Origin of the sequence: Xanthomonas indica (assembly GCF_040529045.1) — a bacterium.
Taxonomy (GTDB): Bacteria; Pseudomonadota; Gammaproteobacteria; order Xanthomonadales; family Xanthomonadaceae; genus Xanthomonas_A; species Xanthomonas_A indica.
Genome location: NZ_CP131914.1, coordinates 2,652,810 through 2,709,437, shown reverse-complemented (window position 1 = coordinate 2,709,437; position 56,628 = coordinate 2,652,810). Strand labels below are relative to the sequence as shown.

Below are 56,628 nucleotides of genomic sequence, written 5' to 3'. Positions count from 1 at the left end.
AGGGCCAGGTCCTGCGGAATGCGCAGGCCGGCGCCGCGCGCGGCCTTCATCGCGCCCATCAACAGCAGGCTGTTGCTGGCCACCAGCGCATCCGGCCGCGGCGTCTGCGCCAGCCATGCCTGCACCTCGGCGATCGCCGCCTCCGCGCTCGGAGCCACCTCGCGGTAGTCCGGGGCCAGGCCATGCCCTCGCATCGCTTCCAGATAGCCGTCGCGGCGCTCGGCAGCGGTGCTGCTGGTCTTGCCGAACAGGCCGCCGATGCGGCGCACGCCACGGCCGACCAGATGGTCGACCAAGGCCGCCATCGCCGCGGCGTTGTCGAGCACCACGCTGTCGTGGGTGCCGCCCTTGCCGGCGCGGTCCAGCAGCACCACCGGATGGTCGAACGTCAATTTGCCCAGTTGGCCCTGGGTGGTACGGGTGGGAGCGAAGATCAGCCCGCTGACCCGCTCTTCCTGCATCAGTTGCAGATACAGCGCCTCGCGCTGCGGATCCTCGTCGGTATTGCACAGGATCACGCGCATGCCGGCGCGGTAGGCCACGTCCTCGACGGCGCGGATGGCCGCGGTGAAGAACGGATTGCGGATGTCGGCGACGATCAGGCCCACCACCCCGGAACGCTGCGAGCGTAGCCGCCGCGCCATCAGGTTGGGGCGGTAGCCGGTCTCGCGCACCGCCGCTTCCACCCGCGCCCGCACTTCCTCGCTGACCGGGCCATGGCCCAGCGCGCGCGACACCGTCGAGGTCGAGACACCGGCGACCCGGGCCACGTCATGGATGCTGACGCTCACTGGCAACGTTCCCGCATTGTTTTCATGTCAACTCCCTGTCGCCTAGCGTGACGCAATGGTAGCACCGGGCTTTTCCGAAGGATTTGTGCACTGCACATTGACGATTGACTGGGAACGTTCCCACACTGCACCCACTCGCCGCCCACCCTCAAGGAACCCGCGTGTCCCAGACGCCCTCCTCCCCCCTGGTTTCCAGCGATCTGGTCCGGATCGACGTCCAGGCCCGCGACAAGGCCGACGCGATCGCCCAGGCGGCGCAATTGCTGGTCGCCGCCGGCTGCGTGCCGCCGGCCTACGAGGCCAGCATGCTGCGCCGCGAAGCGCTGGCCAACACCTTCCTGGGCCACGGCGTGGCGATCCCGCACTGCACCGGCGAAGACCGCCACCTGGTGCGCCGCGACGGCATCGCGGTGCTGCAGCTGCGCGACGGCGTGGAGTGGAACCCGGGCCAGACCACGCGCCTGGTCGTCGCCATCGCCGCCCAGTCCGACACCCATATCGCCCTGCTGCGGCGGCTGACCCGGCTGATCCAGGACCCGCCGCGGCTGGAGGCGCTGTTCGCCAGCGACGACCCGCAGGCGATCGTCGCCGCGCTGAGCGAGGACGCGGCCCCCACCGCGCCCACCGCCCCGGCCAGCGACCTGGCCGAACGCTTCGACTGGACCGTGCGCTACCCCACCGGCCTGCACGCGCGTCCGGCCACGCGCTGGGTGGAAACCGCGCGCGGGTTCGCCGCCCGTATCCAGGTGCGTGCCGGCGATCAGGTCGGTGACGCCAAGAACCTGGTGTCGCTGCTGCAGCTGGGCCTGCACGCCGGCGACACGGTGACCATTTCGGCCGAGGGCCAGGACGCCGCCGCGGCGCTGGCGCGGCTGCGCAGCGTGATCGACGGCCTGACCGCACAGGAGCAGGCCGACGCCGAGGCCGCCGCGCAGCGCCGTGCCGCACCGGTCGCCGGCTGGACCCCGCCGCAGGCGCAGCCGGCCATCGTCGGCATCGGCGCCAGCCCCGGCCTGGCGATCGGCGTGGTGCACAAGCTGGCCGGCCACGACGTCGCGGTGGCGGACACGCCGGTGCCGCTGAGCGACGGCGGCGCCCTGCTGCACGACGCCCTGCAGCGCACCCGCGCGCAGCTGCAGGCCATCGAGGACGACACCCGGCGCCGGCTCGGCGCCGGCGATGCGGCGATCTTCCGCGCCCAGACCGAACTGCTCAACGACACCGACCTGATCACCCTGGCCTGCCAGTTGATGGTCGAGGGCCACGGCGTCGCCTGGTCCTGGCAGCAGTCGGTGGAGCGTCTGGCCAACAAGCTCTCGGCGCTGGGCAATGCGGTGCTGGCCGGGCGCGCCAGCGACCTGCGCGACGTCGGCCGCCGGGTGCTGGCACAACTGGATCCGAGCCTGGCCGGCGGCAGCCTGGAGCAGTTGCCGGCCGCGCCGTGCATCCTGCTCGCCCACGACCTGTCGCCCTCGGATACCGCCAACCTCGACACCGGTCGCGTGCTCGGCCTGGCCACCGCCGTCGGCGGCCCCACCTCGCACACCGCGATCCTCTCGCGCACCCTCGGCCTGCCGGCGCTGGTCGCCGGCGGCGCCGACCTGCTGGACCTGGAGAATGGCGCCACCGTCATCGTCGACGGCAGCAGCGGCCGCCTGTACCTGGCGCCATCGGAAGCCGACCTGGCCTCGGCCCGCGCCTACATCGACGAACAGCAGCAGCTGCGCGCGCGCGAGGCCGAGCAGCGCAACCAGCCGGCGCAGACCGAGGACGGCCATCGCCTGGAGATCGGCGCCAACGTCAACCTGCCCGAGCAGGTCGCCGCCGCACTGGCGCAGGGCGCCGAGAGTGTGGGCCTGATGCGCACCGAGTTCCTGTTCCTGGAGCGCGGCAGCACCCCCAGCGAGGACGAGCAATACGCCACCTACACCGCGATGGCGCAGGCACTGGACGGGCGCGCGCTGATCGTGCGCGCGCTGGACATCGGCGGCGACAAGCAGGTCGCGCACCTGAACCTGCCGCGCGAGGACAACCCGTTCCTGGGCGTGCGCGGCGCGCGCCTGCTGCTGCGCCGCGCCGACCTGCTGCAACCGCAGCTGCGCGCGCTGTACCGCGCGGCCAAGGACGGCGCGCGCCTGGCGATCATGTTCCCGATGATCACCTCGGCCGCGGAACTGCTGACGCTGCGCGCCGAATGCGAGCGCCTGCGCGCGGAGCTGCAGGCGCCGGAGGTGCCGCTGGGCATCATGATCGAAGTGCCGGCGGCGGCGATCCAGGCCGATGCGCTGGCCAAGCACGCGGACTTCTTCTCGATCGGCACCAACGACCTGACCCAGTACACCCTGGCCATCGACCGCCAGAACCCGGACCTGGCCGCCGAGGCCGACAGCCTGCATCCGGCGGTGCTGCGCCTGATCCGCACCACCGTCGAGGGCGCGGCGCGCCACGGCCGCTGGGTCGGCGTGTGCGGCGGCCTGGCCGGCGATGCATTCGGCGCGGCGCTGCTGGCCGGGCTGGGCGTGCACGAACTGTCGATGACGCCCAACGACATCCCCGCGGTGAAGGCGCGCCTGCGCGGCAGCCGCCTGGACACGCTGCAGGCGCTGGCGCAGCGCGCGCTGGACTGCGAGAGCGCGGCCGAGGTGCGGGCGCTCGACGGCGGAGCCGGCGCATGAGCGTCGATGCCGTCACCGTGACCCTGAATCCGGCGATCGACCTGACCGTGGCGATCGACCGGCTGCAACCGGGCCAGGTGCACCGCGCACGCAGCGCCCACGCCATCGCCGGCGGCAAGGGCATCAACGTCGCCGCCTGCCTGGCCGATGCCGGCCTGCGTTGCGCCGCGCTCGGCGTGCTCGGCGCCGGCAATGCGCCGGTGTTCGAAACCCTGTTCGCCGAGCGCGGCATCGACGACCGCTGCCTGCGCGTGCCCGGCGACACCCGCAGCAACCTCAAGCTGGTCGCCGCCGACAGCGGCGCCACCACCGACATCAACCTGCCCGGCCTGGCCCTGGATCAGGCGCAGCTCGACACCGTCGGCGCGCGCCTGGGCGAACTGCTGCGCCCCGGCCTGCCGGTGGTGCTCAGCGGCAGCCTGCCCGCCGGCCTGGCCGAGGACACCTGGCGGCAACTGCAGGCGCAGGCCGCCGCCGCCGGCGCGCGGGTGCTGCTGGACACCAGCGGCGCGCCGCTGCACGCCGCCCTGGACGCGCCGCGCGCGCAACTGCCGTTCGCGATCAAGCCCAACCGCCACGAACTGGAGGAATGGGCCGGTACGCCTTTGACCACCACCGCCGACCTGCTCGGCGCCGCGCGCGCGTTGCTGGCGCGCGGCATCGGCCTGGTCGCAGTGTCGCTGGGCACCGACGGTGCGCTGTTCGTGCGCGGCGAGCAGGCGCTGCTGGCGCAGCCGCCGCAGGTGACCGGCGGCAGCAGCGTCGGCGCCGGCGATGCGATGGTCGCCGGGCTGGTCGCGGCCTTGCGCGCCGACGCCGACCTGGCGACCTGCGCGCGCCAGGCCACCGCCTTCGCCGTGGCCACGCTGGGCAGCGGCGTCGCCCGCCGCCTGCCGCGCGAGCGCCTGCCGGCGCTGGCCGCCGCGGTCCGCCTGGAGACCCTGGCATGACTTCCGCCGCGTCGCCGCTGTGCGCCGCGTCCTCTTGCGCTCATCGGGAGCCCGCATGAATCCGATTCTCGTGGTGATCGCCGCTGGCGATCGCAGTACCGAAGCCGTCCTCGCCGCCGAGGCGCTGCGCCATGCCGCCACGGCGCGGGGCGCGGTGCTGCAGGCCGAGGTGCGCACGCCGCAGGGCGTGATCGCGCCGCTGGACCTGGCCGCGGCATCCGCCGCCGCGCCGCTGCTGCTGGTCGGCGACGACGACGCCGATGCCGCCCGCTTCGCCGGCCGCCGCGTGCAGCGCAGCAGCCTGGACGCGGTGCTGGCCGATGCCGACGCGGTGCTGGCGCCGCTGCTGGCGGGTGCCGCGGCGCCCACGGCCGCGGTTGCGGCCGCGGCCGGCAGCGCCGAGGGCGCCGGCAAGCGCATCGTCGCCATCACCTCCTGCCCCACCGGCATCGCCCACACCTTCATGGCCGCCGAAGGCCTGCAGCAGGCGGCCAAGGTGCTGGGCCACCAGATCCGGGTGGAAACCCAGGGCTCGGTGGGCGCGCAGGACGCGCTCAGCGCCGAGGAGATCGCCGCTGCCGACCTGGTGCTGATCGCCGCCGACCGCGAGGTCGACCTGGGCCGCTTCGGCGGCAAGCGCCTGTTCAAGAGCGGCACCAAGCCGGCGATCAACGACGGCCCGGGGCTGATCCGCAAAGCGCTGGCCGAGGCCAGCGTGCACGCCGCCGGCAACGGCGCCAGTGCGCCGACCAAGGCCCAGGGCGGCCGCTCCGCCGGCCCGTACAAGCATCTGATGACCGGCGTGTCGTTCATGCTGCCCTTCGTCACCGCCGGCGGCCTGCTGATCGCGCTGGCGTTCGCGCTCGGCGGCATCTACGCCTTCGACGACGCGCACAAGGGCACCCTGGCCTGGTCGCTGTTCCAGATCGGCGCCAAGGCCGGCTTCACCCTGATGGTGCCGGCACTGGCCGGCTACATCGCCTACTCCATCGCCGACCGCCCCGGCATCGCCCCGGGCATGATCGGCGGCATGGTCGCGGCCAACCTGGGCGCCGGCTTCATCGGCGGCATCCTGGCCGGCTTCATCGCCGGCTACGGCGTGGCTGCGCTGAACCGCGCGATCAAGCTGCCGCGCACCCTGGAGGGCCTCAAGCCGGTGCTGATCCTGCCGGTGCTGGGCACCTTGCTGGTCGGCCTGGCCATGCTCTACGTGGTCGGCCAGCCGGTGGCCGAACTGCTGGCCTGGCTCACCGAGTGGTTGCGCGGCATGCAGGGCAGCAGCGCGGTGCTGCTGGGCCTGCTGCTGGGCGCGATGATGGCCTTCGACATGGGCGGGCCGGTCAACAAGGCCGCCTACGCCTTCTCCACCGGCCTGATCGCCAGCCAGGTGTACACGCCGATGGCCGCGGCCATGGTCGCCGGCATGACCCCGCCGCTGGGCATCGCCCTGGCCACCTGGGTGTTCCGCAGCCGCTTCACCCAGGACGAGCGCGGCAGCAGCGCCGCCACCGGCGTGCTCGGCCTGGCCTTCGTTACCGAAGGCGCCATCCCGTACGCCGCGCGCGACCCGCTGCGCACCATCCCCGCGCTGATGCTCGGCTCGGCGCTGGCCGGCGCGATCTCGATGGCCGCCGGCGCCGAACTGAAGGTGCCGCACGGCGGCGTGTTCGTGCTGCCCATCCCCAATGCGGTCAGCCACTTGGGGATGTACCTGGTGGCGCTGCTCGCCGGCACCGTGGTCACCGCGGTGGCGCTGCGGGTGCTGAAGAAGCCGGTCGTCGCCTAGTCCCGTCCATGCGCCGGCGCGTCGCCATGCGATGCCCCTCCCCCCGTCGCCGCTGGCGGCGCGCCGGCCTTTCCCTGCTCAGGAGTTCCGCCATGTCTCGTCCCCTCGTCTCGCACCTGCCCCTGGCCACCCTGGCGCTGGCCCTCGCTGCGCCGCTGGCCCATGCCCAGGACGCCAGCGATGCGTTCACGCCCAAGCTCGCCTACACCGGCGAAGGCGCGGTCTCGCTGGATGGCGGCAAGCACCAGGGCAGCGCCTACGCCGGCCAGCTGATGTTCGGCACCGACGTGGACCTGCAACGGCTGATGGGCTGGAATGGCGCCACGCTGAAGGTCTACGGCATCAACCGCCACGGCACCAACCTGGCCAACGGCAACATCGGCAACAGCACCTCGGTGCAGGAAATCTACGGTGGCCAGGGCACCCGCCTGGCCAATTTCACCATCGACCAGAAGCTGTTCAACGACCGCCTGGAGCTGGAGGCCGGCCGCAGCGTGGCCAACATCCACTTCCTGGGCTCGGACCTGTGCGGCTACTTTCAGGGCAACTCGGCCTGCGGCAACCCGACCTTCGTGTTCCGCACCAGCAACTTCACCTACTGGCCGGTGTCGAGCTGGGCCGCGCATGCCAAGGCCTGGGTGACCCCGAACGTCTACGTCCACGTCGGCGCCTACGAGGTCAACCCGATCCAGGCCGAACGCGGCCAGCACGGCCTGAACTGGAGTACCAACGACCGCACCGGGGTGATCGTGCCCTACGCGATCGGCTATACCACCCAGACCAGCGGCGCGCGCCTGCCGGCGATGTACGAGATCGGCGGCTGGCAGGACAACTCCGATTACCGCGATCCGCTCAACGACCGCAACGGCAACCCGGCGCGGCTGAGCGGGCTGGACTACGCCAATCGCAACGGCCGCTCCGGCGCGTTCGTGCGCTTCGAGCAGCAGGTCACCCGCCCCGACCCGGACAGCAACCGCGGCCTGGTGCTGTTCGGCTCGGCGCTCAAGGGCACCTCCGGGCAGTTGATCGAAGACCACTTCCTGGAACTGGGCCTGGTCCAGCGCGGCACCTTCGCCAGCCGCCCGCAGGACAACATCGCCTTCGTCGTCACCCAACAGCACTACAGCGACGACGCCCTGGAAGACCTGCGCCTGGCACGCGCGGCGGCCGGCGGCAGCGGCACCCCGCACCGCTCCCAGACCATGATGGAACTGAGCTACGGCATCGCGGTGACCCCGAAACTGCGCATTGCCCCGAACCTGCACTACATCGTGCACCCGGACCAGTTCAACGAGCCGGCGCGCACCCGCGACCTGCCCAATGCGTTGGTGGCGGGGTTGCGGCTGGACTGGGCGCTCTGAGGGGCCGGGATTTGGGATTCGGGATTGGGGATTCGCAAAGGCGGCGGATTGCGGCCTGAGGGGGGGCGTGCAGACGTGGCGGGCGGTGCGGCGGGACGGTACCGGAGCAGCTTGCCCCTGCTAGCGCATGATGCCGCATGATCCCTACTCGATGGCAGCACGTTGAACGCACGAGGCCCCGGCATGCCGGGGCCTCGTGCGTTTTCTTCCCTCTGATTCCGATCGCAGTGGCGCTGCGCCGATCCTTCGGCGCCTGCGGGAGCGAAACGTGGCCGGCGAATCGAGATCCGTTCGATTCCGTGCGAGCCGCCTCCCTGGCGCGGGAGCGGTGACGTTGCCGACGCATGCATGATGCCGCCGCCGCGGGGGCGTGAGGATCGGCGGATGCCGTGGCCGGCTATAGGATTTTTCCTACCCTGCGGAGCCAGGACCGGCGAGCGCGCGAGCGATGTCATGGATGACAATCGTCATCACCGCATCGCAGAATCTGGATGCAGTCTCCATCGAAGCTACATCGACGTATGTGAACGTACTGACTTCGCGGCCGTCGATTACGACGGTTTTCCCACATCCCCGTTGCAAGCATTCGCGTCATGCGCATCCTGGTTGCCGAAGACGATACGTCCATTGCCGTTGCCTTGCGCGACTCGCTCGCCGAGTGCGGGCACGTGGTGGACCATGTCAGCGACGGCGCCGCCGCCGAACGTGCGCTCGGTAGCGAAAGCTATCAATTGCTGGTCCTGGACCTGGGCCTGCCGCGCCGCGACGGGCTGCAGGTGCTGCAGCGCCTGCGCGCCCGCCGCGACGAGATCCCGGTGCTGGTGGTGACCGCGCGCGACGCGGTGGAAGACCGTATCCACGCGCTCGACCAGGGCGCCGACGACTACCTGATCAAGCCCTTCGAACTGTCCGAGTTCCTCGCCCGCACCCGCGCGCTCCTGCGCCGCAGCAGCAGCGGCGGCGTGCCGGAACTGGTGCTGGGGCAACTGCGCATCAACCTGGCCGGGCGCCGGGTGTGGCTGCAGGACCAGCCGCTGGACCTGACCGCACGCGAGTTCGCGCTGCTGGAGACCCTGTTGCTGCGCAGCGGGCGCGTGGTCAGCCGCAGCCAGTTGACCGAGGCGCTGTGCGACTGGCAACACGAAATCACCGACAACGGCCTGGACATCTCCATGCACCGCCTGCGGCGCAAGCTGCATGGCGCCGGCGTCGGCATCCGCACCATCCGCGGCCTGGGCTACCTGCTGGAGGAGTCGCGCGCCGCCTCACCGGCCGCCGACCACGCACAGATCCCGCAGTGAGCGCGACCACTGCCGCGCAGGCGCCGGCCTACCGCCATCCCAGCCTGCGCCAGCGACTGCTGGCGTTCCTGCTGATTCCGACCGTGCTGCTGATGCTGGTGGTGTCGGCGCTGTTCTACCTGCTGATGCTCAAGTACACCAATCACGTCCACGACATGGACCTGAAGGAGGACACGCAGGGCCTGGCCAACGCGGTCAACGACCCCGGCGAGCGCATGCCGCTGACCCTGCAGGCGCGGCAACTGCTGGAGTACAGCAGCGACGGCCGGGTGTTCTTCAAGCTGGACAGCCGCCGCCACGGGGTGATCAGCGGCAGTACCCAGCCGATTCCGATGCACCCGGATCCGGCCGAGATCGGCCGGGTGATGCTGTACGACGACCGCATGGACAACGGCGTGCCGGTGCGCGTGGCCAGCCTGTTGCTGCCCTCGGCGCTGGAGCCGGGCGACTGGCTCACCGTGTCGGTGGCCGAGACCCTGGACGACCGCCATCGCCGCGCCCGCGAGATCCTGGTGCTGATGCTGCCGACCGAACTGCTGCTCACCTGCTCCCTGCTGGTGCTGGTCTGGCACGGCGTGCGGGTCGGCCTGCGCATGCTGGAGCCGGCGGTGCGCCGGCTCGACGACAGCCAGCGCGACCTCAGCCCGGTGTCCGGGCCGGACATCCCGGTGGAGATCCTGCCGCTGACCCAGGCCATCGACGGCCTGCTCGGCCGCCTCAAGCACATGATGGCGCTGCAGGAGCGCTTCCTCGCCGACGCCGCACACCAGCTGCGCACGCCGCTGGCCGGGCTGAGCATGCACGTGCAGCGTGCCCAGGCCAGCCAACGCCCGGGGGACACCGCTCAGGCGCTGCAGCACATCCGCCAGCTGACCGACCGCGCCACCCGCACCTCCACCCAGTTGCTGGCGCTGACCCGCACCCAGGCGCCGCGCGAGAGCATCCGCCCGCTGCTGCCGCTGGACCTGGCGCAATGGCTGCCGCAGGCCCTGGCCGAGCGCATCCCCGACGCGCTGCACGCCGGCGTGGACCTGGGCTACGACAGCGGCGACGACGACACGCCTACCTGGGTGGCCGCCGATGCCTATGCGCTGCGCGAGCTGCTCGACAACCTGCTGGACAACGCCTTCCGCCATGCCGCCGGCCGCGTGGTCACGGTGAGCCTGCGGCGCGAGCCGCAGGCCGTGCGCCTGGCGGTGGACGACGCCGGCAGCGGCATCGACGAGGCCCTGCTGCCGCGCCTGGGCGAGCGCTTCTTCCGTGCCCCGGACGCGCCCGAAGGCGGCACTGGCCTGGGCCTGGCGATCGTCGCCAACATCGCCGCCCGCCACCACGCCACGCTGCGCTACCGGCGCTCGGCGCTGGGCGGCTTGCGTGCGGAGCTGGACCTGCCGGCCGGCGCGGAGCCGCAGGCATGAGCCGGATCCGCGTTTGTCCGGCCGGCGTGCTGGCGCTGGCCGCCGCGCTCGCGCTCGCTGGCTGCGCCAGCCAGCCCATCCCCGACCTGCGCCAGCCGTCGCTGCCCGCACAGTGGAGCAGCGCGACGCCGCAGGCGGCCGCGCCGCGTCCGCAGGGCAGCGCCTGGTGGCAGGATTTCCACGATCCGCAACTCGACGCGCTGGTCGCGCAGGCGCTGCGGGACGATCTCGAGGTCGGCCAGGCGCTGGCACGGCTGCGCGCGGCGCGGCGGCTGGACGCGGTCGCCGACGCCACCTTGCGGCCGCAGCTGCGCGCGCGCACCGAGGACCCGATCGACCCGGACGCCAGCGCCTCGTTCCTGGTCGTGGGTGTCGATTCGGAGTGGGAGCTGCCGCTGTTCGGCCGCGGCGAAGCCACCAACCGCGTCGCCCGCGGCGACCTGCAGAGCGCCCAGGCCAACCTTGCGCAGGTGCGCGCGGCGACGATCTCCGACGTGGCACACAACTGGATCGACCTGCGCCACGCGCAGCAGGCCGAACGCCTGCTGCAGGACATCGCCAGCGCACGCCAGCGCCAGGCTGGCCTGCAACAGACCCTGGTCGACCTGCATCTGGCCGCGCCGGCCACCGCCGCGCAGGCGCAGGCCGCGGCGCTGCAGGCGCAGAGCGCGGTGAACGAGCCGCGCGATGCCGCCGCCGCCGCGGCGCGGCGCCTGGCGGTGCTGCTGGGCCGCGATACGCCCGACCCGGCATGGAGCGCGGCCGCGGCCACCACCGCGCCGGGACAACTGCAGATTGCGGCGGTCGACAGCGTGCCGGCCGACCTGCTGCGGCGACGCCCGGACATCGCGGCGCACGAGGCCGAGGTGATCAGCGCCGCCGGCGCGCTGGGCATCGCCCGCGCCGACCGCTACGGCAGCATCGGCCTGGGCGGCGCGATCCGCTGGTCGACCAGCCTGCTGAGCCACCGCCGCACCGCCACCCACGGCATCGCCTCGTTCGGCCCGGTGATCGACATCCCGCTGTTCGACTGGGGCATCCGCCAGGCCAGGGCCAAGGCGCGCGGCGACCTGCTGGAAGCGGCCACCCTGGCCTACCGGCAGACCGTGCTGGACGCGGTCAACGAGGTCGAGACTGCGCTGACCACGCTGGAGCAGCAGCGGCGCAACACCGAGACCCAGCAGCAGGTGCTGCAGGCGCAGCAGCAGGTCGCCGAGGTGGCGCAACAGCGCCGGCGGCTGGGCCTGGGCAGCGACCTGGACGTGGCCACGCAGCAGGCCGCACGCGACCAGGCGGCACTGGAACTGCTGGAAGCGCAGCGCCAGCGCGATCTGGCCTACGTCGCCCTGCACACGGCGCTGGGCAGCGCCACCGCGCCGATCCCCGGCGCCGGCGACGGCAGCGACCGCAGAGGCGCGCAGCCCTGATGGTCGCGCTGGCCCGCCAGACCCTGCGCTACGAGTGGCGCCGTTTCCTGCCGGTGGTGGTATCGGTGGGCTTCGCCAGCCTGTTGCTGCTGCTGCAGACCGCGCTGGTGCTGGGCATCTTCGGCAGCGCCAGCGTCTATGTCTCCGGCTCCGACGCCGACCTGTGGCTGGGCTATCCCGGCACGCAGAGCGTGGACCAGGGCCGCGCCATCGATCCGGACGCGGCCGCGCCGCTGTACCTGGACCCGCGGGTGGCGCAGATCGAGCCGTTCATCTGGTTCGACGGCGACTGGCGCGGCCCCGGCGACACCGGCGCGGTGTCGGTCTACATCTCCGGCATCGACACCCGCGATGGTGGCCTGATGTTCTCCCGCCTGCTCAGCCCGGCGCTGCGCGCGGCGCTGCGCGAGCCGGACACCGTGGTGGTGGACCGCGCGGAACTGGACAAGCTCGGCGTCGGCGTCGGCAGCAGCGCGCGCATCAACGGCCACCGCGTGCGGGTGATCGGGGTGGGCCGCGGCCTGCGCGCGCTGGGCGGGGTCAACGTACTGGCCTCGCTGGACACCGCGCGCGCGCTCAACAGCGACACCGCGCACCCGGACTGGCCGACCTACATGGTGGCCAGGCTGCGCCCCGGCGCCGACCCGCAGGCGGTGGCGCAGGCGATCGACAACGCTGTCACGCGGCCGCGCGTGGAAGCCTGGAGCGCCGACGATTTCGCCCGGCGCAGCATCCTGTTCTGGATGTTCGACACCGGCGCCGGCTCCGGCGTGCTGTTCCTCGGCGGCATCGTGCTGCTGGTCGGCGTGGCCATCACCAGCCAGACCCTGCTCGGCACCGTGCTCGGCGCCGCGCGCGAATACGCCACGCTCAACGCGCTGGGCGTGAGCATGCGCAACCTGCGCTGGGTGGTGCTGGAACAGGCCGCCTGGGTCGGCGCGCTGGGCCTGATCGGCGCCAGCGCGCTGGGCGCGGCGCTGGTCGCGCTGGCCCGTGCGCACGACGTGCCGGTGGCGTTCAACGCCAGCGGCTGGGGCCTGTGCGTGTGCGCGGTGATGCTGCTGACCGTGGTCTCGGCCCTGGCCGCGCTGCGCGGGCTGCGCCGCGCCGATCCGGCGTTGCTGCTGCGATGAGCCGCATCGTCGCCCCCGCCGCGCTGCACCCGGCCGCCGCCACGCTCAGCGGCAGCGGCCTGTGCAAGAGCTTCGTCTCCGGCAGCGTGCGCACGCCGGTACTGCGCGACGTGGCGCTGCAGGTGTGGCCGGGCGAGCTGACCCTGATCTCCGGCCCGTCCGGCTGCGGCAAGAGCACCCTGCTGTCGATCCTCAGCGGCCTGCAGCGCGCCGACGCCGGCCAGGTGCTGGCGCTGGGCGAGGAACTGGGCACGCTCGGCGCCACCGCGCTGGAGCAGTTCCGCCTGCGCCACACCGGCTTCATCTTCCAGGGCTTCAACCTGTTCCCGGCGCTGTGCGCGCTGGACCAGGTGCGGCTGCCGCTGCAGTACATGGGCCTGGCCCCGGCCGAGGTGCGCAGCCGCGCCGAAGAAGCGCTGGCCGAGGTCGGCATCGCCCACCGCCAGCACCTGCGTCCGGCCGAGCTGTCCGGCGGCGAGAAGCAGCGCGTGGCGATCGCCCGCGCGCTAGCCAAGCATCCGGCGCTGCTGTTCGCCGACGAACCGACCAGCGCGCTGGATGCCGGCAACGGCCAGATCGTGATCGACCTGCTGCACCGCATCGCGCGCCGCCACAACACCATGGTGCTGTGCGTGAGCCACGACCCGCGCCTGATCCGCCACGCCGACCGCGTGCTGTCGATGGAAGACGGCCGCATCCTCGACGACCGCCGCGTGAACGCACCGCCCTCGCCCCTGCCCTCACGGAATCCCGCACCATGAAAGCGTTCGCCGCCGCGCCCCTGCTGAGCCTGCTGCTGGCCGCATGCGCGCCATCGGACCGCACGCCGGCCCCGGCGCTGGCCGCCGCCCCCGCCGCCTATCTGGCAGTGGCGCGCGGCCGCATCGACGTGGAGGGCGGCGTGCTCAAGCTCGGCCTGCCGGTCGCCGCGACCCTGCGCGAGGTGCCGGTGCACGAGGGCGACGCGGTGCAGAAAGGGGCCTTGCTGGTCGCCGGCGACGACCGCGCCGCCGCGGTCGACCTGGACATCGCCCGCACCCGCGCGCAGGCCGCGGCCACCCACTTGAAACAGCTGCAGCAGCGCCTGCAAAGCGCCCAGCAGAAGCAGCGGCGGCTGGCCGAGGCCGCGCGCCTGGGCGCCAGCGACGGCCAGAGCGCCGACGACGCCAGCGACGCGGTGCAGAGCCTGGTCGACGCACTGGACACCGCACGCAGCGATGCGGCCCTGGCCGACGCGCAGGTGCGCGCGGCCGAGCTGCAGCGCGCGCAGTACCGGCTGCAGGCGCCGGCCGCCGGGCGCGTGCTGCAGCTGTCGGCCGCGGTCGGCGCACGCAGCGAGGCCAACGCGCCGCTGCTGACCCTGCTGCCGGACGCGCCGCGCCTGGTCCGCGCCGAATTGAACGAAAGCTATGCCGGCAGCGTCACTCCGGGCATGGCCGCCGAGGTCATCAGCGACGACGGCCGCCAGACCGTGCTCGGCCAGGCGGTGGTGCGCTGGCTGGCGCCGGCCTACGGCCCCACCCAGTTGCACGACGACGCCACGCCCGCCGGCAACGACCGCAGCGTGGCCTGCGTCCTGGCCTTCACCCAGCCCTCGACCCTGCGCATTGGCCAGCGCGTGCTGGTACGCTTCCGCAATCCGGCCGCGGCCAAGCACTGACCCGTTCGCGGCGGCGGCGGCGAAAGGCTGCTGAAACGCGCAGCGGCCACCCTGCACGGATTGCCGAGACTGCGCAGCCGCGCCCATTCCAATGATCGAATCTGCCGAGTTCCACTTCGAAGGCGGCCGCAACGGCGTGCTGCTGATCCATGGCCTGACCGGCACGCCCAGCGAGATGCGCCTGCTCGGCAAGAGCCTGAACCGCGAAGGCTTCAGCGTCCACGGCGTGCAGCTGGCCGGCCACTGCGGCGACGAGGACGACCTGCTGGCCACCAGCTGGCGCGATTGGTACGCCAGCGTCGAGGCCGCCGCCGCGCGGATGCGTCCGCAGGTCGACCGGCTGTTCGTGGCCGGGCTGTCGATGGGCGCGCTGCTGGCGTTGCGCCTGGCCCAGGAGCGGCCGCAGTGGGTGGACGGCGTCGGCGTGCTCGGCGCCACCTTCCGCTACGACGGCTGGAACATCCCCAAGCGCGCGCGCCTGGCGTTCCTGCTGCCGTGGTTCAAGCGCCTGGGCATCGGCAAGCGCCGCATGTTCCTGGAAGAGCCGCCATACGGCCTGCGCGACGAGCGCATCCGCGCCCAGGTCAGCAGCGCCATGCTCGGCGGCGACAGCAGCGCCGCCGGCCTGCCCGGCAACCCCTGGCACGCCCTGGCCGAGATGTACCTGCTCTCGCGCGACGTGCGCCGCAACCTGCCCAAGGTCGTCGCGCCGTGCCTGGTCGCGCACGCGGCCGAGGACGACATCGCCGACCTGCGCAACGCGCGGCTGGTGATCGCCAACGTCTCCGGGCCGACCGAACTGCTGCTGCTGCACGACAGCTACCACATGATCACCCTGGACCGCGAACGGCGCGTGCTCGGCGCGCGCCTGGCGCAGTTCTTCGCGGCGCTCACCACCCCGCAGCAGGCCGCCGCCTGATGGCGATGACCGGCTCGGTGGTGGCGATCTGGCTGGCGACGGTGGCGCTCGACACCGCCGGCCAGTTGGCCTTCAAGTACGTCGCCAGCCACCCGCAGGGTACCGGCATGGCGCGCTGGCAGCGCATGGCGCGGCAGCCGCAGCTGTGGTTCGGCGTGGCCTGCTACGTGTTCGAATTCCTTGCCTGGACCGCGTTCCTGTCGCTGGTGCCGCTGGGCCGCGGCGTGCTGCTGGGCTCGATCAACATCGTGGCGATCATGCTGGCCGGGCGCTGGCTGTTCGGCGAACGCCTCGGGCGCATGCAGGTGGCCGGCATCTGCCTGGTCAGCGCCGGCGTGGCCGTGGTGGGGCTGGGCTCATGAGCCGGCCGCCGCTGCATCGCTACGCGGTGGGCTTCGCCCTGCTGCTGAGCTTCGACACGCTGGCCCAGATCGGCTTCAAGCTGGCGGGCACCCACGCGTTTCCGCCACAGGCCGAACTGGCCTGGGTGCTGCGCCTGCTCGGCAGCCCGTGGCTGTACGCCGCGCTGCTGGGCTACGTCGGTGCGTTCTTCACCTGGATGAAGCTGCTCGAGCACGCACCGATCGGCCCGGCCTTCGCCGCCTCGCACCTGGAGGTGGTCAGCGTGATGCTGCTGTCGGCCTGGTGGTTCAACGAGCACATCGGCCTGTTGCAGGCGCTGGGCGCGGCGCTGATCGTCGGCGGCATCGTCTGCCTGGCGATCGGCGAACGCGCGGATCCCGCCGATGCGCATTGAGGTGCCACCGACCGCGGGCCTGCCGCTGCAGTGGCGGGACCTGTGGCCAGGCCGCCCGCGCACGCGGCTGGCCACTGCGCTCGGCCTGCCGCAGGCGCTGCTGACCTGCTCCGGCACCGCCGCGCTGATCGTGGCCCTGCGCACCCTGACCGCGGCCAGCCGGCGCCGACAGGTGCTGGTGTCGGCCTACACCTGCCCGCTGGTAGCGTTGGCGGTGGCGCACTGCGGCCTGCAGCTGGTGCTGTGCGATCTGCTGCCCGGCTCGCTGGAGCTGGACCCGGTGCAACTGGCACAACGCTGCGGCAGCGACACCCTGGCGATCATCGCCACCCACCTCGGCGGGCGCCTGACCGACCTGGCGCCGCTGCGCCGCGCCGCCGAAGGCTGCGGCGCGTTGCTGATCGAGGACGCGGCGCAGGCGCTGGGCGGCGTGCACCCCGACGGCCGCCCGGCCGGCCTGGGCGGCGACATCGGCTTCTGCAGCCTGGCCGCCGGCAAGGGCCTGACCCTCTACGAAGGCGGGTTGCTGATGTCGCGGCATGCGCCGCTGCAGCGCAGCCTGGCCGACACCGCCGCACGCCTGGGCCAGCGCGACTGGCGCTGGGAACTGCGCCGCAGCCTGGAACTGCTCGGCTACGCGGCGCTGTACCGGCCGCAGCCACTGCGCTGGGCGTACGGCGCACCGGTACGCCGCGCACTGCGTCGCGGCGACCGCGTGGGCGCGGCCGGCGACCGCTTCGGCACGGCCATCGCCCAACACGCGGTCGGCGCCTGGCGCGAAGGCGTCGGCGTGCGCGCCAGCGCGCGCTGGCCGGCATTCCTGGCGCAGATCCGCGAGCAGGGTCGGCGCCGCAGCGCCCGCCTGGCCAGCATCCCCGGCCTGACCGTGATCGCCGATACCCCCGGCGCCCAGGGCAGCTGGCCGATCCTGATGGTGCTGCTGCCCGATGCGACCGCGCGCGAATCGGTGCTGGCCGCGCTGTGGCCGCGCGGGCTCGGCGTGGCGGTGCCGTTCGTGCATGCCCTGCCCGACTACGACTACCTGGACGGCATCGTCGAGCGCACGCCGATGCCCAACGCCAGCGACTTCGCCGCACGCTGCCTGAGCATCAGCAACAGCCCCTGGCTGGACGAGGCGCGCTTCGAGACCATCGTGGCCACGCTGCAGGCGGCCTGCGCCGCCACAGTCGGACCGGCGCCGCTGCATGTCGATCTGGTGCATGCCGCTGCGCCGAGCGCTTGATCGAGCGACGGGCGGCTTCGCCAGCGTCGCGATGACAATGCGCCGCTCGTGACGAAGGGAAGAGTCCTGTAGGAGCGGCTTCAGCCGCGAGGGCATTGCCGGTAACGCCTCTCGCGGCTGAAGCCGCTCCTACACACAGACAAGGCCGCGCTAGCCGACGCTGGCCGCATCCAACGCCGCCAGCAACCGCAGGTTCAACGCATGCTGCTGCGCCTGCCACGCCGACAGATCCGCCGGCGATGGTTCCGGCTGCGCGTCCAGCGCCGCCAGCTTGCGCTTCCACCACTGCGGGTAATGGGCGAGCGAGACTTCGCCGGTGATGTCGCTGCCGCACACCTGTCCGCGCAGCGCGTCGATCGCCTGCAGCAGCTGCGGCACGCGCAGTTGGCCCTGGTCCCAGTTGGTGCGCACGTCCTGTGGATCCAGCACGTCCTTGTCCAGCGACAGATAGGTCGGCATCGGCGTGCGCCGCAGGTGTTCGACGAAGGCGTCGCTCAGTTCGCTCACGCTGGCGAAGCCGCGCACCGCCTGGCCCAGGCCCAGCCGTCGCGCCCAGCCCACATCCACGCCGCTGCACCAGTAGCGCAGCTTGCCCCGGTAAAGCGGCAGCAGATGGTTCTCCCAGGCATGGCCGGGGCCGACGTCGCCGGAGGTGATGCCGGCCACTTCCACCTGCGCCACCTGCGGCAGCGCGGCGATGCGCCGCACCCACGAGCCGCAGTGCACCCCGAACGGGAAGCGCATGTTGTCCGGATGATTGTCGAACACCACCACCCGCAACGGCGCCTGCGCGCGCCGCGCCAGGCGCACGATCAGCGGCAGGCTCAGGTGATGGAAATCGCCGCTGCCCAGCAGCACGGTGCCGTACCGCGCCGGCAGCGCCTGTTCCAGCGCCGCGCCGAAGCGGCGCAACCGCGCCATCGAGCAGGCGAAGCGCAGGCCATCGCACCAGTCGCGCAGCGGCAAGCGCAAGGCGTCAGGCACCGCGCCCAGCGAATCATCGAGATCGAGCAGGACCGGGGTGCGCATCTCAGTCCTCCTCGGCGGCATCGGCCGCCGGCCCGACGTCGTCGGATTCGAACAGCGGCCGCAATCGGCGCAGCACGGCGCGCAGCAGCGGATTGCGCAGGTATACCGCATGCCAGGTGTAGGTGAAGCTGGCGCCGAGCTGGGCCTTCACTTCCGGATCGGTCCAGCCGGCGACATAGGCGGTCAGGCCGTGGCGGCAGGCGTAGTCGAGGTTCTCGATCCAGCTCAGCGCGTACAGGTTGTGCTCGCGCGCGTCCGGGTAATGCAGGCCGATGTACTTGTCCAGCAGCCGGCCTTCGTGCACGTAGCACAGGTTCCAGCCGATGATGCGGCCCTGGTGCCGGTACACGAACACCTGCCCGCCCGACGCGGCGTCAGTCAGCAGCGCGTCGAAGAACGGCGCGGTGAGCAGGTCGAAATGGATCTCGCTCTGCGCATACACCTCCTGGTACAGCGCATAGCAGTGCGCGCGCAGCGCCGGGTCGGCGAAGGCCGGGCCGGTCGGCAGCACCTCGATCTCCAGGTCGGCGCGCGAGCGCAGCTTGCGGCGGATGTTGCGCCGGCGCCCGCGCGAAAGTCGCGCCAGGTACTCGTCGGTGGAGGCGAAGTCGATCGGCACCCAGGCCAGCGCCTGTCCGCGCAACAGCACGTAGCCGTTGCGCTCGCAGGCATCCAGGAAAGCCTGCGCCCAGGCGTTGTCGGCGGCGTCCAGCAGCGGCGAGCGCTGCGGCACGTCCTTGACGATCAGCAGCGCGCGTTTCCGCCCCAGTTGCGCGCGCCATTGCCGCGGCAACTGCGCCGGGTCGGCCGCGCGCGGCAGCCAGGCGTATTCGCTGACGGTGCTGCCGACGAAGCTGGTGCGCGGCCGCAGCAGGCGCTGCCACAGCCGCTGCAGCGGCAGCCGCGCCACCTTCGCGCGCAGCGCCGGCTCGGCGGTGGTGAGCAGGTCGAAATCGGCCTCGAAGGCCGGCACCCCGTGCTCCAGGGGCTGGATCAGGAAACCGGCCGGCGGGTGCTGCAGGAACTGCCGCTGCAAGGCCTGCGGCTCGAGTTGGTTGACGAAAGGCATCTGCAAGATTGATCGTCTAGCGTGGAGAATGGATGCTGCGGCCCAGGCCGCAGCGTGCGATCCACCGGCGGCGGGCGCCGCACGGTGGCCCTTCATTTCGCGGAGCACTGCCATGACCCCGTCCATCGAGTCGCAAATCCACAGCATCGTCGCCAAGCATGGCGAGATCGACCCGGCACGCCTGACCCCCGATGCCAAGCTGCAGGACCTGGGCGTGGATTCGCTCGAGGCCATCGAAATCCTGTTCGACATCGAGGAACACTTCGACATCACCTTCCCGCAGCGCGACCCGAACCTGGACGACGGTTCGCTCGGCAAGCTGGTGCAGGCGGTCGAGGACGCGCTGGCAGCCAAGGCGGCCAGCGCGGCGCAACCGGCGCACTGACGCGCCATGGGCGCCTCTCCGCACGCGCGGCGCGTCGTCATCACCGGCATGGGCGCGGTCAGCGCGCTCGGCCTCGGCGCCGCGGCGCTGTGGAGCGCGATGCGCGAGGGCCGCAGCGGCATCGCCGCCCTGCCCTCGCCCGATCCGCTCAGCACCCTGAAGATGCGCCTGGCCGCGACCCTGCCCGGGTTCGCGCCCGACGCCACGCAGACCGGCGGCATCGCCCCGGGCCAGCTCGATCGCATGACCCAGATGGCGTTGGTCGCCGCCCGCGAGGCGATCGCCCAATCCGGCCTGGCCGTGGATGCCGCGCTCGGCACGCGCTGCGCGGTGGTGGTCGGCACCGGCGTCGGCGCCGAACTCAGCCGCGACGAGCAATCGCGCCGGCTGTACCGCGACCAGGCCGAACGCCTGCATCCGCTGACCATCGTGCGCAGCATGGCCAACGCCCCGGCCAGCCAGATCAGCATCGCCTTCGGCCTGCGCGGCCCGGCCTTCGCCGTGTCCAGCGCCTGCGCCTCGGCCAACCACGCGTTCGCCCAGGCCGTGCTGATGCTCCGTCACGGCCTGGCCGACGTGGCCATCGCCGGCGGCAGCGAAGCCTGCCTGAGCCTGCCGCTGATCCGCGCCTGGGAAGCGATGCGCGTGGTCAGCGACGACACCTGCCGGCCGTTCTGCGCGCAGCGCAGCGGCCTGGTGCTGGGTGAAGGCGCCGGGATGTTCGTGCTGGAAAGCGCCGAGCACGCCGCCGCCCGCGGCGCGTTGCCGCTGGCGGAACTGGCGGGATTCGGCATGAGCTCCGATGCCGGCGACATCGTCGCGCCCAGCATCGACGGCGCCGCCACGGCGATGCGCCTGGCCTTGCAGGACGCCGGCCTGGCCCCGGAGCAGATCGACTACATCAACGCCCACGGCACCGGCACGCAGGCCAACGACCGCTGCGAGACGCAAGCGCTGCGCCAGGTATTCGGCGCGCACGCGGAGGCGCTGGCGGTGAGTTCGACCAAGGCGGTGCACGGCCATGCGCTCGGTGCGGCCGGCGCGCTGGAACTGGTGGCGGCGCTCGGCGCGCTGCGCGAGCAGGAGGTCCCGCCCACGGCCAACTTCCTCGATGCCGATCCGGAATGCGATCTGGACTACGTGCCCAACCAGGCGCGCGCCCGACACGTGCAGGCGGTGCTGAGCAATTCCTTCGCCTTCGGCGGACTCAATGCGGTGATCGCGCTGCGCGCGGCGGGCTGAAGCGCCCGCCGCCGCGGCGAACGGCGGGAGGCAACGCGAACCGCGCGCGTCGTCTCCCGCCCGGCTCATGCGACCTGCTTGGCGCGGGTCAGCAACTGGTCCAGCAAGGACAGGCCCAGGTCGATCTCGTCGTGGCTGATGTGCAGCGACGGCGCCAGCGTGATGACGTTCTTGTAGTAGCCGCCCACGTCCAGGATCAGGCCGATGCGCTTGCCGTTGTGGCGCAGTTCGCCTTCCAGGCCCATGTCGACCATGGTGTCGAGCAGCTTGCGGTTCGGCGTGAAGCCGTCCGCCTGGCAGATTTCCGCACGCAGGGCCAGGCCCAGGCCGTCGACGTCGCCGATTTCCGGGTGACGCTTCTGCAGGTCGCGCAGACCGTCCAGGAAGTGCGCGCCCTTGGCCATGACCATGGACTCGTAGTCGGTCTCGGCCAGCATGCGCATGGTCTCCAGGCCGACCGCGGTGCCCAGCGGGTTGGAGGCGAAGGTGGAGTGGGTCGAACCCGGCGGGAACACGGTCGGGTTGATCAGCTCCTCGCGCGCCCAGATGCCGGCCAGCGGATTGAGGCCGTTGGTCAGCGCCTTGCCGAACACCAGCACGTCCGGGGTCACGCCGAAATGCTCGATCGCCCACAGCTTGCCGGTGCGGAAGAAGCCCATCTGGATCTCGTCGACCACCAGCAGGATGCCGTACTTGTCCAGCACCCGCTTCAGGCCGGTGAAGAAGTTCGGCGGCGGGATCACGTAGCCGCCGGTGCCCTGGATCGGCTCGACGTAGAACGCCGCGTACTCGCACTGCCCAGCCTTGGGATCCCACACGCCGTTGTACTCGGTCTCGAACAGGCGCTCGAACTTGGCCACGCACTGCTCGCCGTACTCTTCCTTGGACATGCCCTTGGGGCCACGGAAGTGGTACGGGAATTCGATGAACTGGGCGCGGTCGAAATGGCCGAAGCGGCGGCGGTAGCGGTACGACGAAGTGATCGCCGAGGCGCCGAGGGTCCGGCCGTGGTAGCCGCCTTCGAAGGCGAACACCAGGCTCTTGCCGGCGCTGGCGTTGCGCACCAGCTTCAGCGAGTCTTCCACCGACTGCGCGCCGCCGACGTTGAAGTGCACGCGGCCCTTGCGGCCCCACTTGCGCTCGGCGTCGACCGCGATGGTCTTGGCCAGCTCGATCTTGGTCGGGTGCAGGTACTGGCTGGCGACCTGCGGCAGGGTCTCGATCTGGCGGGTCAGCGCCTGGTTCAGGCGCGGATTGGCGTAGCCGAAGTTGACCGCCGAGTACCACATCTGCAGGTCCAGGTACGGCACCTCTTCGGTGTCGTACAGGTAGCTGCCGTCGCAACGGCCGAAGATGCGCGGCGGCTCGCTGTAGTGCACGGTGTCGCCGTAGGAGCAGTACTGGGACTCGTCGGCCAGCATCTGCGCATCGCTCAGCGCGCGCTGGTGGTCGGCACCGGTGCGCAGCAGCGCCTCCGGATCGGGCGCGGCATCGCCATGCAGCGGTGCGAGCGAGGAAAGCGAAACATTCCGGTTCATCGGGATCAGGCTCGTTGGGTGACAGGAAGCGGGAAGGACACGGCGGCCGTGGCCGGCACGGCCAGGTCGGGCAACAGGGCGATGGCGTCGTCGAAACCGGTGATCGCGCAGTGGGCGATCCCGTTGGCGCGGCAATGGCGCAGCAGCCCGTCCTTGGCGAACACCAGGTCGGCCTTGCCGGCCAGGCAGAAATCGGAGCGGCCGTCGCCGATCAGCAAGGTGGCGCGCTCGGGCGGCTGCTGCGCCATGACCGCGCACTTGCAGGTGCCGCTGGGGCAGTCCGGCCGCGCATGCGGCGAGGCCATGCGCCATTCGCCGGCGTCGGTGCGCAGCAGGCGGTTGGCGATGATGGGCAGATGGTGCAGGCCGTGGCGGGCGAGGATCCGGGCGATACCGTAGTCCAGGCCGTCGCTGACGATGCTCAGCGGGATGCCCAGGCGCTCGGCCAGCGCGACGAAGCGCACGAAGGCCGGGTCGATCCGCACCGCATCCAGCACCCGGTGCAGCGCATCGACGTCGCCGTCGAGCAGCGCGACCTGCTTGCTCATGCATTCGCGGGCGCCGATCCGACCGGCGACCCAGTCGTCCTCCAGCGCCTGCCAACCGGGGCGCCCGAGGTGCTCGAGCAGGCTGTCGGTCACGTCCTGCAGGGACACGGTACCGTCAAAATCGCAAAGGATGTTCCATTGGGCGCGCAAGGTGGCTCTCCGGCTGATGGGGGCAGAGCCTAGGCACGCTGTCTTTCGCACTCCTTTCGGCGAGGTGAAAGAAAGCGGAGCGTTCACATTGGGCGTGGTACGGGGCTGCGCGTTGCGCCTGGGTTTGCTTGGGACGCTGGCACGGTTCCCAATTCGGACGCGATCGGGCAACCTACTCGCACCAGGCCCGGATGGCGAAACTGGTAGACGCATCGGACTTAAAATCCGCCGGGGGCGACCCCATGCCGGTTCGATTCCGGCTCCGGGCACCATTCACTGGCAGGCCAAACACGCCAACGGCAGCGCATCTGTGCCGTCCAGGGCGCCATTCCTCCCGACAATGCCGGATTCGCCTCGCGGAGCGATGTCCCACATTCCGGCTGTGCAACAAGAACTGCCAAGCGCAGGGTTGCACTCTCTCATTAAGCCAACGATGCCGCCGGAAAGGCGCATCCGATTATGGAATGACCCGCAAACTGTCGAAACGCAAGGCACAGGCATCGCATTGCTCTGGCCGGCACCGTGCTAAAAACCTCGCGACACCAGCCACGCCGGCTGCTTAGGGAGAAGCGAGTGAACGAGACCTACCAGAGAGAGAAGCATGCGCATGCGTTCGCCCAATCCATCAGGGACACGTGGAGTGGCCCGCTTTCCCGCGACGAAAAGAAACAGTTGGGCGAGATGATCCGGGACGAAGTAGATGGCGCACCGGATCGCGACAGCCTGGAGTACATCATCATCGCGGCGCTCAGAGAGAAGGATATCGATCCCGACGACCTGGGCATCCGCTGGTCTTTGGATTGAGATTGAAACCCGTTGCACGACGCTCTCGAGGACACCGCCCAGCTTGAACGCCCGAAACAAAGTGGGTAGGCAACTCATCGCGGACTGACGTCGGATCCCATCGCAACGCCACCCCACCGAAAAATCCCCGGCGCCGCCGCCACGGCGGCACCGGGGTTGCCAACGGCAAGCGAAACGCGCGGCGCGTTCAGATCGCGCGCGAATAGCGCGCCGGCTGGTCGGGCTGGCGCAGGTAGCGGTCGAAGCACATGGCGATCAGGCGCAGCAGCGGGCGGCCGCGCGCGGTGGCCTGGACCACGCCGTCGCGGTCGTCGGCCAGGCCGTCCGCGCAGAGCGGCGCCAGCGCGCGCAGTTCCTCGCGGAAATAGCTGGCGAAGTCGATGCCGTAGCGCTGCGCCAACGCCGCCACGTCCACCCGCCCCTGGCACATCAGCTGCTGGATCAGCTCGGCGCGCAGGGCGTCGTCGGCGCTGAGCTGCAGGCCGCGCAGCACCGGGCTGTCGCCGGCGTCCACCGCCGCTTCCCAGGCCGGCAGCTCGCGCTGGTTCTGGCTGTAGCTGGCGCCGATGCGGCTGATCGCGCTGACGCCCAGGCCCAGCAGGTCGGTCTCGGCGTGGGTGGTGTAGCCCATGAAGTTGCGGTGCAGGCTGCCTTGCCGCTGTGCGCACGCCAGGTCTTCCTGCGGCAGCGCGAAGTGGTCCATGCCGATGTACTGGTAACCGGCCGCCGACAGCCTGCGCACTGCCAGGCCGAGCAATGCCAGCTTCTGTTCGGCGTCCGGCAGGTCGGCGTCGGCGATGCGCCGCTGCGCCTTGAACAGCTGCGGCATGTGCGCGTAGCCGTAGACCGCCAGGCGGTCCGGCCGCGCGGCGATCACCGTCTCCAGGGTTTGCTTGAACCCTTCCAGGGTCTGCCGCGGCAGGCCGTAGATCAGGTCGACGTTGACCGAGCGCATGCCGTGCACGCGGCAGGCGCGCAGGATGTCCAGGGTCTCGTGCACGCCCTGGCGTCGGTTGATCGCCTGCTGCACCAGTGGGTCGAAATCCTGGATGCCGAGGCTGGCGCGGTTGAAGCCCAGTTCGGCCAGTGCGGCGATGTCCTGCGGCGTCGCCGTGCGCGGGTCCAGTTCGATGGACATCTCGCGGTCCGGCGCTTCGCTGAAGCGGAACAGGCCACGCAGTCCCTGCACCAGCTCGCCCAGCAACGCCGGCGCGAGGAAGTTGGGGGTGCCGCCGCCCAGGTGCAGTTGCACCACCTCGCGCTCGCCCTCGAAACACGCCGCCATCATCGCCGCCTCGCGCAATAGCCGCTGCACGTAGGCGCGGCCGCGCTCCGGGTCGCGGGTGATCACCCGGTGGCAGCCGCAGTAGAAACAGGGACTGCGGCAAAACGGCACGTGCACATACAGCGACAGCGGCCGCCGCGGATCGCTGGCCTGGACCGCGGCGAACAATTGCGCCGGGCCGAAGCCGGTCTGGAAATGCGGCGCGGTCGGGTACGAGGTGTAGCGCGGGCCGGGACGGTCGTAGCGGCGCAGCAGGTCGGCGTCGAAGGTCCAGGCGGCGGAGGGATCGGGCGCGGTAAGGATGTCCATGGATCCAGCATGCGCGGCGCCCGGCGCGGCCGCCTTGACCTGGATCAATCCGCGCACGCGGCCGGCAGCGGCGACACCGGCTCGAACGGACGCCAGCTCATCTGGTGGCGGCGCCAGAAGGTCTCGGCGATGCGCTGGGCGATGTCGTCGGCCAGCAGGCGCATCGGCTGGTTGGTCAGCTCGGCGGTGGTGGCGCGGAACAGGCCCAGCCAGCGCTGGAACAGCAGGGCGCTGAGTTCGCGCATGGCCATGTGCCGGGGCATCGGCGCACCGTGGAAGCGGCGGGTTCCGCGCAGCATCGCCGACCAGAAATCGCACAGCTGCTGCTCGTGCGCGTCCCAGTCCTCGATGTGCGCGGCGAACACCGTCGACAGATCGGCATCGGCGCGCACGCGACGGTAGAACGCCTCGACCAGGGCCCGCACCTCGGCCTCGCTGCAAAGTTCCGGCCCAGGCAAGGGTATCCCCACGATCTCGTCCTGCATGCTGGCTCCGCGTCGCTCGACGCCCACCAGTCTCCACGCCGCCACCGCGACGGCCTTGATCAGGATCAATGTCGGGCCGGCCGGCGCTGCCTAGTCTGCAGCTGCGGCATGCGCCGACGCCGGTGTCGACGGGGGATCGGCGGCCAGGCGGCTGGCAGGCGCGGCGACGTGTGGCGCCGCTGCCTTGGTGCATGCCGCACCCTCCTTTCGCAATGGAATCCACCGTCATGGCGTCTCCCGACGATCCGCTGCTCGACCCGCTCGATCCCGCCACGCCGCGCCCGCTGGTGCAGCGGCTGGGGGTGATCCTGTGGCCGAGCTTCCTGGTCGCCGGGGCCATGAGCGTGTTGTTCTTCGCCCTGGTCGATCCGCTGGCGCTGCGCGACATCACCTTCCCCGGCCGCCAGCTGAGCCGCGAACTGGGCTATACGGTGGGGTTCTTCATGTTCTGGCTGGCGACGCTGGCCTCGAGCCTGCTGACCGGCTTCCTGTTGCGTCCGGCGCCGCACGGCGACGACGCCACGCCGCTGTCCTGAGCGGGCTGCGCATGCCCCGCCCCATTCCATTGCGCCTGGTCACCCCGCCCGTCAGCGCAGCCTGCCCGGCGCCGCCGCATCGCTACACGCAGCTGCGCCGCAGTGCGCTGTGGCTGCTGTTCGCCGCGTTCTACCTGCTGCCATGGCTGCACTGGCAGAGCCGCCAGGCGCTGCTGCTGGACCTGCCGGCGCGGCGCTTCGACCTGTTCGGCTGGACCCTGTGGCCGCACGACGTCGGCTGGCTGCTGCTGGCCCTGGGCGTCGCCGCCGCGGCCCTGGCGGTGTTCACCACCCTGGCCGGGCGCCTGTGGTGCGGCTTCGCCTGTCCGCAGACGGTGTGGAGCCATGCCTTCGCCTGGATCGAACGCCGCTTCGCCGACTGGCCGCCCGCGGCGCGGCACCTGGTGTGGGCGACCGTGGCGCTGTGGACCGGGGTCAGCTTCGTCGGCTACTTCGTGCCGATTGCCGACCTGGTCGCGCGCCTGCATCCGTTCGCCTGGAGCGGCTGGGAGACGTTCTGGGTGCTGTTCTACGCGCTGGCCACCTGGGGCAATGCCGGCTTCCTGCGCAGCCAGGCCTGCCGCTACCTGTGTCCGTACGCGCGCCTGCAACCGCTGCTGTGCGACCGCGACACGCCGCTGATCGGCTACGACGCGATGCGCGGCGAACCGCGCGGCGCCCGCGAACGCGGCCACGGCAGCATCGCCCAGCGCGGGCGGCGCCTGCTCGACCCGGTCACCGCCCGCGACTATGCCTTGCGCGCCAGCATCGCCCAGCTCGCCGGCCAGGGCGGCAGCCGCGGCGAGGCGCTGGCCGCGTATGCCGGCACCCTGCCCAAGTTCAGCGCCGAGCAACTCGGCGACTGCGTGGCCTGCGACGCCTGCGTGCAGGCCTGCCCGGCCGGCATCGATCCACGCAACGGCGCGCATTACGCCTGCACCGCGTGCGGCGCCTGCGTCGACGCCTGCGACCGCAGCATGGATCGTCAGGGGTTCGCCCGCGGCCTGCTGCGCCGGGCCGGCGCCAATGCCATCGACCGCCAGCCGCGGCGCTGGTGGCGGCGGCCGCGCTTGCTGGGCGGCACTGCGACCTTGCTGGTGGCGTTGCTGGCGTGGTGGTGGCTGGCGGCGTGAGCCGGGCCGGGGCGACGGTCGCGGCTCCTTGGGCGCGGCGGAACCGCCTGCGGCCCGCCTCGGACTTTTTTTTGCAACGAAGGGCTAGCGCAGCCCCCGGCAGGCGTGTAGAATGCGCGGCTCCCAAGCGGGAATAGCTCAGTTGGTAGAGCGCAACCTTGCCAAGGTTGAGGTCGCGAGTTCGAGTCTCGTTTCCCGCTCCAAATTGCGTCACTTGCCTCCTGCGATGCGAGTGAGCCACTGAAAAAAGGAGCTTCGGCTCCTTTTTTCGTTTCCGCGATCCGCGGACGCTGCAGCAACACTGCCAGGATCAGCGCCGCTCCGGCAATCCGCCGCGAAGCGAACCCTTATTTCAGCGGATTCTCCGGCTCCTTGCCCCGCAGCGCCTTGTCCTGCCGGCAGGTCTTCAAAGGCTGCACTGTGGCGGACACGATCGTGATCACCTCCCGGGTGTCGTCTTGCGAGCGTACCTCCAGACAGGCGCAGCCATAGCCGGCACTGCCGGTCCCGGTCGCCACCCAGCGCGCGTGGGGAAACGTCGGCCACGTGCCGTCGGCCTGATGCCCGCCCTGCTGGCCGACCGTCCATTCGCCGTCCCTGTCCACGAGCGTGGCGTTGCCTGGCGAGGGATTGTCGAACCAGCCGCAGCGCGTCGCGGTCGCCGCCGGCGGCGCGGCCTGCGCGACAGCGCACACGCTGAGCGCGGCGACCAGAGCCGCGCCACACATGCTTGCGAAATGCGCAACCGGCCGCGATGGTTTCATGACATCAGGATCGCATGACGAGGCCGGCATCATCGCAAAGTGGCGTTCGCCGGCGTTGCCGAGAGACGGCGACAGGCGTCGGAGCACCGCGCCGGCGCAGCGCGTCAATGCGCCTGCTCCTGGTAATCGGTCAGGTAGTGCTCCGGGTTGCTCTGCGCCGACAGGTCCGCGTCGTAGCGCACCCAGGCCGGCTTCGGCGTGCCCGGCAGGTACAGCTCGCCGGCAGCGTCGCTGACGATCAGCAGCACGTAGGGGCGCCCGTCCAGTTGCACGGTGTAGCGGGTGTCCTTGTCGGTGGTGCGGGTGCTGGCGAGCAGGATCTTGCCATCGAGGGCGCTGTCCGCATCGATGACCTGGATCAACGCCTGCTGGCGCTCGCGCGGCCCGTAGCGCAGCGTGGACACCTTGACGCCATCGGCCGAGGCGTAGGCCTTGACCTGCTTGGCCACCTCCGGCCGCGCCGGCTCCGCATGCGCGGCGGCCGTGGCGCCGGCGAGCGGCAGCGTGCACAGCAGGAGGGCGAAGGTGTGGTGACGCAAACGGGACAGCAGGTGCATTGGCCGGGTCCTTGGTGGGAAACTAGAGGGGATGAGCGGGCCGATCGCTTCGGCCCGTGCTGGAATAGACGAAGCAGACCGCCGCTTCCCCCATGGCAGCGGCTCAAGGAGAAGCGCGTGACAGGACGCACCCTGCTTTGCCGCTGCGGCGGTTGCCTGGCATTACCGACGCCGCCGCCTGGTGCAGCGACGCGCCGGCCCCGTCGCTTGCGCCGCGCCGGCCGTGCGCGGCGCGCCTGCAGGGAGCGACGCGATGCGCAATGAACTGGACCGCTGGTTCGCCCAGCACATCCTCATTCACGAGTCGGCGCTGGTCGCCTACCTGATGCGGTGCTGGCCGCATCCGCAGGAAATCCACGATCTGCGCCAGGAGGTCTACACCCGCGTCTACGAAGCGGCGCGGCGCGCCTTGCCGGACACGCCGCAGGCCTTCCTGTTCGCCACCGCGCGCAACCTGATGGCCGACCGGGTGAGGCGCAACCGCATCGTCTCCATCGAGGCGGTGGGGAATCCGGACGACTTGAACGTCTTGATAGAAGAACGCTCGCCGGAACGCTGGCTCGGCGGCCGCCAGGTGCTGGCGCGGCTGGCCCACGCGCTGGACCGGCTGCCGGACCGCTGCCGCGAGGTGCTCTGGCTGCGCCGGGTGGAGGAACTTTCGCAAAAGGAGGTGGCGGTGCGCCTGGGGATCAGCGAGAAGACCGTCGAAAAACACATGGCCAAGGGCGTGCGCCTGCTCGCCGATCATTTCCATGGCGCGGTGGTGACCGCCGCGCCGATGCCCGTGGTGGTGCAGGAACCGCAAGATGGAAAGCTGGGCGATTGAAGCGCTGGCCGCGCAGTGGCTGACGCGGCGCGAGAGCGGAAACTGGAGCGAGGCGGATCAGGCCGAACTCGACGCATGGCTGGAGGCGTCCACCGCGCACCGGGTGGCGTTCCTGCGCCTGGACGTGGCCTGGAACGAAGCTGCGCGCCTGCGCGCGCTGGGCGCCGGCATTCCCGCCGGGCAACCGGCGCCGCGCGGCTTGAGCACCGGTCTGGCGGTGACGCCGGGGCCGTCGATCCCGCCGCCGCTGCAGGTGCCGACCGTCGCGCGCTCGGTCCGCACGCACCGGCGCGCCGTGCCCCGCGGCCGTGGCTGGCTGCTGGCCGCGCTCGGCACCGCGGCCAGCGTTGCCATTGCCGCCGGCCTGTACCTGGGGCTGACGCCCGCGGCACCGACGGCCCAGGCCTACCGCACCGAGATCGGCGAACTGCGCACCGTCACCCTCGCCGATGGCTCGCAGGCGACGCTGAGCAGCGACAGCCTGCTCGAGGCCAGCATCGGGCCGCAGGCGCGCCGGGTGGTGCTGCAGCGGGGCGAGGCATTCTTCGCGGTGCGCAAGGATCCGGCGCGGCCGTTCGTGGTGCAGAGCGGCGCGCGCCGCGTGGTCGCGGTCGGCACCCGCTTCGACGTGCGCCAGGACCGCGACGCGCTGCGCGTGGTGGTGACCGAGGGCCTGGTGCGCATGGAGGATCCCGGCGCCGCCGACCACACCCAGGCCGTGCTGCTGCCGGCCGGCAGCATCGCCACGGCCGGTCCGCAGGGCGCACGCGTTCACCGTGCCGGCCTCGCCGAGGCGGAGCGGCAACTGGACTGGCGCCAGGGCTACCTGAGTTTCGACGACGTGACGCTGCCGCAGGCGGTGGCCGAGATCAACCGCTTCAACCGGCGGCCGCTGGTGCTGGCCGATCCGGCGCTGCACGCGCTGCGGATCAGCGGCAGCATCCGCTGGAACGATCTGGAGGGCTTCGCGCGACTGCTGGAACGCGAGTATCCGGTGCGCATGGAATCGCATGCGGAAGCGGTGATCCTGCACAGGCGTTAGCCGTCGCGGCCGCGCCGTGCAGCGGCGCGCCGCCCTCCCCGTTCCGTCGCGCCACCAGGAGATGCATATGTCGCAGCGGTCGATCCAGCGGAGACGGAGGTGGGGCGTGCTGCTCGCCACGGCCGCCGCCTCGGCGATCGCGCAGCCGGGCGGCTTCGACATCCCGGCCGGGCCATTGGCGCCGGCGTTGAACACGCTGGCGCGGCAGGCAGGCCTGCAACTGCTGTATCGGCCCGATCTGGTCCGCGACCTGTCCACCCCCGGCGTGCGCGATATCGCCGATCCGCTGCAGGCGCTGGACGCACTGCTGCAGGGCACCGGCCTGCAGGCGCAGCGCGAGGGCAGCGACATCGTGCTGCGGCGCCAGGCCGCGGTCGTCGCACCGGTGGTTGCAGCGGCGCCTGCGAAGACGCCGCCCGTCGCCGCGGCGCCGGCACAACTGGCCACCCTGCACGTCACCGGCTCGCGGATCCCGCGCGCGCAACTGGAAGGACCGGCGCCGGTGACGGTGATCGAGGCCGAGCAGATCCGCGCCAACGGCTTCCAGCGCCTGCCGGACGTGCTGCGTGCGCTGACCCAGAACGGTGGCGAGACCCAGAGCCAGCAATCGGCCAGTGGCGCCGACTACTCGCCCGGTGCCGAACAGGTGAGCCTGCGCGGACTGGGGCCGAACCACACCTTGGTGCTGATCAACGGCCGCCGCGTGGCCGACTTCCCGCTGCCGTTCAACGGCCGCAGCAACTTCGTCGACGTGGCCAGCATTCCGCTGGCCATGGTCGAGCGCATCGAGGTGCTGAGCGGCAGCGCCTCGGCGATCTACGGCTCCGACGCGATCGCCGGGGTGATCAACATCCTGCTCAGGCGCGACGCCGACGGCACCACGCTGGACGCGCGCGTCGGCCAGAGCAGCCGCGGCGATGCGCGCACGCTGCAGGCCAGCCTCACGCACGGCTTTTCCGGCCAGGCGCTGTCCGGCCTGGTCAGCATCGAGGCGAACCTGCAGCAGCCGCTGTGGGCCTACCAACGCGACCGCCAGGATTCCAGCAACGATGCCCCCACCGCGCGCGCGGCCGCACCACGGCGCGCATTCCTGCGCACCGATGTCGACGACCGCTACCTCGACCCGGGCGCCGCGGCCTGTGCAGGGCTGGCGTCGCTCAACGGGCACGACACCGGCTACAGCGCGCGCGACGGCGCCGGTGCCGGCGGCCTGCCCGGCTACTACTGCGGCAGTGCGCACGCCATCGCCTACGGCACCGTGCTGCACCGTCGGCGCAGCCTCGATGCCTATGCCACGCTGCACCGCACGCTGGGCACGCGTGCCGAGTGGTTCGCCGACGTGCAGGTGGGCCTGCAGGACATCGCCCTGATGCGCAGCGTCCAGACCTGGGCCTACATGCGCCCGGACGGCAACGAGGAAGGCTATTTCTACAATCGGCGTACCGCGCAGGTGGAGTACTGGAACCGGCAGTTCGCGCCGGAGGAAATGGGTGGCCTGGCGGTCGGCATGGTCCACAACCGGCAGAAGCGCCTCAGCGTGGCCACCGGCGTCGAGGGCGAGCTCGGCACCGGCGGTTGGTCGTACGAGGCGGTGCTGAGCCACGCCCAGGCGCGCCTGCGCACCACCTGGCCGCAGATCGTCGCCGCGCGCGCCAATGCCTGGTTCCTCGGCGAGCAGGTCGGCGTGGACCCGCGCTCGGGCTATCCGAGCTTCGACGCCGATCCGGCGCGGCTGTACACCGCCCTGACGCCCGCCGAGTACGCCGCGATCGCCGCGCGCACCACCTACCGCCCGCAGACGCGGGTCGACGCGGCCACGCTGACGCTGCGCCAGCCTGCGCTGTTCGGCCTGCGCGGCGGCGATGCCGGCTTCGCGCTCACCGCCGAAGTCGGCGAGCAGGCCTACGCCCTGCACCCCGATCCGCTGGCGACCCGGTCCTACTACTACAGCTGGCGCGATGCCGACGGCGCCGGCCAACGCCGGCGCTGGGCGCTGGCCGCGGAACTGCGCCTGCCGTTGCTGGAACCGCTGACCGTGGACAGTGCGGTGCGCTACGACCGCTACGCCTATTCGGGCCGACAGATCGGCCGCTTCACCTGGAGCGCCGGCCTGGAGTGGCGGCCCAGCGACCGCCTGCTACTGCGTGCCTCGCAGGGCCTGGGGTTCCGCGCCCCCGACCTGCACTACCTGTACGCCGGTGAGGGCATCGACGAAAGCCAGGGCACCGACTACGTCCGTTGCGCCCGCGAAGATGCCGCCGTGGCCGCAGCCGATTGCCGCTTCGACAACGAGCCGCTGCTGCGTCGGCGCGCCGGCAATCTGGAGCTGAAACCGGAAACCAGCCGCGCCTGGACAGCGGGACTGGTCTGGTCGCCGCTGCAGGGGCTGGACCTGAGCGTGGACTACTTCGCCATCGATCTGCGCGACCAGGTCGAGGATCTGTCCGCCGACCGCGCATTGCGCGACGAAGCCGACTGCCGCCTCGGCCGCCGCCCGCTCGCCTCGCCCGCCTGCCAGCAGAGCATCTCGCGGGTCGTCCGCACGGCAGACGGACGGCTCTACGCCGTGGCCCTGGGCCCGATGAATCTGGCCCGCACCACCACCAGCGGCGTCGATGCGCTGCTGCATGGGCAACGCGAGACCCGCTTCGGCACGTTCGACGCATCGCTCGCCTACACCTGGGTCCGCGAATACCGCACCCAGCTCTACGCCGGCGAACCGATGCAGGACGCGTTCGCGGTGAACAGCCGGGTCGACATGCCGCGCACCAAGGCCAGCGCCAGCCTGACCTGGTCGCGCCAGGCCTGGTCGGCGACCCTGCATGCGCAGCGGCTGGGGCGCCTGCCCAGCTGGGCCTCCTCCGCCGGCACCTACGACCCGAGCAGCGGGCTGCCGGCGTGGATCGGCGCCAGCTACCGCGTCAATGCCACCGTGGAATGCCGGCTGGATGCGCGCAGCACGCTGTCCCTGGGCACCACCAATCTGTTCGACGCGATGCCCCCGCGCGACCGCAGCGCCGTCGTGTACCCGTTCTACGACATGTCCTGGTTCGACACCGTCGGTCGCCAGCTGTTCGTGCAGTACAACCGACGCTTCGGGGCGGCGGCGCCCTAGGGCGTGTCGCCCAGGTACGGTACGCGCAGTCCGTCTCGCGCCCGATCGGCTCCGAGCACGGTAGGGAAAGCCGCCACTGGCTCGTCTATCTACCGCAACGCCCCCCGCGGGAGACGCTGCCGCGCGCTGCTGCCGGTTCCCGCACCGCCCTGTTCCGGAGCACCGCTGCATGCAGACCCTGATCCAACGCGGCATGGCCGCCCTTCACCAGGACGACTTCGAGGGCCTGTACACGCTGTGGTCCGGCACGAGCGCGCTCGATCACCTGCAGGAGGCCGACCTCGCGCTGCTGATGCAGCGCTGCGACGCGCGGATCCAGGCCGCGCCGGGCGACGCCGGGCCGTGGTTGGTGAAGTGCCTGGTCTACCTGGACCGCAGCGCGCACTTCAACAACAACCGCGAGCAGGCGCTGCGCACTGTCGCCGACTGGGCCGGGCGCGCGATCGGCCTGGCCCCGGACAAGGCCGAGGCGCACCGACTGCTCGGCAGCGCGCACTACTGGCTGGACGAACACGCCGCCGCGATCGGCGCCTACCGCAATGCGCAGGCGCTCCAGCCGCAGGTGGACCTGCAGGTCCGCCTGTTCGAGATGGAGTCGCTGCCGGCCGGGCAGTCGCCGCAGCTGCTGCAGCTGGACTTCCGCGACGGCAACGCCTGCCACTACTACGGTGCCGGTGTGTCCATCGGCAAATGGAAGCACGCGGGGCTGGATCCGGCCGACGCCGGCTATGTCGACGCCGTGCAGTTCGCGCTCTACGAACACTGCACCACGCTGTTCCGGCAGGGCCTGGAACTGGGCGACACCGCCACCTGCAACACCGACACCCACACCTTCGCGATGTGCTGCAACAACCTCGGCATCCTGTACATGGACCGCGGCCTCTACGCGCAGGCGCAGGCCATCCTCGAGGAGGGCCTGCGCCACAGCCAGTTCCAGTTCCTGTACCAGAACCTGCGCGAGGCCTATCGCCATCAGGGCCTGCGCGCCGAGGCGGCGGACCTGGCGCTGACCCTGATGATGGACTACGAACTGGACACGCCGCTGTTCCTGGATTGTGCGCAGGCGGCCTGCAGCCATCTCAACCGTGTCGGCCGCCATGCCGACGTACTGGAGATCGCCGATGCGGCGCAGGAAGCGTTCGAGGCGCTGCCCGACGACGCCCAGGCCGATCCGGAACTGCTTAGGATGTATGCGCTGGTGCAGGCGCACCACCGGCTCACCGCGGCGCGGGCGCTGGGCGGGCTGCAGCCGCAGCAGGTCGACACTGCCCTGTCGCGGGCGGCGGCAGAGGCGAATCCGCACGACCTGGACACGCTGTTCGTGCACGCCAGCGCGCTCGGCGAGGCGCGCGAATATCCGGCCGCGGTCGACGCCTACACCACGCTGATCGCCCAGGCCGCGCAGCAGCAGGACGCGCAGGCGCTCAAGCGCGCGCGGCACGGGCGCGGCTACCTGCTGCTGTACTATTTGCCGGACACCAAGGCCGCGCTGCAGGACTTCCTCGCCGTGCAGCGCGACGGCACGGACGACTTCTACACGCACTACTACCAGGCCAACTGCCATTACGTGCTCAAGGACTACCGCAGCGCATTGCCGGCCTGCGACGCCGCACGCGCCCTGCTCGACGACGCGATGTTGCAGGCGGACCCCGGCTCGGCGGCGCAGCTGTACATGATGGAAGCCAATTGCCACATGAACCTCGGCGCCTACCCCGCATCGCTCGCCGCCTTCGAGCGCTCGCTGGCGCTGCACGAGCGTGCGGACGTGCGCGAGAGCTACGAGCTGGCCCGGCAACTGGCGGCCAAGCCGAAGAAGCGCCTGTTCGGGCTGTTCTCGTGATGGCCAGCGCATGAGCCGCGCTGCGCACAGTGCCTGCCCGACGGTGCCGTGGCCGCGCCGCCGCCGCGTGCAGCCGTGCCTGGCCTGACACGGCCGCCGTGTCGCTGCGCCGCGCGCTCCTCGGACTGAGTCTGCTGCTGGGCGGCTGCGCGGCATCGGCACCGCCGCCGCTGGAACAACAGGTCTACGTCTGGCAACGGCAATGGAGCGGCGCGCATGCGGTGGCGCTGGCCCAGACCCGCGCGGACTTCGCGGCGCTGCGCGTGCTGGCGTTGCAGGCGCATCCGCGCGCCGGCTGGGGCCGCGCCGCCGTGGATCTGCGGCAGCTCGCCGCCGATGGCCGCCCGGTGATCGCGGTGGTGCGGATGGACGGGCAGTTGCCGGCACTGGATGCGACGCGCATCGACACCGAGATACTGCAGGTGGTGCGCCGTTGGCGCGCCGCCGGCGTGGCGCTGCGCGGGGTGGAGATCGACCACGACTGCGCCACCGCACGCCTGCCCGCCTATGCGGCACTGCTGCGGCAACTGCGCGGCGCGTTGCCGGCCGAGCTGACGCTGAGCATCACCGCCCTGCCCGCCTGGCTGGAGAGCCCGGCGCTGACGCCGCTGCTGCGCACGGTCGACAGCTCGGTGCTGCAGGTGCATGCGGTCAATGCGCCCGCCACCGGCCTGTTCGATCCGGTGCAGGCGCGGCGCTGGACCGACCGCTACGCCCAGCGCAGCGCCACGCCATTCTGGCTGGCCCTGCCGGCCTACGGCGTGGCGCTGGTCGACAGCGCCGATGCCGACGTTGCCCCGCTGGTCGAGAGTGAAGCGCCGCTGGCGGCACGCGGCACACGCCACGAACTGCGGGTGTCGCCGCAGCAGCTCGCCGCGTTCGTCGCTGCGCTGCGCGACCGCCGTCCGCCGCACCTGGCCGGGCTGGTCTGGTTCCGCCTGCCGCTGCCGGGCGACCGCCGCGCCTGGCCGCTGGCGACGCTGCAGGCCGTGGTGCACGGGCGCCCCTTGCACGCGGCGGTGCAGGTGCAGGCCAGCGGCACCGGCCCGGTCTACGATCTGAGCTTGACCAACCATGGCAACACCGCAGCCGCGCCGCCGCAGCACGTCGTCCTGCACGGCAGCGCCTGCGAGGCCGGCGACGCGCTCGGCGATTACCGCCTGCAACTGCCGGCACAGGCGCCCCGTTTCGACCGCACCACCGCATCCCCGCCCCTGGCCGCCGGAGAACGCCGTGCGCTCGGCTGGGTCCGCTGCCGCGCCCTGCACACAGGTGCCATCGATGTCCTGCCGTGATTCCCGACCCGCGGCCGCACTGGCCGCCGCGCTGCTGCTGGTCCTGCTGCCGCTGGGCGGCGCCCGCGCCTGCGGCCCGGATTTCCCGTACCGCCTGCTCGACGACCGCGCCGGCGCCCTGGCGCAGTTGCCGGAGGGCAGCTTCGCCCGCGAGGTGCAGCGCCTGGGTGCGCCGATCGACGGCCTCGGCCGCGCCAGCGCAGCGACCTTGCCGCGCTACTGGGACGCCGGCGCGCAATTCCCGCAGCAGCGCAGCGACGTCGAACGCACGCAACTGAGCGCTGCGCAGTTCGCCCGGATCGAACAACTCCGCGCGCTGGACGATGCGCGACGCGTGGAGCGCGAAGGTGCCGAGCTGCCGCCGGAACTGCGCCTGTACACCGCCGGCGCGGTGGCGTTCGCGCAGGGCCAGTATCCTTCGGCGGCGGACTACTTCCGCCAGGTGCTGGCGCTGCCCGAAGCGCAGCGCCGCGCGCGCAGCACCTGGGCCGCCTACTCGCTGGGGCGCAGCCTGGCGCTGGCCGCCGAGCGCGCGCTGCCGGGCGATGCGGCCGCGCAGCGCCAGGCGGAGCGGCAGCAGGCGCAGCAGGCCTTCCAGCAGACCCGGACGTTGCGCCTGGCCGGGTTCGATGATCCGCTGGAGCTGGGCATCGCCAGCCTCGGCGAGGAGGCGCGCCTGCTGCTGGCTGCCGGCGACTGGAACGGCGCGATCGGCCTGTATGCGGTGCAGGCCGCGCAGGGCTCGGCCACCGGCATGAGCTCGCTGCAGCAGGTGGCCGCCGATCTCGCCCGCCGCAGCGATGCGGCACTGGCACCGCTGCTGCGACAGCAGGCGGTGCGCCGGCTGCTGATCGCCAAGCTGCTCAGCGACACCACCGCCTTCGATCCCGAGACCGGCAGCGCGCTGTCCTCGGCGCGCTTCCTGCGCCTGCTGCAGGAGGGACAACGCGATCCGGTGGAAGACGCCGACCGGCTGGCGGCGCTGGCCTACCGCCAGGGCGATTATCCCGGCACCGCGCGCCTGCTCGCGCATGCCGGCGACAGCGGCCTGGCGTGGTGGTTGCGCGCCAAGATGGCACTGCGCGACGGCGATGCCGCGCGCGCGGCACAGGCCTACGCGCAGGCATCGCGGCGCTTCCCGCCGAACGAGGACTGGGGCACGCGCCGTGCCGCCGGCTGGAGCAACGAGACGGTCAAACCGCAGTGCCGCATCGACGGCGAAGCGGCGATCCTGGCATTGCAACGCGGCAGCTACGTGGAGGCGTTCGCGCAGCTGTACCGCAGCGGCGACCTCTATTGGGAAGATGCCGCCGCGGTCGCCGAGCGCGTGCTCACCGTGCAGGAACTGCAGGACTACGTGGATCGCCACGTCCCCGCCGCACCGCCGGTCGCCACGGACGCGACGACGAATGACTGGGAACGGACGCCGCCGCTGAAACTGCGCGAACTGCTGGCGCGCCGGCTGATGCGCACCGGCCATTACGACGACGCGCTGCCCTATTTCGCCCAGCCCGAGCTGCGCGAGGCGGCACGCCGCTATCGCGATGCGCGGCGGCAGGCGGCCTCGGCCTGGACCGGCATCGGCCGCGCCGAGGGCCACTACCAGGCCGCGCTGATCGCGCGCCGCCACGGCATGGAACTGCTGGGCTACGAGCTGGGGCCGGACAACCGGGTCTACGCCGGCAACTATGCCGACACCACACCGCACGCGCGATTGCGCCCCGGCGGCCTGGTCGCCGCCGCCGAAGCGCAGCGCTGGGACGCCACCGCCGCGCAACCCTATCGCCGTTACCACTACCGCTGGATCGCCGCCGCCCTGGCCGATCGCGCTGCCGACGACCTGCCGGCACGCAGCCAGGCCTATGCCGCCGTGCTGTGCCAGGCCACCGACTGGCTGATCACCCTCGACCCGGCACAGGCACGTCGTTCCTACCAGCGCTACGTCGCGCACGGCGCGCTCAATCCGCTGCCCGGCAAGGCCTACGTGTTCGGCGTGGGCGCCTGCGAGACACCGGATTTCGACGGCGCGCGGCGGCGCCTGTGGAGCGATCGCGGCCAGGCCTTGCGCCAGTTCGTGCACACGCACCGACTCGCCCTGGGCGCGACCGGCCTGGCGCTGCTGACCGCGGCGGGCTGGCTGCTGCGCCGGCGTATGCGACGCAAGGCGCGCACCGCTACAGCGCCGCCGCAGGGTTGAGCCATGGCGCGGAGCCGGACGCGGTCCGGCACGTGACCACCCTCGCCTGCATCAACCGCGTAACCGTCAGGCGCGCCGCGACGCCCTGACCAATCCCCAATCCCGACTCCCCAATCCCCCAAGGTAGGGATCGCCGCCCCTCGCTCGTCTCTTCAACAGGACTTTCCTCTTTCGGGCTGGAATCGCGTCGGCATACGCGGCGCCGCCCGCTCCGCCGTCCTGGACGACCGTTCTCCCGATGCAGCACCGCACCACGCGCGACAAGGATGTCACCGCCCGCGGCATGCGCCGCGCGGTGCGCGTGTGCCTGCGTGCGTCGTGTGCGCACGCGGGATGGAGACTGCGCTCAGTTCCAGCAAGACCAGGCCAGGCAGGCCAGCGCCATCGCGCCCAGGCAGCACCCACGCGCCCTGCGGCGACGGCTGAGCAACGCGTGCACGCCCTGCAGCAGCACCAGCGCGACCAGCACGCACAGGCCGACCAGGCGCCCATTGCCGCTGTCCTGGAAACCGGCCGAGGACAGCGACGGATCGCTGCCGTCCACCCACGCGTACGGGCCGCCCGAGACGGCGTACAGCAGCAACATGCCCAGCACGTAGACGCTCCAGGACAGCACCTGCGCGGCGATCGCCACGGCCTTGCGCGGGCGTGCCATCGCGCGGCCTCACTCGCACACGAACAGGATGCCGACGGTCGGATCGGCGCTGCTCGGGCGCATCGGCGTCGCCTCGCAGCGCGCGACATCGCCGACACGCCGGGAGACCTGCACCAAGCCGTCCGGCCCGTATCCGCACACCAGATAGAGGCCATGCGGATCTGGCGCATCGAAGCGCCAGATCGACGCGCCCGCATCGCCGGGTCGGCGGGTGTCCTCGTTGCTCGGCACCAGCGCGGCCATCTCGCGCGGCGGCCCGGAATAGACGCCGCTGGAGAACAGCCGCAGCGGCGGCGTGGCGGCGAGGTCGACGCGGGCCCCCGCCGGCAGGTCCGGGCTCTGCAATGGCGCGTCGGCGACGCGCAGGCGCTCGGGGCAATGCAGCGTCTCCCTGGCCGCGGCAGGCGCGGCGAACAGGATGCCAATGAGCAGCGGCAGTGCGCGGCACGCCGTGGCGGACATTTCCTGCAACCCCATCGCGTGCTCCTTGTCGACTGCCGCATCGAGACCGGCCGACACCGCGTCCCGGCCTTCCACTCCCAGGGGCGTCCCTCGCAAACGCCGCAGGCCGCCTCGCTGGAGCGCGCCTACGGTGCCCGCGCCGCCGGCAAAGGTCAACGCGGCACCTCCGCACACCGCCGGCGCCCTGCGCGCACTAGCGCGCGATCACGCATCCCTCCGCCCCATCCACCCGCAGAAGAGAACCACGATGCACAGCACGACCCACGATTACAGCCAGTACAGCCCCAAATGGCAGTTCCGCTTCCACTTCTACGACACCTACGGCGAACCCAAGTCGGCGCGTTTCAAGGACGCGATGAAAGCGCTGCCGTTCAAGGAGAAGCTGCGCCTCAACATGAACTGGTTCGCCTTCTTCTTCGGCTTCATCTACCTGTTCGTCATCGGGCTGTGGCGCAAGGCGCTGGTGCTGCTCGCCATCTCGCTGTGCTGCGGGATCGCGTTGGCCTTCCTTCCGGACGCGGCCAGCCGGGCCTTCGGCATCGCCTATTCGATCCTGGTCGGCATGACCGCCAACTACGCCTACTATCTGGACAAGGTGAAGGGCAGCACCAGCTGGAACCCGTTCGAAGGCATCCGCTGGTAAGCGCTCCCTCGCGCAACGCCTTGCATGCGCACCGGTCCGCCGCCGCAGTGGCGGCGGACCACCCATTCCCTCGCCACCCAGGCCCGCGCCCAGGCAGCCCTTCCCCCCGCCTGTGCGCCTCGTTGGTCGCGCGCAGGCTCCGCAAAGGAGTCGCCTGATGTCGCCCACTTTCTACTGCCCGGCGTTCGCGCGCCGCACCCGCCGCGTCGCACCGCTGGCCGCCGCCATCGCCGTGCTCGCCACGGCCGGCTCACCCGCTGCCGGCGCGCAAACCGACGCCACCACGCTGCCCGCGGTGCGCGTCAGCGAGCGCAGCGATCCCGGCAAGCGCAGCAGCGCCGCCACCAAGACCGACACCAGCCTGCTGGAAACGCCGCAATCGCTGTCGGTGATCGACGATGCGCGCATGCAGGCCCAGGGCGCGCAGACGCTCAAGGACGCGCTGAGCTACACGCCCGGAGTGATCCCCACCCGCTACGGCACCGACTCGCGCTACGACTGGATCTCGCTGCGCGGCTTCGACGCCTATGCGCCCGGCTTCTACCTGGACGGCATGCCGCTGCGCAATAACGGCAACTGGGGCATCTGGCCGATCGAGCGCTACGGCGCCGAACGCATCGAGGTGCTGCGCGGCCCGGCCTCGGTGCTGTACGGACAGAGTGGCCCGGGCGGGCTGGTCAACGCGGTCAGCAAGCGCCCCACCGCCGAGCCGCTGCACGAACTGCAGGTGCAGCTTGGCGATCACCGGCGGCGGCAACTCGCCGGCGACCTGTCCGGGCCGCTGAGCGAGGACGGCACCGTCCTGTACCGCCTCACCGCGTTGGCGCGCGAGGCCGAGCTGCCGGCCGGCGGCATGCGCGACGACCGCCGTTTCCTGGCCCCGGCGCTGACCTGGGCGCCCAGCGAGGCCACCCGCCTCACCCTGCTCTCGCAACTCGGCCGCACCCGCGCCGGCGTCTACCTGCGCATGCGGCCGGCGGTGGGATCGCTGGTGCCGACGGCGATCGGCACCTATCTCCCCAGCCGCCTGTTCGAAAGCGACCCGGCCTACAACCGTTTCGACCTGGACACGGCGATGGTCGCCGCGCTGTTCGAACACCGCATCAACGACGTGCTGCATCTGCGCCAGAACGCGCGCTTCGGCCGCCTGAAGGTGGACTACCGCAGTGTGCAGGGACGCGGCTTCGTCATCGACGACCCCGCCGATCCGCTGGACCCATCCAACTTCGCCCGGCTGCGCCGCACCGCTTCGGACAGCAAGGAAACGGTGCATGCACTGAACCTGGACAACCAGCTCGAGCTGCGCCTGCACGCCGGCGCCGTGCAGCACACGCTGCTGTTCGGCCTGGACTATCAACGCACGCGCATCGACCAGGTCAGCCACAGCGGCGGCACCACCACGCCGCTGGACATCCGCCATCCGGTCTACGGCGATCCGGTGCAACTGCCCGCCCCCTGGTACGACGGCATCGCCACGGTGAGCCAGACCGGCCTGTACGTGCAGGACCAGGTGCGCTGGCGCGAGCGCTGGCTGCTCACCATCGGCGCCCGCTACGACCGGGCCGACAGCACGCTGCACAGCCGCCTGGACGGCAGCCGCGGCGACATCGTCGAACGCAAGGCCAGCAAGCGCGCCGGCCTGACCTACGTGGCCGCGAACGGCTGGGCGCCGTACCTGAGCTACAGCGAGTCCTTCGTGCCGACCGCCACGCGCGACCCGCTGAGCGGCCGCGCGTTCCGCCCGGAAAGCGGGCGCCAGTACGAAGCCGGCCTGCGCTTCCAGCCCGATGGCGGCACCCAGTCGTACAGCGCCGCCGTGTTCGACCTGCGCCGGCGCAACTACCTGACCTACGATCCGGATTTCCTCCCGCGCCAGACCGGCGAGACACTGGTGCGCGGCCTGGAACTGGAGGCGACGCTGCACCCGCTGCCGCGGTTGCAACTGATCGGCTCCTACAGCTACACGCCGACGGTGCACGTCACCGCCAGCAGCAACCCGCGCGAACTGGGCAAGCCGCTGTCGGCGGTCTCGCGCCACGCCGCCGCACTGTGGGGCGACTACCGCTTCGACAACGGCATCCGGCTCGGCCTGGGCGCCCGCTACACCGGCGCCAACCGCGGCGACCTGGATGCCGCGCGCGCCGAGGTACCGGCATTCACCCTGTTCGACGCGCTGCTCGGCTACGACCGCGACCGCTGGAGCCTGGCCGTGAATGTGCGCAATCTCGCCGACAAGACCTACCTCAGCAACTGCGACGCCTACGACAACTGCTATTACGGCGAGCAGCGCCGCGTGATGGCCACGGCCACGTATCGGTGGTGAGGCCGCGTGTGCGCGATGGCCAGAGGAGCGATCGCGCACATGTCTCCTTATGTCGAGGCTCGGACCATGTCGCCATCGGATCCGGTCATGTCCGACCCAAGATGGATGTTCTATTGCGTCATGAACGCTTCGGAGCAGGACCTACTGGGTAAACATCGCGCCTCAGAAGCCGTCAAATGGCGTATCGAAGGCAGGCTAAGAATCCCAACTGGCTGGGCTCAGGCCTGCCACTTGTCGGACGCAACCTCCAGGTCGACTGCGTCTTCCGCTGCCTACTGGCGACTGTTCTAGTTGACATGAGTCACGAGTCTGGAATAGCTAATTAGCTGCGACTTGATGTAGCGTTTCCGACTAGGATCAAAGCCTTCCGCTTCACTAGCGACGCCTAGCCAGGAAGCCCCCAATACGCAGACGAGAGGCCGCTTGCGCATGATCAACTCAAATGTTCTGCACTGCGTTCGTCAAGTTAAGATTGGCGACAATGTGGGAACGCTATTTACCATAGAAGTCCAGGGTCTTCAGTACTTGGTGACGGCTAATCACCTGCTTGAGCAATGGGAATCGGGTGATTACATTGGCATCTGGCAAGGCAAGGAATGGCGAGGCATGCCTGTCGAGCTAGTTGGCACCCACGAAGCAGGAGATGTAGCGGTGTTTGCTTCCTCCATGCAACTGTCCCAGCGCCTGCCCTTGGAGGCGAGCAGCAAAGGCCTGATATGGAGCCAAGATGTATTTTTCCTTGGCTTCCCATATGGATGGCGTGCAGAAGTGCCCCCCGAACTTAATGGAAAATACCCCCTTCCCTTCGTCAAAAAAGCAATTGTTTCCGCCATGGTCGTTGCAGATGGTTTCGAAACGATATTTCTAGACGGCCTCAACAACCCTGGATTCTCTGGCGGGCCTGTAGTTTTTATTCCACCAGGCTCAAATGATTTTCAGGTCTGCAGTGTCGTGACTAGCTTCCGATATGTAGCCGAGCCTGTATACGAGGGTGACTCGGAGCACTCATTGGTCTACAGGGCGAATACCGGAATCATCGAGTCAACCAACATCCGCATCATCTTAGAGTTGATCAAGAACAACCCCATCGGTCTAGCCCGGCCTTCAACTTAAATGCTCACATTGATCGCTGTAGATCACGACTTGGCAGATGCCGAACTGGTCGTGTGCGTCGCGAGCGAGACGAACAAAATTTCTCGCAACCTGTGCTCATAGCTGGGCGGGCGGATTACGTTCGACGCCGCCGCATGCCGACCCGCCTGCGGCGCCGCAAACCATCAAGCCCATTCACGTCCGTCAGTACGTGACCTGGTGTGCCATCGCGGGCAGTGGCACGTCAGCGCGAACCGCGAGAAAGCTCCCGATATCGTACATCTGTAATTCGCGCGTGAACGAAGTTACACCGCGATGCCGAATCAGTGCACTGGCATCAAAGGATTGCGCGAGACCAGCGGGGACCTGTGCATCGAGGACGAGCAGTAAGAGGCTGTCAGCAGATGAGGCGGGCGAGATTTGGCAGGCCCAGAAGCAGGTCAGACACAAATCGGTGGTTATGACCGAGCACTATGTGCGCAATCGCTACGGGGCAAAGTTGACCCCAAATGCGCTGACGATTGCGGAAAAGGCCCCTGGATTGCGGAAAGATCAGGACCCGCAAAAACGAACGTAAGTCGTTGAAACGAAATGGAGGCCTGGGTCGGAATTGAACCGGCGTACGCGGATTTGCAGTCCGCTGCATAACCACTCTGCCACCAGGCCGGTGGACTGACGTCTTGCCGCAACGCCAGTGGCGTCCGACAAAAACAAAGCCCCGCTGTCGGGGCCCTTGCGGCGGGCACTGGACGATGCCTTGCGGCTCTCGTTCAACGCATTGATTCAAAAGATGTTTTTGAATCAGCCCGGCGCACAACGGACTGCATTGTGTACCAAGCTCCCCGGCTTGGCAACCCTGCGCATAGGTGACCGGGACCGCGCAGAGGAAACCACGGCAGGCGCGCGGCGTCGCCAGCCGACTGGAATGCCGACCACAGCGCCATGCCAGCTGAGGTAGACAAGCGCCGCATCGCGCGCCGCCGCGCAGGATCGGCGTGCTGCCGCGCTCTAGCATGGCGCCACACCCAAACGAGGCATCGTCATGAACCGATGGACACGCTGGAGCGGGGCCGCGCTGTGCCTGGCCGCAAGCGCCACCGCCGCCGCGCAGACCTGCGCGTTGCAGACGCAGACTGTGAACCTGCCGCTGGCTTCCAAGGCCACGCCGACGTTCGCTTATCAGGTGCGGGTGCAGCTCGGCAGCGATGCCGATGGCCGCAGCAGCGGCAGCCAGGTGCTGGAGGTGGATACCGGCTCCACCGGCGTGGTGGTGCCGTTGAGCGACGCGCTGCGCAGCGCCTGGGACGCCTCCAAGACGCCTGGCTACATCTTCTATTCGAGCGACAGCAAGTATCACCCCGGCAAGTACGTGGATGTGCCGATGCGACTCGGCGTCTCCGCCGACGGCAAGACCGCCGCGGCGCGCGTGGACCGCATTACTGTGCTGGCCGCGCAGTGCACCTGCGATGTCGCCAGCGTGGCCCAGCAACCGACGCCGCTGGCGCAGGTGCCGACCACCTGCGCCGGCTATGACGGCAGCCCCGCGCTGAGCAGCAGCACGCAGGTGCTGCGCAACTGCAGCACCATCTCCCCGCACTTCGGCATGATGGGTGTGGGTTACGACCGCGGCGTCGATGCCGCGCGCAATCCGTTTCTCAATCTGGTGCAGATGCGTGCGCAACGCATGAGCCCCGGCTACATCGTCACCGCCAAGGGCATCACCCTGGGCGTCAGCAAGCAGGCGCTGAGCGGTTTCGCTCTGGTGCCGCTGCAGCGCGGCGCGGCCACCGCCACCGCAGCGAGCGACTGGCAGGCGCCTACCGCCTGCGCCAGCTTCCCCGGCAGCGGCAGCGACTATCGCGTCTGCGGCAAGTTGCTGCCCGACACCGGCGTGTCCTACATGATGCTCAACCCGGTGGTACCGCCCGCCACGCCCACCAGCCTGCAACAGACCATGGAGATCGCCGGCCACCCCACGCGGGTGGTGCCGGATGCCACCCAACTGCGGCTCGACGTCGTCGACGCCAAGGGGCAGCCGGTGTTCGGCTACGGCTTCGCGGTCGGCGACGGCAAGGCGGCGACGCCGGACAGCGTGCAATGGCGCGGACCGCTGAAGACGCCACCGGCACACATCAATAGCGGCCGTCATCTGCTCGCCGCCGGCGACTACGCCTACGACGCCGCCTGCGGGCATGTCGGCTTCAGGACGACGCAACCTGGCGATTGAATGCGCCGGCGGGTGTCGTCAGATACGCGCGGACCTCGGAGGCAGCGGTGGGGCTAGCTGTCTCTTGAGGACAAGGTGCCCATCGGGCGACAACGCCGCGTTGTTCAAGCGACCGGTGCACCTGTTTCGCGGGCGGATACGCGCGCGCTGCCCGCCCCTTCACGCGCTGTACGCAGCATCGCCCACAGCACATTTAGGCCATCCTGATTAGGTTTGCGGCTCTGCCCGAGCTGCCGATCGCGATGACGCCACCCGCTGCGCCTGCCGAATCCGCGCCTGCACCGCGGCGCAATCTGTTCCGTCTGCTCGGGTCCGGCGTGGTCACCGGCGCGGCCGACGACGATCCCTCCGCCATCGGTACCTACGCCAGCGCCGGCGCGCGCTACGGCTTCGCGTTCCTGTGGATCGCGCCGGTGCTGCTGCCGATGATGTACCTGGTGGTGTATCTGTCGGCCAAGCTCGGGCGCGTGGCCGGCAAGGGCTTGTTCGCGATCATTCGCGACCGCTACCCGCGCTGGGTGCTGTATCCGGCGGTGGCCGGCGCCTTCGTCGGCAATGTGATCGAGGCGGCCGCCAACCTGGGTGGCATCGGCGCGGCGCTGAACCTGCTGATCCCGTTGCCGGTGCCGGCGATCGTGGTGATCGCAGCGGTGACCATCTTCGCCCTGCAAGTCTTCGGCTCCTACCGCCTGCTGAAACGGATCTTCCGCTGGCTGGCGTTGGCGCTGTTCGCCTACGTCGCCGCCGCCCTGATGGCCCGGCCCGACCTGCGGCAGGTGCTGCGCGGCACCTTCGTGCCGCATGCCGAGTTCAGCCGCGAGTACCTGTCGATGATCGTGGCCTGCATCGGCACCTCGTTGTCGGCCTACATCTTCACCTGGCAATCCAATCAGGAGGTGGAAGAGCAGATTGCCAAGGGCCACCGCAGCCTCGCCGCACGCCAGGGCGCCAGCCGCGGCGAACTGCGCCGTACCCGCCGCGACGTCATGGTCGGCATGCTGTTCTCCAACATCATCCTCTACTTCATCATCCTCTCCACCGCCGCCACCCTGCACCGTTCCGGCCAGACCGAGATCGCGACGGCGGCACAGGCGGCCGCCGCGCTGGAACCGCTGGCAGGCCCCGCCGCCAAGTGGCTGTTCGCGCTGGGCGTGGTCGGCGTGGGCTTCCTGGCGGTGCCGGTGATGACCACGGGCGCGGCCTACGACCTGGTACAGGGCATCGGCCGCGAGGGCAGCCTGCACGCGCGGCCGCGCGAGGCCAAGCTGTTCTACGCCACGATCGCGCTGGTCACGGCCATCGCCGTGGGGCTGAATTTCCTTGGCGTCAATCCGATGAAGGCGCTGGTGCTGTCGGGCATCGTGCAGGGCATGTCGGTGCCGCCGTTGCTGTTGTTGATGATGCTGATGAGCAACGATCGCACGCTGATGCGCGGCCACGTCAACAGCCGCATCACCAATACGCTCGGCTGGATCACGGTGGTGGTGACCTTCGCCGCCAGCGGCTGCCTGCTGGTCACCCTGCTGCTGTAGGCACGCAAAAGCTGCGCGACTGAAAAACTTTCGCCGGCGCGCTGCGCCTGTCGCACCGCGCCGGTTCACCACAGCGCACGGGGGAAGAAGAAGATGCTGGCACGCATTCTGCGTTCCAAAGGCATCCGCTTTCGACGCCTCGCCGATGATCCTCAGCGTTCTGCAACACCGCCTGCCCGCCTGGCCGCTGCAAGATCCGGTCACCGCCGGACGCACCACCGAGATCACGGCAGGCCAACAGGCGCAGATCCTGGTGCTGTGGGGTGGCGAAGTGCGCAACGAGCGGGCTTTGTTCGGCCGCCGCGATGCGCCGGACGCGCCCCTGATCACCAGCGAACGGCGCGACCGCACCTGGCCCGCTGCGCAGGCCGCGGTCTGGGAAACACAGCGCTGCCTGGTGCCGATCGCCGGCTTCAGCGTCGCAGGCGATGCCGCGCATGGCGCATGGATCTGCGACACGTCCGGTGCCCTGTTCGCGGCCGGCCTGCGCAGCAGCATGCAGACCCGGGATGGCTTCCATCTGTCGTGCTTTTCCCTGCTCACCGAGGCGCCGGCGACGCCGGACCTGCCGAACGAAGTGCCGTTGCTGATCGGCGCCGACGACGTGATCGAGTGGCTGTACCTGGACGGCGCCGAGGCCCTGCGGCGCCTGCAGCACGTGCCGGCGCAACGCTTCGTCTCCGTGGCGACGCTGTTGCGCGGTCCGCTGCCGAGCGAACGGCCGCACTGAGTGCCACCGCCGCGGCGCGGTTGCGATCCGCAAAACAACGCGAGTCAAACGCGGCATGCCGCACGCATTGCATGTGCATACGCACGGATTGCATGCGCACGAGGATGCGGCGGCGCTTGACGACATTGCTGAAGCACCCCGAATCTGCTTCAGCATGATGAGGACGCGTCTTAGCCTGTTTTCGCCTTGCGCTCACACACGCGGAGGACGATGGAATGACCTGATCCGCAGAGTGGAATCCGCATGACAAAACCCCTGCTGGCGATCGTGGAGGGCAATACCGCGTTGTCGGACCACGTGTCCACCTTCTCCCTGCGCCGCGGCCTTGCGTTGACCCGACTGCCCTCGATCGCGCACGCCCGGCATTGGCTGCAACAGCAACGCATCGACCTGCTGCTGCTCGATGGCGATGCCGAGCGCGTGGCGGCAATGGAACTGATCAACAGCATGGCCGGCCGCGCAGATGCGCGCATCGTGCTGCTGGCCACCGAGGCGCAGATGCCGAAGTGGCGCGGCCTGGCCGGCGGCAGCGTCGAATTGCTGCAGGCCTCCCTGGCGTGGCCGCAGATCGATGCCGAACTTGAGCAGGTCCTGCACCGGCTGCCACCACGGCGCGGCAAGGCCCGCTTCGGCCTGGTCGGCGAATGCGAGGCGATCGCGCGCGTGCAGTCCGACATCGCCCGCGTCGCGCCGCTGGACATCTCGGTGCTGATTGCCGGCGAAACCGGCACCGGCAAGGAGCTGCTGGCCAAGGCGATCCACGACGCCAGCGGCCGCAGCGGGCGCCTGGTCGCAGTGAACTGCGGCGCGATTCCGCCGGAGCTGCTCGCCAGCCAGTTGTTCGGTCACGAGCGCGGCAGCTTCACCGGCGCCAACCAGCGCCATGCCGGCTATTTCGAACAAGCGCAGGGCGGCACCCTGTTCCTGGACGAGATCGGCGAGATGGCGCCGGAACTGCAGGTGTACCTGCTGCGCTGCCTGGAAACCGGGGCGATCACCCGGGTCGGCAGCGATGCGGAGGTCAAGCTGGACGTGCGCATCGTCGCCGCCACCCACCGCGACCTGCTCGGCAGCGCCAGCACTCTGCGCCGCGACCTGTACTACCGGCTGTCGCACTACGTCATCGAACTGCCGCCGCTGCGCGAGCGCGGCGACGACGTGCACCTGATCGCCGATGCGCTGCTTGACACGCTGAACCGGCGTTATGGCACGCGCAAACAGTTCGACGCCTTCTCGCGCACGGTGCTGGCCCAGCATCGTTGGCCGGGCAATGTGCGCGAACTGTCCAGTGCGGTGGCACGCAGCTACTACCGCGCCGATGGCGATGCGGTGACGGTCGAGCCCCTACTGCAGGGCGAGGCGGCGCCGCCGGTGCGCGAGACGCATGGCCAGTACGCAACGACGGGCGACGAGGTGACCTTCCGCGTGGGCACGCCGCTGAAGCAGATCGAGCAGGAGATGTTGGCGCGCACCCTGCACGTCAACGGCGGCGACAAGTCCGCGGCCGCGCGCAGCCTGGGCATCAGCGTGCGCACCATCTACAACCTGATGTCGCGCAGCGATCGCGATTTCCGCTGATCGCCGGGGCACCGCGGCACGGTGGCCGCATCTCAATGTGTCAGCGCCTCGCGGCTGAAGCCGCTCCTACAGCAGGCTGCCCGACGTCAACTCGGCAGGCTCTACGGCAGGCCGCAGGCCGCGCGCAACTCGTCCTCGATCGGCGCCACCTGCCCCGGCGGCCGCGACTGCGGCCGGCACAGGTAGGTTTCCTCGGCGATGCGCGCGTCCACGGCAAATCCGGCACTGCGCAGCATGGCCTCCACGCCGGCGTGGTTCGGTGCCCACCAGTTGGTCGGGTCGTCGGCCAGGCGATGCTCGATGAAGGCCATCTTCGGCCAGCCCGGTTCGCACATCAGGCTGCGCTCGAGCATGCCGATGTCGCGCGGCGCCGGATACACCGCCTCGCCCGGCATGGTCATGGTCTGCAGCACCAGGGCGCGGCGGCACAGGCGCCGCACGATATCCAGCGCCAGCAGCGGATGCCGCAGGTGGTACAGCACGCCCATCAGCCACACCAGGTCGTACTGCTCGGCTTCGCGCGCCAGATCGTACAGCTGCATCTGCCGGAACCGCACGCGCCGCTCCAGACCGAACTGTTGCGCCGCCCAACGCGCCTGCCGCAGGTAGTGCGGATTCATGTCGATCGCCACCACCTCGGCGCCGCGCCTGGCCAGCTCGAAGCTGTAGAAGCCGGCGTTGCAGCCGATGTCCAGCACCCGCCAGCCCTGCAGATCGGCCGGGATATGTGCGGCCATCTGCCTCCACTTGCAGGCCGGGAAGTCGCCGTACGGATGCGCCGGCAAGGTCTGGCGGCCATCTGGCAGGTGCAGGTTGTGGAACCACGGCCCCAGCGCCTGGATCGGGTCGGCGGGATCGGCGGACGGAACGGCGGAGTGCATGGACGGACCCTCCCGGGAAACCTGGCGTCCCGCGGTTCAGCGGTTGACCAACTTGAAGAAGCGGCTCTGGCTGCCGTCGCTGGTCTTCTCCTGGTACAGGAAGGCCAGTTCCTCTTCTTCGAACTTGTCGAAGAAGTCGTCCCAGCTGATCTCCTCCAGCGCCGCATCGTCGCGGAACAGGATGCGCAGCACGCCGGCGTCCTCGTCGGCTTCGGTGCCGCGCACGCTGGCCGGGCGGCCGCCGCGGGCCTCGGCCCAGCGGCGGATTTCGTCGTGATCGGTGGTGGTCCTGGCGTCATGCGAGGGCATGGGGAGCGCTCCTGGCGGGGGTGAACGTGGTCGCCGCGTCGGCGACGCGGTCGAGGGCATCGTGCAGGGTCTGCGCGCGATGCGCGGCGGTGTGTTCGGCGAGCACGCGGCGGCGCCCTGCCTCGCCGATCGCCACGCGCTGCGCCTCGGGCAGCTCGCGGATCCAGCCCAGCACCTCGGACGTGCGCCGCGCGATCAGGATGTCCTTGCCGGGCGCGAACAGCGTCTCCAGCCCGTCCCATGCATCGGAAATGATCGGGGTGGCGCAGGCCGCCGCTTCGAACAGGCGCACGCTCGGCGACCAGCCCGCCAGCACCATGTCGGCGCGGGTCAGATTGAGGGTGAAGCGCTGTTGGTTGTAGAAGGCGCCGTGCTGCGCCGGCGGCAGGTGCTCGCAGCGCTGCACGTTGTCCGGCCAGACCAGATGCGGCGGATACAGGGGGCCGGCGACCACGAAACGGCCCTGCGGCCAGGCCATCGCCGGCTGCAGCAACAGCCGCTCCAGCGGCGGCTGCCGGTCGTCGCTGTAGGTGCCCATGTAGCCCAGGTCGTAGCGGTGCGCCTGCGGCTGCGGTCGGTATTGCTCCGGGTCGAACGCGCAGTACAGCGGCACGGCGCGCGGCGCGCCGTAGACGCGTTCCAACCGTTGCAGGGTCGGGCCGCCGGTGAAGGACAGATACAGGTCGTAGTGCGGAACCAGCGCCGGCGACAGGTAGGCGCAGTCGCCGCGCTGCAGCGCCGCCAGGGTCACCGGCGTGTCGATGTCGTAGAAGCCGACCACGCCGCGCGCGGTCTGCTGTACCCACGCGCCCACCGCGATGCCGTCGGGCACGTAGGAGCCCACGATCACCAAATCGGCCGCGGCGATCGCGGCGGCGTGCCGATCCTGCAGTTCCTCGAGGCTGGCATACAGCACCGGCGCGCACGGCAACTGCGCCGGCGGATCCTGGTGCTCGGCGTACCACGGCACGTCGCGCTCCAGGAACACCACGCGGTCGCCACGCGCCTGCAGCGCGGCGATCAGTCCCCGGTAGGTGGTGGCGTGGCCGTTGCCCCACGACGAGCGCAAGCTCAGGCCGAGGATGACGATGTCGCGCGCGGCCATCACGCCGCCTCCCGCTGGCGCGCATCCAGCAGGGCTTCCACCTCGCGCGCACGGTGCGTGTAGGTGTGATCGCGCAACAGGCGTTGCCGCGCCCGCGCGCCGATCGCCTGCGCCTGCGTGGCATCGATGCGTTGCAGGTAGCGCGCCACCTGTTCGCTGTCGTGCGCGACCAGCACCTCGCGCTGCGGTTCGAGGAACGCCTCGATGCCTTCCCAGGCATCGACGATCAGGCAGGCGCCGGCACCGGCCGCCTCGAACACCCGGGTCGGCGGCGACCAGCCGAAGCGCGCCATGCTGTCGCGGTTGACGTTGAGCACCATCCGCACGCTGCAGTTGAAGGCGTTGTGGTCGCGCGTGGACACGTGACCGAGCGTGCGCATGTTGTCCGGCAGCGCATCGTCCCAGCCGCTGCCGCCGAGCAGGAAGCGCGCCTGCGGCAGGCGCCGCGCCGGTTCCAGGAAGAACTGCCGCACCCGCGCCTCGCGGTCCGGTAGCCGATTGCCGAGAAAGCCCAGGTCGGCGGCGAACCCCGCCTGCGCCGGCGCCGGGTGGTGGCTCAGGGGGTCCAGTGCGTTGTAGATCGGCACGCACTCGGCTGCGCCCAGCGCACGATACGCCGCCACCACGCGCGGCCCGCCGCCGTAGGTCAGCACCAGGTCGTAGCGCGGGATCTGCGCGCGGAACGGATCGTCCGCATCGGCCTGCACCCGCTCCAGCGTCGCCGGCGCGTCCACGTCCCAGAACAGCACCTGGGTGCGCGGCGAGCGCAGGCCCAGCACCTCGCGCTCCAGGAACGCATCGAACACGCCGACGCCGCTGGCCTTGACCACCACGTCGGCGCCGCGTGCCTGCTCCAGTGCGCGCGCCGCATCGGCTTCGGCGGCCCCGGGATACACGGTGACCTGCGCCCAGTCCGGATCGTCGATGTCGCGGTGCTGCTGGCGCCCGAACGCATCGGGCTCGAAGAAGTGGATGCGGTGGCCGCGCTGCGCCAGCGCGTGCAGCAGGCCGCGGTAATAGGTGGCGGCGCCGTTCCAGTACGAGGACACCAGGCTGGAACCGAAGAAGGCGATCTGCAACGGGCTAGGCATGACTGAGGCTCCGGTGGTCGTGGTGCGCGGCGGGCGCGTCGAGTTCGGCGAGCACCGCCAGCAGTTCGTCGACGCGGTGCGCGCAGCTGTGGCGGGTGCGGATGGTGTGCAGGCCGTGCATGCGCAGCGCCGCGGCCAGCTCGGCGTCGTGCAGCACGTCGTGCAGGTGGCGCTGCATCTGCGCGCCGTCGCGCGCCACCAGGTAATCGCGCCCGGGCGTGAACAACTGCTCGACGTCGTCCCACGGCGCACAGACCAGCGGGATGCCGCAGGCCAGCGCCTCGAACACGCGGATCGTGGGGATGCCGGGCAGCGCGCGCACATACGGTCGCCGCGGCACGTGCACGGTGACGCGGAAATGCGCGAACGCCTGCGGCGCGCGATGGTTTGGCAGCCAGCCGGCATAGTCGATGCCGGCCTCGGCCAGCGCCTGCAAGGCCTGCGGCGGATAGCGCACGCCGTGGATGCGAGCGCGCAGGCGCAGCCGCCGTACCGGCTGGATCAGGAACGTGTCCAGTTCCTGCGCGCGCTCGTCGTCGCCCCAGTTGCCGATCCACAGCAGATCGCCCTGCGGCGCCTGCCCGAGCTGCGGCTGGAACACGCGCAGATCCGCCGCCTCGTGCCAGGTCCACACGCGCCGGCTCCAGCCGTGGCGCAGATACTGCTGGCGCACCGCTTCGCCGAAGGCGAGCACGCCGTCGTAGTCGGACAGATCGAACCGCGCCATCTCGTCGGGGGCGCTGACCGAACGGTGGTGGGTGTCGTGGAACAACACGCGGCATCCGGGCGGCGCCTCGCGGCCGATCCGCGCGATCAACGCCGGCGCGTTCCATTCGTGCACCAGCACCACGTCTGCGCCGTCCAGCACCTGCGCCAGATCCAGCGTGGCCAGGTCGTAGCGCGTGCTGCGCAGGTGCGGAAAGGCATCGGCGAAGGCCTGCAACGGCGCCTCGCCCTCCTCCGCCTGCAGTTGCGCACGGCTCCAGCTGTCGTGTGGCTCGTACACCGCCAGCGCATGCCCGCGCGCCTGCAGTTCGGCGACGATGCCACGCAGGAAATGCGCGTTGCCGTGGTTCCAGTCCGACACCAGCGAGTGATAGAACAGCACGAATTTCATGCACCGACTCCGATCGAGGACAGCAGGGGGACCGGCGCGCCGGCGCGTCCGGCCGCGCGGGGCGCGCCGCGATGCGCGACCAGCGCCCGGTAACGCTGGCGATAGGCCGCGGCCATGGCGGTGGCGGTATAGCGCTGCGCCTGCGCAACCGCGCGCCGGGCCATGCGCTGCCGCAGCAGCGGATCGCCGATCAGGCGCTGCAACTGCGCCGTCAGCGCCCGTGCGTCGTCCGGCGCGACATACAACGCCGCATCGCCCCAGACCTCGCGCAGGCTGGGGATGTCGCCCAGCACCAGGGCGCAGCCGGCCTGCGCCGCTTCCAGCGCCGACAGCCCGAACGGCTCGTAGCGCGCCGGCAGCGCATACACGCTGGCGCGGGCCATCCAGCGACGCAGACGCGACGGCGGCAGCTGGCCCAACCGCAACGCCGGCGCGATCGCCGCGGTGCCGCCGTCCGGGTGCGCCGCTTGCCCGGCGATGCGCAGCGCCCAGGGCAGCTGCGGCGCCACCGCGGCCAGCGTGCGCAGATTCTTCGCCTCGTCCCACAGCCGTCCTGCCGCCAGCACCAGGGGCCGCTTGGCGCTGGCTGGCACCGGCCGCGACAGCGGCGCGGTGCCATTGGCAATCACGCTGCACGGCACGTCCAGCGGGTACTGCGCGCGCAATGCGGCCAGCATCGCCTGGGTCGGCGCGACCACGTGATCGGCCGCCGCCAGACCCGCGGCGACCGTGGCGCGGTAGTGATCCCACTCGGGCGGCAGCGCCTCGCCGCGCACCGCCTGCCACCAGGAGCCGACGCAGGAATGCGCGGTCATCAGCACCGGCGCAGGCCACGCCAGGGCGCCGTGCGCATAGTCGTTCAGATGCACCACATCCGGGCGCACCTGCGCCGCCAGCGCCTGCAGCCAGCGCCCGGCCGAGGACACATCGGCCCAGGGATCGTCCATCCACAGCAGCCGGTAGCCGCTGGCATGCAGGCGCAGCCCCTGGATCGCCGCGGCCTCGCGCCACTGCGCCGGCGTCGGGGTCGCGCCCATCGTCGCCAGTTCCACCCGGTCGCCCTGCGCGGTCAGCACCCGGCACAGGCTCAGCGCGTACTGCCACACGCCGCCGACGGTGTCGGCGGTCATCAGGATCCGCAGCGGGCGCTCAGCGTCCATAGAGCGCATCCACAGTGCGGGCGACTTCGAGCAGGTGCAGCGCCGCCGGGTCGAAACCCGGGTCGGTGCCCAGGCGCTCGGCCCAGTCCAGCAACGCGCGCCCGCCCCAGGCGTCCGGTGGCGAGGCCAGGCGCTCGCAGCGCGTGCCGTCGA

The 56,628-nt window shown here is 70.8% G+C and carries 50 protein-coding genes and 3 tRNA genes (2 of these 53 running past the window's edge); 34 read left to right on the top strand and 19 right to left on the bottom strand.

Annotated elements, in window-relative coordinates:
- Positions 1–791: the 5' portion of a LacI family DNA-binding transcriptional regulator gene (locus Q7W82_RS11730; RefSeq protein WP_242159907.1), read on the bottom strand. Its footprint begins 190 nt before the window's first position; 791 of the gene's 981 nt are visible here — the first part of the coding sequence; it begins with the start codon at positions 789–791; its stop codon lies off the left edge, out of view.
- A 161-nt stretch (positions 792–952) separates the two neighbouring features.
- Between Q7W82_RS11730 and ptsP the strand changes: the two genes are divergently transcribed.
- The 14 genes from ptsP (at position 953) to Q7W82_RS11660 (ending at position 17,421) form a co-directional block, all read left to right on the top strand.
- The gene (gene ptsP, locus Q7W82_RS11725; protein WP_242159906.1) at positions 953–3,466 is read left to right on the top strand and encodes a phosphoenolpyruvate--protein phosphotransferase; all 2,514 of its coding nucleotides are present in this window, start codon (positions 953–955) and stop codon (positions 3,464–3,466) included.
- Positions 3,463–4,416, top strand: coding sequence for a 1-phosphofructokinase (gene pfkB / locus Q7W82_RS11720; protein WP_242159905.1), 954 nt, complete (start codon positions 3,463–3,465; stop codon positions 4,414–4,416). Before ptsP ends, pfkB begins: the two co-directional genes overlap by 4 nt.
- 55 nt (positions 4,417–4,471) lie before the next feature.
- On the top strand, positions 4,472–6,202 hold the full coding sequence (locus Q7W82_RS11715) for a fructose-specific PTS transporter subunit EIIC (RefSeq protein ID WP_242159904.1): 1,731 nt from the start codon (positions 4,472–4,474) through the stop codon (positions 6,200–6,202).
- A gap of 92 nt (positions 6,203–6,294) precedes the next feature.
- Positions 6,295–7,563, top strand: coding sequence for a carbohydrate porin (locus Q7W82_RS11710; protein ID WP_242159903.1), 1,269 nt, complete (start codon positions 6,295–6,297; stop codon positions 7,561–7,563).
- A gap of 593 nt (positions 7,564–8,156) precedes the next feature.
- Entirely contained in the window at positions 8,157–8,864 is a 708-nt protein-coding gene (locus Q7W82_RS11705; RefSeq protein WP_242159902.1) for a response regulator, read from the top strand.
- The gene (locus Q7W82_RS11700) at positions 8,861–10,282 is read left to right on the top strand and encodes a sensor histidine kinase (protein ID WP_242159901.1); all 1,422 of its coding nucleotides are present in this window, start codon (positions 8,861–8,863) and stop codon (positions 10,280–10,282) included. The genes Q7W82_RS11705 and Q7W82_RS11700 overlap by 4 nt, the downstream gene beginning before the upstream one ends.
- Positions 10,279–11,709, top strand: coding sequence for an efflux transporter outer membrane subunit (locus tag Q7W82_RS11695; RefSeq protein WP_242159900.1), 1,431 nt, complete (start codon positions 10,279–10,281; stop codon positions 11,707–11,709). The genes Q7W82_RS11700 and Q7W82_RS11695 overlap by 4 nt, the downstream gene beginning before the upstream one ends.
- The gene (locus Q7W82_RS11690; protein ID WP_242159899.1) at positions 11,709–12,842 is read left to right on the top strand and encodes an ABC transporter permease; all 1,134 of its coding nucleotides are present in this window, start codon (positions 11,709–11,711) and stop codon (positions 12,840–12,842) included. Before Q7W82_RS11695 ends, Q7W82_RS11690 begins: the two co-directional genes overlap by 1 nt.
- Entirely contained in the window at positions 12,839–13,603 is a 765-nt protein-coding gene (locus Q7W82_RS11685; protein WP_242159898.1) for an ABC transporter ATP-binding protein, read from the top strand. Before Q7W82_RS11690 ends, Q7W82_RS11685 begins: the two co-directional genes overlap by 4 nt.
- The gene (locus Q7W82_RS11680; protein WP_242159897.1) at positions 13,600–14,502 is read left to right on the top strand and encodes an HlyD family efflux transporter periplasmic adaptor subunit; all 903 of its coding nucleotides are present in this window, start codon (positions 13,600–13,602) and stop codon (positions 14,500–14,502) included. The genes Q7W82_RS11685 and Q7W82_RS11680 overlap by 4 nt, the downstream gene beginning before the upstream one ends.
- Before the next feature lie 91 nt (positions 14,503–14,593).
- The gene (locus Q7W82_RS11675; protein WP_242159896.1) at positions 14,594–15,421 is read left to right on the top strand and encodes an alpha/beta fold hydrolase; all 828 of its coding nucleotides are present in this window, start codon (positions 14,594–14,596) and stop codon (positions 15,419–15,421) included.
- Positions 15,421–15,783 (top strand): EamA family transporter, encoded by a 363-nt coding sequence (locus tag Q7W82_RS11670; protein WP_209246800.1) that lies wholly within the window; start codon positions 15,421–15,423, stop codon positions 15,781–15,783. The genes Q7W82_RS11675 and Q7W82_RS11670 overlap by 1 nt, the downstream gene beginning before the upstream one ends.
- Positions 15,780–16,178 carry a DMT family transporter gene (locus Q7W82_RS11665; RefSeq protein WP_152181106.1) on the top strand — a complete coding sequence of 133 codons (399 nt, stop codon included), beginning with the start codon at positions 15,780–15,782 and terminating at the stop codon, positions 16,176–16,178. The genes Q7W82_RS11670 and Q7W82_RS11665 overlap by 4 nt, the downstream gene beginning before the upstream one ends.
- Positions 16,168–17,421, top strand: coding sequence for a DegT/DnrJ/EryC1/StrS family aminotransferase (locus Q7W82_RS11660; RefSeq protein ID WP_242159895.1), 1,254 nt, complete (start codon positions 16,168–16,170; stop codon positions 17,419–17,421). The genes Q7W82_RS11665 and Q7W82_RS11660 overlap by 11 nt, the downstream gene beginning before the upstream one ends.
- Positions 17,422–17,571: 150 nt before the next feature.
- On the opposite strand, the gene Q7W82_RS11655 is transcribed toward Q7W82_RS11660, so the two are convergent.
- Both Q7W82_RS11655 and Q7W82_RS11650 read right to left on the bottom strand, forming a co-directional pair.
- A complete protein-coding gene (locus Q7W82_RS11655) occupies positions 17,572–18,450 on the bottom strand; it encodes a hypothetical protein (RefSeq protein ID WP_242159894.1) in 879 nt (292 codons plus the stop codon).
- A gap of 1 nt (position 18,451) precedes the next feature.
- On the bottom strand, positions 18,452–19,519 hold the full coding sequence (locus tag Q7W82_RS11650) for a GNAT family N-acetyltransferase (protein ID WP_242159893.1): 1,068 nt from the start codon (positions 19,517–19,519) through the stop codon (positions 18,452–18,454).
- 112 nt (positions 19,520–19,631) lie between these two features.
- On the opposite strand from Q7W82_RS11650, the gene Q7W82_RS11645 reads away from it, so the two are divergent.
- A complete protein-coding gene (locus Q7W82_RS11645) occupies positions 19,632–19,904 on the top strand; it encodes an acyl carrier protein (RefSeq protein ID WP_160947413.1) in 273 nt (90 codons plus the stop codon).
- A gap of 6 nt (positions 19,905–19,910) precedes the next feature.
- Positions 19,911–21,146 carry a beta-ketoacyl-[acyl-carrier-protein] synthase family protein gene (locus tag Q7W82_RS11640; RefSeq protein WP_242159892.1) on the top strand — a complete coding sequence of 412 codons (1,236 nt, stop codon included), beginning with the start codon at positions 19,911–19,913 and terminating at the stop codon, positions 21,144–21,146.
- Between the two features lie 65 nt (positions 21,147–21,211).
- Here Q7W82_RS11640 and Q7W82_RS11635 read toward each other — a convergent pair whose 3' ends face one another.
- Both Q7W82_RS11635 and Q7W82_RS11630 read right to left on the bottom strand, forming a co-directional pair.
- Positions 21,212–22,684 (bottom strand): aminotransferase class III-fold pyridoxal phosphate-dependent enzyme, encoded by a 1,473-nt coding sequence (locus Q7W82_RS11635; protein WP_242159891.1) that lies wholly within the window; start codon positions 22,682–22,684, stop codon positions 21,212–21,214.
- 5 nt (positions 22,685–22,689) lie between these two features.
- Positions 22,690–23,340, bottom strand: a complete 651-nt coding sequence (locus Q7W82_RS11630) for an HAD-IB family phosphatase (RefSeq protein ID WP_242159890.1) — start codon at positions 23,338–23,340, stop codon at positions 22,690–22,692.
- Positions 23,341–23,567: 227 nt separating this feature from the next.
- Between Q7W82_RS11630 and Q7W82_RS11625 the strand changes: the two genes are divergently transcribed.
- Both Q7W82_RS11625 and Q7W82_RS11620 read left to right on the top strand, forming a co-directional pair.
- A tRNA-Leu gene (locus Q7W82_RS11625) sits at positions 23,568–23,654 on the top strand.
- A gap of 301 nt (positions 23,655–23,955) precedes the next feature.
- On the top strand, positions 23,956–24,186 hold the full coding sequence (locus Q7W82_RS11620; RefSeq protein WP_242159889.1) for a hypothetical protein: 231 nt from the start codon (positions 23,956–23,958) through the stop codon (positions 24,184–24,186).
- A gap of 187 nt (positions 24,187–24,373) precedes the next feature.
- Here Q7W82_RS11620 and hemN read toward each other — a convergent pair whose 3' ends face one another.
- Complete coding sequence (gene hemN / locus Q7W82_RS11615) at positions 24,374–25,780, bottom strand: oxygen-independent coproporphyrinogen III oxidase (protein ID WP_242159888.1); 1,407 nt, start codon at positions 25,778–25,780, stop codon at positions 24,374–24,376.
- A 44-nt stretch (positions 25,781–25,824) separates the two neighbouring features.
- Complete coding sequence (locus Q7W82_RS11610) at positions 25,825–26,265, bottom strand: group III truncated hemoglobin (protein ID WP_242159887.1); 441 nt, start codon at positions 26,263–26,265, stop codon at positions 25,825–25,827.
- Between the two features lie 227 nt (positions 26,266–26,492).
- On the opposite strand from Q7W82_RS11610, the gene Q7W82_RS11605 reads away from it, so the two are divergent.
- The 3 genes from Q7W82_RS11605 to Q7W82_RS11595 all read left to right on the top strand — a co-directional run bounded on the left by Q7W82_RS11605 (position 26,493) and on the right by Q7W82_RS11595 (position 28,137).
- Entirely contained in the window at positions 26,493–26,801 is a 309-nt protein-coding gene (locus Q7W82_RS11605) for a hypothetical protein (RefSeq protein ID WP_242159886.1), read from the top strand.
- Between the two features lie 11 nt (positions 26,802–26,812).
- A complete protein-coding gene (locus Q7W82_RS11600) occupies positions 26,813–27,934 on the top strand; it encodes a 4Fe-4S dicluster domain-containing protein (RefSeq protein WP_242159885.1) in 1,122 nt (373 codons plus the stop codon).
- A gap of 127 nt (positions 27,935–28,061) precedes the next feature.
- A tRNA-Gly gene (locus Q7W82_RS11595) sits at positions 28,062–28,137 on the top strand.
- Between the two features lie 144 nt (positions 28,138–28,281).
- Here the strand turns inward: Q7W82_RS11595 and Q7W82_RS11590 are convergent.
- The gene (locus Q7W82_RS11590; RefSeq protein WP_242159884.1) at positions 28,282–28,806 is read right to left on the bottom strand and encodes a DUF4087 domain-containing protein; all 525 of its coding nucleotides are present in this window, start codon (positions 28,804–28,806) and stop codon (positions 28,282–28,284) included.
- On the bottom strand, positions 28,803–29,255 hold the full coding sequence (locus Q7W82_RS11585; protein WP_242159883.1) for a hypothetical protein: 453 nt from the start codon (positions 29,253–29,255) through the stop codon (positions 28,803–28,805). The genes Q7W82_RS11590 and Q7W82_RS11585 overlap by 4 nt, the downstream gene beginning before the upstream one ends.
- Positions 29,256–29,508: 253 nt before the next feature.
- On the opposite strand from Q7W82_RS11585, the gene Q7W82_RS11580 reads away from it, so the two are divergent.
- The 6 genes from Q7W82_RS11580 (at position 29,509) to Q7W82_RS11555 (ending at position 39,570) form a co-directional block, all read left to right on the top strand.
- Complete coding sequence (locus tag Q7W82_RS11580) at positions 29,509–30,081, top strand: sigma-70 family RNA polymerase sigma factor (protein ID WP_242159882.1); 573 nt, start codon at positions 29,509–29,511, stop codon at positions 30,079–30,081.
- Entirely contained in the window at positions 30,062–31,123 is a 1,062-nt protein-coding gene (locus Q7W82_RS11575; RefSeq protein WP_242159881.1) for a FecR domain-containing protein, read from the top strand. Before Q7W82_RS11580 ends, Q7W82_RS11575 begins: the two co-directional genes overlap by 20 nt.
- Positions 31,124–31,229: 106 nt before the next feature.
- Positions 31,230–34,238, top strand: a complete 3,009-nt coding sequence (locus Q7W82_RS11570; protein WP_242159880.1) for a TonB-dependent receptor — start codon at positions 31,230–31,232, stop codon at positions 34,236–34,238.
- A 169-nt stretch (positions 34,239–34,407) separates the two neighbouring features.
- A complete protein-coding gene (locus Q7W82_RS11565; protein ID WP_242159879.1) occupies positions 34,408–36,078 on the top strand; it encodes a hypothetical protein in 1,671 nt (556 codons plus the stop codon).
- Positions 36,079–36,176: 98 nt separating this feature from the next.
- Positions 36,177–37,373 (top strand): DUF3142 domain-containing protein, encoded by a 1,197-nt coding sequence (locus Q7W82_RS11560; protein ID WP_242159878.1) that lies wholly within the window; start codon positions 36,177–36,179, stop codon positions 37,371–37,373.
- Positions 37,360–39,570, top strand: coding sequence for a hypothetical protein (locus tag Q7W82_RS11555; RefSeq protein ID WP_242159877.1), 2,211 nt, complete (start codon positions 37,360–37,362; stop codon positions 39,568–39,570). The genes Q7W82_RS11560 and Q7W82_RS11555 overlap by 14 nt, the downstream gene beginning before the upstream one ends.
- Before the next feature lie 346 nt (positions 39,571–39,916).
- On the opposite strand, the gene Q7W82_RS11550 is transcribed toward Q7W82_RS11555, so the two are convergent.
- Positions 39,917–40,225 (bottom strand): hypothetical protein, encoded by a 309-nt coding sequence (locus Q7W82_RS11550; protein ID WP_242159876.1) that lies wholly within the window; start codon positions 40,223–40,225, stop codon positions 39,917–39,919.
- Between the two features lie 9 nt (positions 40,226–40,234).
- Positions 40,235–40,843 (bottom strand): STY0301 family protein, encoded by a 609-nt coding sequence (locus Q7W82_RS11545; RefSeq protein WP_242159875.1) that lies wholly within the window; start codon positions 40,841–40,843, stop codon positions 40,235–40,237.
- 91 nt (positions 40,844–40,934) lie between these two features.
- On the opposite strand from Q7W82_RS11545, the gene Q7W82_RS11540 reads away from it, so the two are divergent.
- The 3 genes from Q7W82_RS11540 (at position 40,935) to Q7W82_RS11530 (ending at position 44,766) form a co-directional block, all read left to right on the top strand.
- Positions 40,935–41,330 (top strand): DUF2628 domain-containing protein, encoded by a 396-nt coding sequence (locus tag Q7W82_RS11540; RefSeq protein WP_242159874.1) that lies wholly within the window; start codon positions 40,935–40,937, stop codon positions 41,328–41,330.
- A 157-nt stretch (positions 41,331–41,487) separates the two neighbouring features.
- Positions 41,488–43,653 (top strand): TonB-dependent siderophore receptor, encoded by a 2,166-nt coding sequence (locus Q7W82_RS11535; protein WP_242159873.1) that lies wholly within the window; start codon positions 41,488–41,490, stop codon positions 43,651–43,653.
- Positions 43,654–44,082: 429 nt separating this feature from the next.
- The gene (locus tag Q7W82_RS11530) at positions 44,083–44,766 is read left to right on the top strand and encodes a serine protease (protein ID WP_343242788.1); all 684 of its coding nucleotides are present in this window, start codon (positions 44,083–44,085) and stop codon (positions 44,764–44,766) included.
- Between the two features lie 571 nt (positions 44,767–45,337).
- Here Q7W82_RS11530 and Q7W82_RS11525 read toward each other — a convergent pair.
- Positions 45,338–45,411: transfer RNA gene (locus Q7W82_RS11525), tRNA-Cys, on the bottom strand.
- A gap of 376 nt (positions 45,412–45,787) precedes the next feature.
- Here Q7W82_RS11525 and Q7W82_RS11520 point away from each other — a divergent pair.
- From Q7W82_RS11520 to Q7W82_RS11505, 4 genes are all read left to right on the top strand, one after another.
- The gene (locus Q7W82_RS11520; RefSeq protein ID WP_242159871.1) at positions 45,788–46,972 is read left to right on the top strand and encodes a hypothetical protein; all 1,185 of its coding nucleotides are present in this window, start codon (positions 45,788–45,790) and stop codon (positions 46,970–46,972) included.
- 242 nt (positions 46,973–47,214) lie between these two features.
- A complete protein-coding gene (locus tag Q7W82_RS11515) occupies positions 47,215–48,504 on the top strand; it encodes an Nramp family divalent metal transporter (RefSeq protein WP_242159870.1) in 1,290 nt (429 codons plus the stop codon).
- A 145-nt stretch (positions 48,505–48,649) separates the two neighbouring features.
- Complete coding sequence (locus Q7W82_RS11510; protein WP_242159869.1) at positions 48,650–49,234, top strand: hypothetical protein; 585 nt, start codon at positions 48,650–48,652, stop codon at positions 49,232–49,234.
- A 243-nt stretch (positions 49,235–49,477) separates the two neighbouring features.
- On the top strand, positions 49,478–50,812 hold the full coding sequence (locus Q7W82_RS11505) for a sigma-54 dependent transcriptional regulator (RefSeq protein WP_242159868.1): 1,335 nt from the start codon (positions 49,478–49,480) through the stop codon (positions 50,810–50,812).
- 101 nt (positions 50,813–50,913) lie between these two features.
- Here the strand turns inward: Q7W82_RS11505 and Q7W82_RS11500 are convergent, their stop codons facing one another.
- The 7 genes in view from Q7W82_RS11500 to Q7W82_RS11470 are tightly spaced (at most 36 nt apart) and all read right to left on the bottom strand, a layout consistent with a single transcriptional unit that may run on beyond the window.
- Positions 50,914–51,693, bottom strand: a complete 780-nt coding sequence (locus tag Q7W82_RS11500; protein WP_242159867.1) for a TIGR04290 family methyltransferase — start codon at positions 51,691–51,693, stop codon at positions 50,914–50,916.
- A gap of 36 nt (positions 51,694–51,729) precedes the next feature.
- Complete coding sequence (locus tag Q7W82_RS11495) at positions 51,730–52,002, bottom strand: hypothetical protein (protein ID WP_160947392.1); 273 nt, start codon at positions 52,000–52,002, stop codon at positions 51,730–51,732.
- Positions 51,989–53,107, bottom strand: coding sequence for a glycosyltransferase (locus Q7W82_RS11490; protein WP_242159866.1), 1,119 nt, complete (start codon positions 53,105–53,107; stop codon positions 51,989–51,991). Before Q7W82_RS11490 ends, Q7W82_RS11495 begins: the two co-directional genes overlap by 14 nt.
- The gene (locus Q7W82_RS11485) at positions 53,107–54,198 is read right to left on the bottom strand and encodes a glycosyltransferase (protein WP_242159865.1); all 1,092 of its coding nucleotides are present in this window, start codon (positions 54,196–54,198) and stop codon (positions 53,107–53,109) included. Before Q7W82_RS11485 ends, Q7W82_RS11490 begins: the two co-directional genes overlap by 1 nt.
- A complete protein-coding gene (locus tag Q7W82_RS11480; RefSeq protein WP_242159864.1) occupies positions 54,191–55,315 on the bottom strand; it encodes a glycosyltransferase in 1,125 nt (374 codons plus the stop codon). The genes Q7W82_RS11485 and Q7W82_RS11480 overlap by 8 nt, the downstream gene beginning before the upstream one ends.
- Complete coding sequence (locus tag Q7W82_RS11475; RefSeq protein ID WP_242159863.1) at positions 55,312–56,475, bottom strand: glycosyltransferase family 4 protein; 1,164 nt, start codon at positions 56,473–56,475, stop codon at positions 55,312–55,314. The genes Q7W82_RS11480 and Q7W82_RS11475 overlap by 4 nt, the downstream gene beginning before the upstream one ends.
- Positions 56,465–56,628 carry the 3' portion of a Gfo/Idh/MocA family oxidoreductase gene (locus Q7W82_RS11470; RefSeq protein WP_242159862.1) on the bottom strand. 850 nt of this gene lie beyond the right edge of the window, so the window shows 164 of its 1,014 coding nt (coding positions 851–1,014); its start codon lies off the right edge, out of view; it ends in the stop codon at positions 56,465–56,467. The genes Q7W82_RS11475 and Q7W82_RS11470 overlap by 11 nt, the downstream gene beginning before the upstream one ends.

Coding starts and splice junctions, on each gene's coding strand:
- pfkB (WP_242159905.1), top strand. CDS start 3,463: ATGAGCGTCGATGCCGTCACCGTGACCCTGAATCCGGCGATCGACCTG.
- Q7W82_RS11715 (WP_242159904.1), top strand. CDS start 4,472: ATGAATCCGATTCTCGTGGTGATCGCCGCTGGCGATCGCAGTACCGAA.
- Q7W82_RS11710 (WP_242159903.1), top strand. CDS start 6,295: ATGTCTCGTCCCCTCGTCTCGCACCTGCCCCTGGCCACCCTGGCGCTG.
- Q7W82_RS11705 (WP_242159902.1), top strand. CDS start 8,157: ATGCGCATCCTGGTTGCCGAAGACGATACGTCCATTGCCGTTGCCTTG.
- Q7W82_RS11695 (WP_242159900.1), top strand. CDS start 10,279: ATGAGCCGGATCCGCGTTTGTCCGGCCGGCGTGCTGGCGCTGGCCGCC.
- Q7W82_RS11690 (WP_242159899.1), top strand. CDS start 11,709: ATGGTCGCGCTGGCCCGCCAGACCCTGCGCTACGAGTGGCGCCGTTTC.
- Q7W82_RS11685 (WP_242159898.1), top strand. CDS start 12,839: ATGAGCCGCATCGTCGCCCCCGCCGCGCTGCACCCGGCCGCCGCCACG.
- Q7W82_RS11680 (WP_242159897.1), top strand. CDS start 13,600: ATGAAAGCGTTCGCCGCCGCGCCCCTGCTGAGCCTGCTGCTGGCCGCA.
- Q7W82_RS11675 (WP_242159896.1), top strand. CDS start 14,594: ATGATCGAATCTGCCGAGTTCCACTTCGAAGGCGGCCGCAACGGCGTG.
- Q7W82_RS11670 (WP_209246800.1), top strand. CDS start 15,421: ATGGCGATGACCGGCTCGGTGGTGGCGATCTGGCTGGCGACGGTGGCG.
- Q7W82_RS11665 (WP_152181106.1), top strand. CDS start 15,780: ATGAGCCGGCCGCCGCTGCATCGCTACGCGGTGGGCTTCGCCCTGCTG.
- Q7W82_RS11660 (WP_242159895.1), top strand. CDS start 16,168: ATGCGCATTGAGGTGCCACCGACCGCGGGCCTGCCGCTGCAGTGGCGG.
- Q7W82_RS11655 (WP_242159894.1), bottom strand. CDS start 18,450: ATGCGCACCCCGGTCCTGCTCGATCTCGATGATTCGCTGGGCGCGGTG.
- Q7W82_RS11650 (WP_242159893.1), bottom strand. CDS start 19,519: ATGCCTTTCGTCAACCAACTCGAGCCGCAGGCCTTGCAGCGGCAGTTC.
- Q7W82_RS11645 (WP_160947413.1), top strand. CDS start 19,632: ATGACCCCGTCCATCGAGTCGCAAATCCACAGCATCGTCGCCAAGCAT.
- Q7W82_RS11640 (WP_242159892.1), top strand. CDS start 19,911: ATGGGCGCCTCTCCGCACGCGCGGCGCGTCGTCATCACCGGCATGGGC.
- Q7W82_RS11635 (WP_242159891.1), bottom strand. CDS start 22,684: ATGAACCGGAATGTTTCGCTTTCCTCGCTCGCACCGCTGCATGGCGAT.
- hemN (WP_242159888.1), bottom strand. CDS start 25,780: ATGGACATCCTTACCGCGCCCGATCCCTCCGCCGCCTGGACCTTCGAC.
- Q7W82_RS11610 (WP_242159887.1), bottom strand. CDS start 26,265: ATGCAGGACGAGATCGTGGGGATACCCTTGCCTGGGCCGGAACTTTGC.
- Q7W82_RS11605 (WP_242159886.1), top strand. CDS start 26,493: ATGGCGTCTCCCGACGATCCGCTGCTCGACCCGCTCGATCCCGCCACG.
- Q7W82_RS11600 (WP_242159885.1), top strand. CDS start 26,813: ATGCCCCGCCCCATTCCATTGCGCCTGGTCACCCCGCCCGTCAGCGCA.
- Q7W82_RS11585 (WP_242159883.1), bottom strand. CDS start 29,255: ATGCACCTGCTGTCCCGTTTGCGTCACCACACCTTCGCCCTCCTGCTG.
- Q7W82_RS11580 (WP_242159882.1), top strand. CDS start 29,509: ATGCGCAATGAACTGGACCGCTGGTTCGCCCAGCACATCCTCATTCAC.
- Q7W82_RS11575 (WP_242159881.1), top strand. CDS start 30,062: ATGGAAAGCTGGGCGATTGAAGCGCTGGCCGCGCAGTGGCTGACGCGG.
- Q7W82_RS11565 (WP_242159879.1), top strand. CDS start 34,408: ATGCAGACCCTGATCCAACGCGGCATGGCCGCCCTTCACCAGGACGAC.
- Q7W82_RS11555 (WP_242159877.1), top strand. CDS start 37,360: ATGTCCTGCCGTGATTCCCGACCCGCGGCCGCACTGGCCGCCGCGCTG.
- Q7W82_RS11550 (WP_242159876.1), bottom strand. CDS start 40,225: ATGGCACGCCCGCGCAAGGCCGTGGCGATCGCCGCGCAGGTGCTGTCC.
- Q7W82_RS11540 (WP_242159874.1), top strand. CDS start 40,935: ATGCACAGCACGACCCACGATTACAGCCAGTACAGCCCCAAATGGCAG.
- Q7W82_RS11535 (WP_242159873.1), top strand. CDS start 41,488: ATGTCGCCCACTTTCTACTGCCCGGCGTTCGCGCGCCGCACCCGCCGC.
- Q7W82_RS11530 (WP_343242788.1), top strand. CDS start 44,083: ATGATCAACTCAAATGTTCTGCACTGCGTTCGTCAAGTTAAGATTGGC.
- Q7W82_RS11520 (WP_242159871.1), top strand. CDS start 45,788: ATGAACCGATGGACACGCTGGAGCGGGGCCGCGCTGTGCCTGGCCGCA.
- Q7W82_RS11515 (WP_242159870.1), top strand. CDS start 47,215: ATGACGCCACCCGCTGCGCCTGCCGAATCCGCGCCTGCACCGCGGCGC.
- Q7W82_RS11510 (WP_242159869.1), top strand. CDS start 48,650: ATGATCCTCAGCGTTCTGCAACACCGCCTGCCCGCCTGGCCGCTGCAA.
- Q7W82_RS11505 (WP_242159868.1), top strand. CDS start 49,478: ATGACAAAACCCCTGCTGGCGATCGTGGAGGGCAATACCGCGTTGTCG.
- Q7W82_RS11500 (WP_242159867.1), bottom strand. CDS start 51,693: ATGCACTCCGCCGTTCCGTCCGCCGATCCCGCCGACCCGATCCAGGCG.
- Q7W82_RS11495 (WP_160947392.1), bottom strand. CDS start 52,002: ATGCCCTCGCATGACGCCAGGACCACCACCGATCACGACGAAATCCGC.
- Q7W82_RS11490 (WP_242159866.1), bottom strand. CDS start 53,107: ATGGCCGCGCGCGACATCGTCATCCTCGGCCTGAGCTTGCGCTCGTCG.
- Q7W82_RS11485 (WP_242159865.1), bottom strand. CDS start 54,198: ATGCCTAGCCCGTTGCAGATCGCCTTCTTCGGTTCCAGCCTGGTGTCC.
- Q7W82_RS11480 (WP_242159864.1), bottom strand. CDS start 55,315: ATGAAATTCGTGCTGTTCTATCACTCGCTGGTGTCGGACTGGAACCAC.
- Q7W82_RS11475 (WP_242159863.1), bottom strand. CDS start 56,475: ATGGACGCTGAGCGCCCGCTGCGGATCCTGATGACCGCCGACACCGTC.